Source organism: Nostoc sp. (assembly GCF_036919895.1).
In the GTDB taxonomy this organism is placed as follows: domain Bacteria; phylum Cyanobacteriota; class Cyanobacteriia; order Cyanobacteriales; family Nostocaceae; genus Nostoc.
This window is the reverse complement of record NZ_JBALBW010000024.1, coordinates 1-57,671: the sequence shown is the minus strand read 5'-3', so window position 1 is coordinate 57,671 and position 57,671 is coordinate 1. Positions and strand designations below refer to the sequence as shown.

Sequence of the window (57,671 nt, the reverse complement as noted above, 5' to 3'; positions counted from 1 at the left end):
TTTGGAGCGGGCCAAGTTCTAACCCACGGGGCTATTACTTAAGAAAATCTTGTCGAATTGAACCAGTTGCAGTAACCAGTAATTCAGGGAATAAAATTCCAGTTGCAGAAATTGAATGCGATCGCGCCAGTAGATTAATTCCAGGATCGCCACCTCCACAACAGTGATAAGTGGGGATTGGGGACTGGGGACTAGGGATTGGGGACTGGGGATTGGAGCAAAAAGAAAGTTCTTCTCTTCTAATGACAAATGACAAATGACCAATGACAAATGACCAATGACCAATGACAAATGACAAATGACAAATGACTATTAACAGAATTTTTGTACTAGCAAAGAACGGGTTTCAGGAAGTGGTACGCGATCGCATCCTATATATTATTGGTTTTTATGCGCTAATCCTCGCCATTGCCTTCCGCGTCCTTCCTGAATTTGCAGCTACCACTGAAGACAAAATGTTTTTAGACTTCGGGATGGCGGCGATGAATGCCATCGGGCTAATTGTGACGATATTTGTTGGTACGGGACTGGTTAATAAAGAAATTGAAAAACGCACTATTTTGGTGTTAATTGCTAAACCTGTCAGCCGTAGCGAAATTATCATCGGCAAATACTTAGGTTTATCCGCAGTATTAGCTGTACTTATCGCCACGATGACAGCAATTTATCTGATATTTCTGCAATTTGGTAACATTCCTCATCCAACGGCGAGTATTTTAATTGCGGCAATTTTCTTATTATTGCAGTTGTCATTAATCACTGCCGTAGCTATTACCTTCGGTGTTTTTACTGCTTCCTTGCTAGCGACAATTTTAACCTTTGCTGTATATTTAATTGGAAATATTACTCAAGATTTAGTACAACTCGGTCGTCTGAGTCGCAACCCTGGTATGGAAGTTTTAACACAAGGTTTATTTCTCATCTTGCCAGATTTATCTCGATTAGATTTAAAAAATGATGCCGTTTATGGTCTGCAAGCATTACCTGACACAACTGCACTGATTACAAATGCTGGCTATGGTTTACTTTATAGTGGCATGTTGTTAGCGATCGCTATTTTTATTTTCTCACAACGCGAATTTTAGTATTTGGGCGTTGAGGCAAGCAGGGGAGAAAGAATTACTGGTTAATAACTTCCTTTCCTCCCCTGCCGATCCGAACTGTATTGCTTAAACATCTACAAAGGTTGAGTGCCTTGCATAGATGCTTTTTGTGCAATAGTTTTCATGCGAGTCGCTCTGCTTTTACGGATACGTTCACTTTTGCGAACTCCACCAGCCATCTCATATTCGCGGCTATCTTTGCCGTATTTAAAGCCGATTCCCATCAGCATCTTTTCGGAGAAAGTACCCAAGGTTTGTTCTAATTTTTCAATTTCTACTTTGGAAGAGTCAATTGTGCTAAGAGCAGTATTATGAGCTTCTAACTTGCTGCGTAATTCCTCAATTATTTCTGTCAAGGCTTTTAAATTACAAGTATTTCCAAGATCCAGATTGGCATCAATTGCTTTGAGTCCAGCAAATCTTAACTCAGCATTTTCTAGAACGCGGGATGTACGTTTTCTCAAAGACATAAATTTGGTTACTCGTAACATTTATACAGCTACTATGTCCTACTAAAAATACATTCTGGTTCAGCAAAATCCACAAAAATAATTATACTTTTTATGATATAACTACTGGTAAATTCTCTTAATTTATCTAAAGCGTTTATCTAATCTTAATTACAGCTTGAGCATTCATAACTACAGAAGAAGCTGTGCTAACTACAGCTTGAGCATTTATAACCGCAAAAGAAGCTGTGCTAACTACAGCTTGAGCATTCATAACCGCAAAAGAAGCTGTGTTAACTACAGCTTGAGCATTCATAACTACAGAAGAAGTTATATTAACTATAGCTTCAAGTTTACTTATCATATAATGAGCGTTTGTAACTACAGCTTCACCATTAATAAGTACTGTTTAAGTTGTATTAACTACGGCTTAAGCATTACTTATAACGGTTCCCTCATAGGTAATAGCGGTATTACAAATTACCAACACCATCACACAGGTGCTTGTCACTCTCATTATCAGGGGGATTAGTTTTATAATACTCGCGCATAAAACTGCACCCTTTCTGGAGTAAATAATCAAAATCCAGCCTCCACAGTTTCACTGTGTTGTCAGCACTGGCAGAAGCTAGCATCTTGCCATCGGGACTGAAGCTGATGCCCAAAACCCAGTTTGTATGCCCAGTAAGGGTTTTGATTTCTTTGCCAGTGCTGGTATCCCACAGTTTCACCGTCTTGTCAGCACTGGCAGAAGCCAGCATCTTGCCATCGGGGCTGAAGCTGATGCTAAAAACCGAGTTTGTATGCCCAGTCAGGGTTCTAATTTCCTTGCCGATGCTGGTATCCCAGAGTTTCACCGTCTTGTCAGCACTGCTAGAAGCCAGCATCTTGCCATCGGGGCTGAAGCTGACGCCAAGAACCGAGTTTGTATGCCCAGTTAGGGTTCTAATTTCCTTGCCGATGCTGGTATCCCAGAGTTTCACCGTCTTGTCACGACTTGCAGAAGCTAGCATCTTGCCATCGGGGCTGAAGCTAACGCCCCGAACCGAGTTTGTATGCCCAGTCAGGGTTTTAATTTCCTTGCCAGTGCTGGTATCCCAGAGTTTCACCGTCTTGTCATCACTGCCAGAAGCTAGCATCTTGCCATCGGGGCTGAAGCTAACGCCCCGAACCGAGTTTGTATGCCCAGTCAGGGTTTTGATTTCTTTGCCAGTGCTGGTATCCCAGAGTTTCACCGTGTTGTCAGCACTGCCAGAAGCCAGCATCTTGCCATCGGGGCTGAAACTGATGCTAAAAACCGAGTTTGTATGCCCAGTCAGGGTTTTAATTTCCTTGCCGATGCTGGTATCCCAGAGTTTCACCGTGTTGTCAGCACTGCCAGAAGCCAGCATCTTGCCATCGGGGCTGAAGCTGATGCTAAAAACCGAGTTTGTATGCCCAGTCAGGGTTTTAATTTCCTTACCGGTGCTGGTATCCCAGAGTTTCACCGTCTTGTCATCACTGCCAGAAGCCAGCATCTTGCCATCGGGGCTGAAGCTAACGCCCCGAACCGAGTTTGTATGCCCAGTCAGGGTTCTAATTTCCTTGCCGGTGCTGGTATCCCAGAGTTTCACCGTGTTGTCAGCACTGCCAGAAGCCAGCATCTTGCCATCGGGGCTGAAGCTGACGCCCCGAACCAAGTTTGTATGCCCAGTCAGGGTTTTAATTTCCTTGCCGATGCTGGTATCCCAGAGTTTCACCGTGTTGTCAGCACTGCCAGAAGCCAGAATCTTGCCATCGGGGCTGAAGCTGACATCCCAAACCCCGTTTTTATGCCCAGTCAGGGTTTTAATTTCCTTGCCGATGCTGGTATCCCAGAGTTTCACCGTGTTGTCATCACTGCCAGAAGCCAGCACTTTGCCATCGGGGCTGAAGCTGACGCCAAGAACCGAGCTTGTATGCCCAGTCAGGGTTCTAATTTCCTTGCCAGTGCTGATATCCCAGAGTTTCACCGTGTTGTCATCACTGCCAGAAGCCAGCATCTTGCCATCGGGGCTGAAACTGACGCCACAAACCGAGTTTGTATGCCCAGTCAGGGTTTTAATTTCCTTGCCAGTGCTGGTATCCCAGAGTTTCACCGTGTTGTCATCACTGCCAGAAGCCAGCATCTTGCCATCGGGGCTGAAGCTGACGCCACAAACCGAGTTTGTATGCCCAGTCAGGGTTTTAATTTCCTTGCCAGTGCTGGTATCCCAGAGTTTCACCGTGTTGTCATCACTGCCAGAAGCCAGCATCTTGCCATCGGGGCTGAAGCTGACGGCAGAAACCGCGTTTGCGTGTCCTCCCAAGGTGTTGGGTGCGGCAACATTGTGAACTGTATTTAATAATGCCAGTTCTACCTGAGTGCGGGTATCCGCATCAACCCAAAATTTACCTCGCATTTTGACAGCAGCTTTGACGCTTGATTGGACGGCTTTTCGCCCATCTAAACCCAAAAACCCATCGGAACTTTGGGCAAAGGCATTAATTTGACTGATTTCGGCATTCCCCCAGCCTATACCCGCTAGTCCAGATAAACCCAAAGCTAACACCAAACCCCCAGCCAATCCATAAAAAGTCAGCCGTTTTGTGCGTTCCCGTTGCTTTTGTTCTCTATCCCTCAATGCTACACTAGCTTGAATAAACTCTTGCTCCCCTGCGCTAATATCCTCTCGCCGTTGTTTTAGCTTTTCTTCTGCTTCTAGCAACGCTGCACCCCGCAACAATGAACCAGAATCTCGCTGCGTTGATTCCCATTGTCCTTTTGCTGAACGCAGTCGCTCTTGCCAAGCCCTAAAAACGCGGTCTTTATTCATCCATTCGCGCAGTTCTCCCCAGTTGCGAATCAAAGCTTCATGGACTACTTCTACCGTTTCTTGACTGGTAGCATTGCGACTTGTCACCACCAACCTAGCATCCGCTAATTGTTTGACCAAATCCCAGCTTTGCTCCCCCAATTCCGCCTTCATCGCCACCCGTCGAGTATCTTCTGTTCCCTCACCCGGACGCACCAATTGAATAAAAATCCGCCGGACTTTTTTTTTCTCCTCCTCTGTCAAGTTGCCATATTTCTCATCCGCATGACGAGCTAACGCACCTTCTACTTGACCAATTTCTTCATAGATTTCGTGAGTTAATTGTTTACCCGTGCGCTTATTCCACAACTCTGTTAAAGCAAACTCTAGCAGAGGTAAATTTCCTGGCTGGTTTTCCACATCCTCTAAAATGCGTTCTACCAGTCCGCTTGCAAATGTCACCCCTAATTTTTCGGCAGGTTTTTCAATAACTTGTGTTAATTCCTCCCGATTCATCGGCCCTAATTTCACATCAGCATTTTGCAAAACATCCGCAAAGGGACGATAGGAGAGAGCATTTCCCAAAAAATCTGCCCGCATTGTCGTTACCCAAACCGTAGCAGGTGCAGATAGAGAAGAGGAAGTTTCTAAACTAGCTAATAAACAATCAAGAAATTTATGGCGAGTTTCCTGATGGTGACAGAGAGTATAAATTTCTTCAAATTGGTCAGCAATTAATAGCACCCGTTGATTAGGGTGATTTTGCCGAATTTTAGCAAAAACGTCCGAGATCAGCATAGAGCCATCTTGCAAGTAACCAGCTAACTTGCGGGCTTGGGCAATTTGGTCAGTTGCATCTAAATTAGGCGTATAAAGTGGCACTAAAGCTACAGCCAACGCATGAAAAGGATCAGCACCAGGACGAAAGTGAGTAAACTGCCAATTTCCGGCTATTTGCAACTTCGGAACTAACCCCGCTAATACCACCGAAGATTTACCGCTTCCCGATGCACCCAATACGGGTATAAAATTCCGGGTTTTAGTTGCACTATAAAGTTCTTCGATAAAAATTTCCCGCCCAAAGAATATATCCGCATCATTGGGGCCAAAATGAAACAAACCGCGATAAGGACAAGGGAGAGATTCATCAGCAGCGTCGGTAGAATCAGAAGCGACTAATCTTGCTTCTTCTCGATAGTAGTAATTGGTAACAGTGATAGTTGCATTACCAGTCGCTGAGGTAGCAGCGTATTCACTCCCTGTAACACTTTGTTGAATCTCGCTTTGCTTAGACATAACATCTACCCTGATTAATTAAGTTACAGTCTCAGTTCTCCTTCGATGTGCCTTGTTCATTGATGTCACTAATACTTGCATTACCAGAACCAGAAGTAGCGGCATATTTGACATTACTGATATTTTGGTTAATAATCTGCTGTCCACCAGGCTGTTCTTTGACTTGATTAAGTAACTCTTGAGCCGCTTTAATAATTGCTGCATCTTTATCGGCACCAGCTTCAGCTAATTTCTTTTTAAGTGGTGCGTTATATGTTTCAGGATCTGTTTCGTGTTCTTCCAGAACCATTTGTGCTTTTGGTTGACTTTCAAACTTCTTCTTAATTAAGGCTTTCAAACCCTGATAGGTATCTTTCACGGCTGTTCCTGCGGTATCCTTAGTAGCTGCGATCGCACCAGCACCTAAAGCAGCAATAATCAAAGAAATAGGTTCCATAGTTAATTCTCAATAACTTTACAAGAGCAGTTCGATGTATCTAAGAAACATACAGCGAAAATAGGGTGCGTTACGCAAATAAAGTACCGCACCCCAAGTTTTGACCAAGTTTTAACTGAATTAACCTGAGTTTGATGAACCTCTCCCCAACCCTTGTAGCATTTGGGCTGGGGGTTAGGTCTGTATTAGACTCAACCGAGAAACGCTATAGCAATCCTAAATGAGTTGTGAAAATTTGCGTTGTCTAAATCCCCGACTTCTTAAAGAAGTCGGGGATTTAATTTTTTACGAATGATTTAGAACTGCTATATAAGACTCACTCTTATGTAAAACAGGAATGTGAAGCAAAAAAGACGATATCTAAATAAACATAAGTGAAATCATTACCCAAGCTGAGAAAAATTGTGGTTACAGCTAAAAGGAAAGCCTCATACAGAGCATGGAAACGGAATCACAAGATTATCTCACTTTGACAGGGCTACAACTAACTAATAAATAACTATCTGAGGTTGCTTAATTGTGCCATCAGGCATGATAGTATCCCGGAACCTTGCATAAATCAGGTTTGTTTCCCAAAGGTTTGCTTTAGTCAAATTTGCCTTGGTTAAATTTGCCCATGTCAAATCTGCACCAGTTAAGTTGGCCTCAGTTAAATTAGCTTCTAGTAATTTTGCTCCGCATAACTTTGCTCCTGAGAGATTTGCTCTCATTAAGTTAGCTTCAATCAGTGATGCTTCAATTAATTTGGCTTCACTTAAGTCTGCTTCTCGCAAATCCACATCACATAAAGAAGCACCCCAAAGATTACTACTCGTGAATTTCGCCCGCCACAAGAAAGTTCCGCACAAATTTGCTCGTGTTAAATCAGCATTAATCAAATTAGCTTCACACAAAGATGCTTCATACAAATTAGCTTCGCGTAAGCTAGCTTGCATCAAATTTGCACCACTTAAATTAGCACGAGTGAGGACACAGCCAGACAAATTTGCGTCACGTAAATCCGCTCCAATAAAGTTAACACCACTTAAGTTAATTCCTTTTAGGTCAATTCCACTCAAGTCACATCCACTAAAATCTCGGCGCTGAAAATATTTATTTGTGATTTGGCTTAATATTAGTTCCTGCTTATCAGCATAATTTTTCATGGTATTCACCTCTGGGTGTAATTTATCTCAAAGGTCAAGTGTGGTAGTTACCGTATATTGAGAGTACACCCCAAATGGAGATTAGCTCAGTAAATAATCAGAAATAAATTTTCCAAAAATCGCCAATCACCTGAAAATGCGCTTTTTCAGTGGTTTTTAAAACAAAAAATGCTGACATAGGTCAGGAAACATTGATAAGTTAAGTGAAGGGAATTCCCGGCTACACAAACAAAGCCCACCGATATTGCTGTGCTAAGGTTGATAACGAAGACTAAAATAAAAACCATCATCTTGAGCGTTATTGCCGCGATCGCTCAGATCGATAAATGGAAATCCATAATCGAGCCGCAAAAACAGATTATCAATTCCCATTGCCTGATTCCATAATAATCCTAAGCCCGCACCCGCCAAAAATGTTTGAGCGGGTAGCAGATTAGGATTATTAGACTGATTCCAAACTGCTCCCATGTCCAGAAATGGCGCGAGTTGAATTGTGGATAATCCAGATTCATCGCGCTGGACTGTGAACCGATCTTCAATCGCTACCCGAAATCCATTATCCCCAGAGCGGATATTTTGACGATATCCCCTTACAGACTGTCCACCGCCAATAACAAATTGCTGGGAAGGTAAAAGACTATCTGGTGTTAACTGTAAGTCTGCTTGGATAAGCAACAGATGATCGTTGCTGAGTTGCTGGACGCGCTGTATTTGACCCAACCAACTGAAAAAGCGGCCATCAGGTATGGGGTCACTGTTGATAGTTGCGTCTAAGATGTCAATGCCAAAATTAAATTGCGATCGCAAAAACCAAGCTCCTTGAGGTTCGCGCTTGATATAATCTTGACCAAATTTAATTACGCTGGTGCGGCTGACACCATTGGCATCAGGCCCAATACCAAAGGGGGTTGCAAGGTTATCGAAGAGGAAGGTTTGACCCTCTTGATAGGTAAATCCCAAAGATAAGGCAAATTCTTCTTTGGGCGATCGCATCAATGGTTGGCGATAATTGATTTCATAAAGATCCTGGTTGGCGCGAATGCCAAGGGCATCAAAGGGTGGCTCAGTGATTTCGTTGCGATTAAATGCCGTTCTAATCTGCACTTTGCCATTCATGGCGTTAACAGGAACTTGATAGCTAAAATCAAAAGCATCAGAACCACCAGAAAGCGTGTGATAATAGGAGCCTGCTAACTCATCTCCCATCCCGGTTAAATTGCGATCGCGCAGTTCAATACCCAATCTTTCTGCCCCAATACTGGGAGGCGAATAATTATCTACACCCAAGCTACCAATTAAAGTTTTTGCCTCTTCAACTCTGACAATGAGAACACTTTGACCAACCTTACCCGTTGGCCTTAGACGCGCTTCCACATTGGTAAATAGAGGATCGAGTCGCAACAATTTCAGTTGTTCTTCGAGCTTACCACTATTCAAAGGGATACCCGCACCTAACTGGATGCGACTACGAATATAAGATGGATTTAATCGCCGCGTCCCTTCGATGTTAATCTCTGTCAAACGCCCTTCAATGACTCGAATTACCACAACACCATCGGCGGTACTAGGTTGCTGAATATCTGGAACTGCTCTGGAATTTATATAGCCTTTGTTTAAGTAAAGCTGGGTAACAGCATCTGCGGCTTGTCTGATTTCTTCTAAAGTCAAGTCCCGTTCTTCAAAGGGCTTAACTACTGGATTAAAGTCATTTTCATTAAAGACGGTGCTATCTACAACTTGGATTTTGCGAACCCGAATCCGTTGTGGCGTTTCTAGTTGAGGGTTCGGTTCGGGTTGATTCGGGGCAATTACTGGGGAAGGGTTTGTTTCCTGTACTATTTGTAACTTTGGCTGAGTACTATTTGCAGCCGAGTCGGGTGTAAAGTTATTTGCTGTAGCTCTAAGTCCATTTACAGTTACAATCCAGACCGCAGGCAGAATTAGCAAGCCACACTGAAAACTGAAGCTGTGCTTGTTCCATTTAGTACTTGCCAAAGGCCAAGTGTTTACCTGATGAGAGAAAGAGACAATTCTTTGCTGAGTCGTTGTTTTCGGCTTAATACCAGTTCCTGTGTCTTTTCTCATTTCTCCTCAGTGGGGTGCCTTATTTAAGGACTGGGCTGATTTTGGTTTTTGAGTATGCTATGGGTGCATGAATATTTCAATATCATATTTTTGACATTCAGATTTCAGAAGATTTGTAACTAAAAGTATAATTAACACCGCGTGCAACCAAATATAGGCATCTAATTAAGGATTGTGTGTAAACGACGGAAATCGTACTTGGCGCTAGCTGTTAACCCTGTTGGCGAAACAATTGATCGTAAATAAAAGGGTTTAAGATCCCTACATCTACAGGTAGCCTCAGTTTCAGTCGGGGTTTAAATCCCCATCTGAAATTGTCTTTAATTTTGTTAGCGCAGCGTAAGGGCTTTCCAAGAAATAAATTATTCATTTGTGGGATGGGCATCTTGCCCGTCCTGATATTGGGGACGGGCAAGATGCCCATCCCACAAGAAAATTTGGGATATGTTTTTTATTTGGAAGTCCCTAAAGCCTACGGCATGGCTTCTCTACGAGACGCTCCGCGAACGCTTAGAGCGAGTCCGCGTTCGCTTTTAACGTCTCGTAGAGAGCGTCATTTTGAATTTTGAATTGTGTCTGCGCTTATAAAATTAATTGACCAATGCGTTTTAATGCACTTAGTACCTGTTGGAATTCTGCATCTCGTTCAATTGATAATGCATAAGAACGAGCATATTTTGGATTTTCTTGCTGAACTAGCTTCACAAAAACAAACTCTCTACCGTTGACAAGTAACCCAAAGATTGGTCGTTCAATATTGGGAATATCAAGCATATAAGCAAGTGCTTGGGGTAATGCGCTTAAGACATCAAATTTAGTGCTTTTAGATTCAATAACTAGTACCCAAAGACGTTTTTGAATTACCAAAACATCAATCTTACCTTTGACCATTATACTTTCATCTACAGCAGAAATATCAGTAGATTTTTCAGTTTCAATTTCAAAAGGTGGCTGATAAAAACCAACTAAATCAAGCAGTGGAGACAGCACTACCATCTTCACCGCTTCTTCTGACATCGGACGATGTTGAGTTAAATTTAAATAGTTACTTTTAACTCGTTCTAGCGAGAGAAATTCTGCATCATTAACCGATGGTAAATCATTTGTCCATTCTGTAAAAAAATCAGCATTTGTAACCAATTGCAAACCAAATTTTTCTTCTAGTTCGTAAAGGCTGATATCTCGCCCTTGGATTGTTTGTACCATAATAAATTTACGAATAAGAAATACATCTGTATTATATATAATGACTTACGCAAAATATATCTTAAACTCTGATTTTTCTGTGTCGCGCCAGTTGCTTCTCTTGTCGGAGACGGAACCGCAAGGACGCACTGGCTTCTCTGCGCCTCTACGGTTGATTATTCCGTAACCTTGCGTAAGTCCTAATTAATGACTAAAAAATTATCGTAAATTAAAAGGTTCTCTCAAACTTAACCCTTTAGCATTAGGGAGCAAGTATTAAAGCCTCTCAGGAGTGGGGGAGAGGTTTGGAAGCGGGATTCTAAGAATAAATAAGTTGCACATTGTGTTAATTAACAACAATTTATTCTAAGTGATAGCCCCTAGCATTATATTGTGGTAACAGGTAGAAAACTTGGGAATACTTCGATGCCACCACTGATCTCCATAGTCATCGTCAATTACAACCGGGAGTCTTACCTTGGAGTAGCGATCGCCAGTGTTTTAGCGCAGACATGGCAGGACTTTGAACTACTTATTTGGGATGATGGCTCCACAGATGGATCGGTGGCGATCGCTAATGCTTATACTCAACAAGATGGGCGAGTCCGGGTAGTCCAAGCACACCATCAGGGAGTTGCTGAAGCTTGTAAGGCAGCGATCGGTCAAACTAGCGGTACTTACGTTGGTTTTGTAGACAGTGATGATATCCTAGCGCCTACTGCCCTTGCCGAAACCGCAACAGTCCTCAACTGCCATCCAGAAACGGGATTTGTTTACACCGACTACCTAAATATTGATGAAGAAGGCAAAGTCATTGGCTACGGTCATCGCTGTGACATTCCCTACTCCCAAGAAGGTCTGCTGGTAAACTTCATGACTTTCCACTTCCGCCTCATGCGCCGTTCAGTTTACGATCGCGTGGGAGGTATCAACGCATCTTTTAGTGGTATTGCTTACGATTACGACCTGTGTCTGCGACTTTCAGAAGTAGCCCAAGTGCGCCGAGTTCAAAATCCACTCTACCTCTACCGGATTCACTCTCAAAGCCTGTCTGTCACCAAAAGAACAGAACAAATAGTCTGGTCACAGAAGGCGATCGCTCAAGCACTTTGGCGACGCGGATTAGCAGAAAAGTTACAAATCGATGTAGAATTGCCCGCAGGCCACTTCATCTTGCGGCAGAAACAACCTCTACTCCACAAAATCGCCGCTTCAGTACTAGCTATTTTGCCTCTAGTGAGTGCCACGAGTGCGGGATTAGCCCAAGCACAACAAATAGTTCCTGCTGCCGATGGGACAAACACAATTGTTACACCCAACGGCAATCGACTTGATATCACCGGGGGTACAACTTCTAGGGATGGTGTTAACCTCTTCCACAGCTTTCAACAATTTGGCATTTCCCCAGAACAAATCGCTAACTTTCAAGCTAGTCCGGCGCTGCAAAATATTCTTGGTCGAATTACAGGCGGGAATCCCTCAGTCATCAATGGCTTAATTCAGGTAACAGGTGGCAATCCTAACCTGTTCTTGATGAATCCAGCCGGATTTGTTTTTGGATCGAACGCCAGCTTAAATGTACCTGGTGCTTTCACCGCGACAACAGCCAATGGTATTGGTTTTGGTAGCAGTTGGTTCAATGCCATCGGTGTTAATGACTACGCGGCTCTAGTTGGAAACCCCAACGGATTTGCCTTTAGTATGAACCAGCCAGGAGCGATCGCCAATGCTGGAAATTTGGCAGTAAGTACTGGGCAAAATTTGAATTTATTGGGCGGTACTGTAATCAACACCGGGCAATTGACAGCACCGGGAGGACAAATTTCTGTCACATCCGTACCAGGACAAAATTGGGTGCGTCTCAGTCAGCCAGGAAATTTGCTGAGTCTAGAAATTCAGCCTCTCGCCTCTAGTAGCAATCAACCCAATAACTGGACAATTCCCATTGCATCAATACCCGAATTGCTCACAGTTGGTAATCCGGGGTTAACTGCCAATCCTGATGGGACTGTAAAATTAACAGGCTCTAATGTGACAATTCCCACAACACCAGGGACAACGATTGTTTCTGGCAAAATTGATGTATCGAGTCAAACAGGCGGTACTGTAACTGTTTTGGGTAAAAAAGTCGCGGTAATTGATGCCAATATTAACGCCTCTGGAACGAATGGCGGCGGTACTGTGTTAATTGGCGGCGATTACCAAGGTAAGGGGACTTTGCCCAATGCAGATAAAACTTATGTAGATTCAAACTCCATCATTAATGCCAATAGCAATTTGAATGGAAACGGCGGACGGGTAATTGTTTGGGGTAACGATACAACTCAATATTTTGGTAACATTTCGGCTCGTGGAGGAGCAAATGCTGGGAATGGTGGAAATGTCGAAGTATCAGGCAAAAACTTCTTGACCTTCAACGGTTTAGTCGATGCTTCAGCCCCCAATGGCAGTTTTGGCACTTTATTATTAGACCCCAGCACATTGACCATTATTGATGGTGCAGCAGGGACAGGTGATTTTGATGCCACAGCTGGCAACATTGCCTTTGCGGATGCAGATATTGGAGCTAATACAGTTTCATGGGGTGCGATCGCAGCTTCGGGTGCAAATATTAACTTACAAGCCACAGGCAATATTACTATCAATAACATCACCGGAGCTACGCTCGGAGTAACTACCCCTGGTGTCGCTACATTAAACTTAGGCGGTGGTAGCTTCAGTTTAACTTCGCAAAATGGTTCTGTAAACTTTGTTGACCCTACCAACACAATCGCGACAACCGGAGGAGCAATAAACATTTCGGGAGCCAGCCTGTTATTGGGAAATCTAGATACAACTCGTAATTTCAATAGAAGTGGCGATGTAAACTTGTCTGCAATTGGCAACATTAGTGCAGGCAATATTATTGCCAGTGGACAAGGCTACTCAGCAGGTAATGTTCAAGTCATCAGCAGCAATGGTGCAATTACCCTGAATCAGATTAACACTAGCGATAGTGGAGGGATTGGCAATGCCACAGGTGGAACGGTGACTTTGACGGCGGCAGGCAATATCCTCACAGATACCATTAATTCCTCTTCAAATGATGCTGGGGGGTTAGGTACTGGTGGCAATGTACAAGTTAGTACCACCGCAGGTAGTATTACCACAGGGGCAATAAACTCGTCTGTAGCCAAGACCGGAGGCGGCTCTTTTATCGGCACGGCTGGCACAGTAGGCTTAACTGCCACAGAGAATATCACCGTTAATGATGGCATTAATGCTTCAGCGATCGCCATCGGAGTTGATGGGACTGGAAATGTTACAGGTGGCAACGTTACCTTACAGACTACCAATACTGCTGGCAGCAATATTCGTTTTACTAACATCAACACTCAGGCGATCGCCGATGATTTTGTTGGTGGTAACACTGTTCAAGGTGGCAATGTACAAGTGCTAACCAACGGACTGATTCAAGGAATAGGAGCGGGTGATGCGATCGCTACTGGTGGATTTTTTACTAGTGGAGGAGGTACTAACGCTCAACCTCTTGTAGGAGGTACTATCAGAATTCAACACGATGGTGGCCCAAACAATGTGGATTTTATCGTCGGTGATGCAAGTGTCAATGGCACAGCAGGATCGCTTAATAGAGGGGATTCAATCATCGCTTCGGGTAACTTCCCAGTCTTACCTAATGGCGGAGATGCTAGCGGCACCCCAACCGGCATTACCATTACTTCCGTCAACACCCCACCGACATTAACAGCAAACTCATCGCTACCCAATACCCAGACCAATCAACCAGTAACCTTGACATTCTCTAGTTTGGCTGCATTGGTCAGCGATGCAAATAATGACATCACCTCCATCCAGGTTGATGTAGTGAATACAGGAACTCTCACTGTCAATGGCCTTCCCGTCTTCCCTGGTGTTACTACCTTATCTAGCAACGATACTTTAGTGTACACACCTCCAGCAGATACTAACGGATCGCTAAATGCTTTTATAATTAGTGCAAATGACCGCGTTTCCTCTTCTGCATCTGTACAGGTAGGAATCAACGTCAGTCAGATTCCTACCACGATTCCGACTCCGACTCCTACCCCAACTCTTCCCCCCTGCTCATTCCAATGCACCCCAGGTAAACCAGTTAACCCTGTTCTAAATAATCCTAAGATTGATAACCCCGTTATTAATACCGATCCCACACCCGAAAGTGATTTCACAGATGATTTTGCCGACCATTTAGGCATCCCTACACCTAGAATCAAAACACTAGATGATGCTAAAGAAATTGCTCGTAAAATTGAGGAAGCGACTGGTGTTAAACCTGCATTTATTTACATCAGTTTTGTACCGGTGGAGATAATACCAGAGAGAAATTTAGGCAAAGCTGAAAAGTTTACCAAACAGTTAAATACTCTAGCAGAACAGGATAGCGACCAACTGGAAATAGTCGTAGTAACTGGAAAAGGCAATCCCATCCGTAAGCGCATCCCCGAAACAACCAGAGCTAAAGTTCTCAAAGTAGCTCAAGAATTTCGCGACCAAATAGTTAGTCCACAAAACCGTCGCCGCACCGGTTATTTGCGTCCATCCCAACAACTTTATCGCTGGATTATTGCACCACTAGAGGCAGATTTACAGGCAAGAGAAATCAATAATCTGGTCTTTTTACCAGATATTGGATTACGTTCAACCCCAATGGCAGCACTTCATGATGGCAAAGGGTTTCTAATAGAAAAATATAGCATTGGCTTGATGCCCAGTCTGAGTTTGACCAACACCCTTTATAAAGACATTAAAAAATCTCAAATCTTAGCGATGGGGGTTTCTCAGAGTACTCAGGGACAAGAGCCTTTACCAGCAGTTCCTCTGGAGTTATCAACACTGGTGTCTAAACTCTGGCAGGGCAAATTGTTGTTAGACAAGCAAGCCACTTTAGAAAATCTCAAAACTATCCGCCGCCAACAACCTTTTGGGATTATTCACATGGCAACCCACGCTGATTTTGCTACCGGCGCTTTGAGTAATTCTTATATTCAACTGTGGGAGGACAAGTTACGCTTGAACCAATTACGGGAGTTGCGCTTGAATGAACCTGAAGTTGAAATGCTGGTGCTGAGTGCCTGTAGAACAGCTTTGGGGGATGAAGAGTCGGAGCTTGGATTTGCAGGTTTAGCTGTGCTAGCAGGCGTAAAAACTACTGTTGCCAGTCTTTGGTCGGTTAATGATGCTGGTACAGCAGCCTTGATGACGAAATTTTATGAAAACTTGAGGACATCTCGGATTAAAGCAGAAGCCCTCAGACAGGCTCAGTTAGGTATGGCAAAAGGGCAGATTTACGTAAAAAATGGTCAAATACAAGGTTTGGGAGTAGTGGGGAGCCTGCCTCTACCTAATAACAGTGGTGATGAAGGAGAGCAATTACTTACCCATCCTTATTATTGGGCTGGATTTACAATGGTTGGCAATCCTTGGTAAAGTGGCAAGATTAACTCTACTGTCACCCTTTTACCTTTTCTGTCTACCGATTTTGGTTTTGTCTATCAGCGAATTGGCGTTGTGTTAGTACGGAGAGTCCGGCACCAAACCCTCGATAATGGTGCGTTGTGCGTTATAATACAACGCCATTTGCTACAACGGAGGGAACCTCCGCAACGCACTGGCTCCCCTACAATACCTAATTTTGTTCAAAAATCAAATATGATTTTTATAGAATTGGAATATAGCTAGTATTACAGCTTCTAAGCAATAAATATCGTTATGAGTAGCGTAGTCTTATTATTAATTGGTTTAGGAACTTCTTTCTTGGCTTGGAGAAGTAAAGACGAAATTCATCGCATTGCAGCTATGTTAGCTGGAACAGTTTCTCTAGTTTGGGGGTTTGCTTTAGCTCCCGTGTCATTTCAATTGGTATTTGAAATTATCTCAGTTTTAGCGGCTTTCTTTGTTTGTATGCGTTGTTTGGGCTGTGGTTTCAACCGAGATTGATTTTTAACTTGATAACGTATTAGCTTTTTGACTTCTTCAGCAGACAGATTTAGTAATTTAGCAGTCATCGCTTCCATAGGACTAGTATTTGATTTTTGAAATATCCGTAGGGTGCGTTAGCGTAGCGTAACGCACTCTACAGATACTTATCGGCAAGTAGCAAGAATGAATAATTGTGAATCAGAGAATAGTTTTAATGCAGATTTAATAACTCGGACATTTATTTGGATTATAGAAAATGGTAAAATTTATTTCTCGCAAGCTCAATTACAGCAGTTTTTTATCAAACCCGCCACAAAAATTAATTCTAAAACAAAGCCCAGCATTGGTTTTAGTACTTTTATCCGTGGTGCGTTTGATTGCGATTTGCTGTAAATACTGCTAAACAGGTTTTATTACCACTTTGGGAACAAAGTCGCTTTGAAATTGCAATAATTCTAGAAGTGCGTAGACGCTTTTTCGGCTTATCAGCAGACATTTAGGTATTTAAGCATTTGCACCCAGAAGAGAAGAGTCATAAGCTAATCGGCAAACACAAAGCTAGTGCAGACAAGCTTTGTGTTTATCTCCAATCTTTTAGCCTCTGGGTTTTTGTTTTTTAAATTTTCAACTTTTCACCGCGAATTGAATAATCTAACAACTCCATCGGATGAATAACTGAAATCTTCTTACCCTGCAACTGCAAATGTTTCGTAATCTGCAAAGTACACCCCGGATTAGCAGAAGCAATTAACTCAGCCCCAGTATTTAACAAATTCTGTACTTTTTGCTGACCCAATTCTTCAGCAACTTCTGGTTGCAGCATATTATAAACCCCAGCACTGCCACAACATAAAGCCGCATCTATTGGTTCTCTCAACTTCACTCCTGGAATTTGTCGTAATACTTGACGCGGTTGGACGCTAATCTTTTGACCATGCAATAAATGACAAGCATCTTGATAAACTAAATTCAAGGGTTTATCAGTCAGTGGCGATAGTTTTGCTGTTAACCCAACAGTTACTAAAAACTCTTGAGCATCTTTAACTTTAGCTGCAAAATCCTTTGCCTTTTCCCGATATTCTGGGTCACTTTCTAAAATGTGACCGTATTCTTTCAAAGTATGACCGCAACCAGCAGCATTGATAATCACAAAATCGACATCAGTCTTGGCAAAACTATCAATCATTTGCCTTGCTAAAGCTTTCGCCTGTTCTGTTTGTCCTTGGTGTTCGGGAAGCGCTGCACAACAGCCTTGAGATTTGGGAATAACAACTTCACAACCATTCGCTGTTAAAACCCGCACCGTTGCTTCATTCACGCGGGAGAAAAACAGTCGTTGCACGCAACCCAAAATTACTCCGACTCGATAGCGCTTCTCACCTTTAGCAGGAATCACACTAGGCAGATTATCTTGAAAAGATTTGAGAGTAATTTCTGGCAGAATAGATTCCATTGCTGCCAAACGGGGCGATACTTTATTGAGTAAACCTGTAGCGCGAAAGAATTTAGCAAACCCCAACTTCTGATAAACCAACAACGGAACTAATAAAACTCGTAAAAGATTGGGATAGGGAAACAAAGAAAATATTAGTTTCCGAATAAATTGATCTGGCAAACTGCGGGGATAATTCCGTTCAATTTGGTGACGAGTAGCAGAAATTAATTTGTCATACTGCACCCCAGAAGGACAAGTGCTTACACAAGCAAGACATCCCAAACAAGAATCAAAATGTTCTACAGTTGCCGTATTTAAAGCAATCTCACCCTCATTAATCGCATCCATTAAATAGATGCGTCCTCTAGGTGAATCCATCTCCTTACCAAGCACCCGATAACTGGGACAAGTCGAAAGACAAAAACCACAGTGTACACAACTATCAATCAACTTCGGATCGGGTGGATGACTTTCATCAAACCCCTTCAAATTCTTTAAACTAGCCGTATTATTAACAGAATTTTCTGAAACTTGCATAATTAATTCTTTCCCCTCTCTATCTCAGCGCCCTCAGCGTCTCTGCGGTTCGTTTCTTAAATTCCACCCACAAACCGACCGGGACTTAAAATATTCTTACTATCAAACTGTTCCTTAATACGGCGCATCAACGGCAACGCATTCCCCGTATAACCCCAAACATCTATTTGTTCTTTAAGCGCCATTGGTGCTGACAAAATTGTTAAAAAACCTCTATTCGCTTGAGTGGAATCGCGCACCTTCAAAACTTGATTTTTACTCTCTAATTGTAACAAACCTAAACCACTACTAATATGAATTAAACCTAACTCCACCTGAGTCAAAATCTCCACAGCAGCAGTAGGTAGCACTCCTATTTTGCAGGTAATTACAGATTCTGTAACATTAGTATGTATTCGTTCTTGCAATCTCTGCCATAGACTAGCTTCATCACCATCGGCAAAAATTGCCCCATCTAAACCTAACTTTTGCCCAACCTCCAAAACTCGGTTTGACTGCTCCTTAACACTCTCACTAATACTTTGAAAGCGGGCAATTAATCCTAGCCCTTCACCCAAACCTAAGCTGGACACCAATTTAGTCGATAGCAAATCAGCCTGAACTGGTGTTAATGCCGAACCTCGAAGGATATCAGCTGCTTGGGATACAGCCTCAGCATTACCAGTTAGTACCACCGTCCCCGATGCCTCCGATAGCGGATACAAGCGAAAAGTTAGTTGACTAATAAAGCCTAATGTGCCATAAGACCCAGTAAGCAACTTCATTAAGTCATATCCGGCAACATTTTTAACTACTCTCCCCCCAGCTTTGGCGATTTCTCCATCAGCACGGACAAAGGTAACACCTAGTAACTGGTCGCGCACACTACCATAACGTTGTCGCAGTGAACCTGTATCACCTGTGGCGACAATACCGCCAATGGTTGCTGATTCCAGTGCTGTGGGGTCAAGGGCAAGAAATTGCCGCGATTTTGCCAAAAGTGCTTGGAGATCGGAGAATTTCATTCCAGCTTCTACTGTGACAGTCAAATCGCCAACAGCGTGTTCAATCAGTTGGTTGATGCGTTTTGTACTGACTACAACATCAATACTTTTGGCTAAACCACCCCAGTTGAGTTTACTGCCACTACCACAGGGGAGGACGCGCCAGTTATTTGTATGAGCTTTGGCAATGACTACGGCTAGCTGTTCTTGGCTGCGGGGATAGACAATACAACTGGGTAAATTTCCAGAAGTTACAGCCTGTTGGATACGTTTTTGCTGATCTAGTTTGATATTTTCCCAAAGACAAACAGCATTTTCTTCGCCGATGATAGATGCAAAATCAGAAGCGGACACGCTTTGCGGCCTGTCGTTAGACATCGCTTTCATTGAGTTTATTTTTTTACGCCCTACATCTAATTTACTGGTTAACCTGACCAAAAAAGCGCATTGCCATTTAACAATTAGAAAAAAAAAAGTAGCAGAGGGGTAATCTTTACCCCTCTGCTACAAACAAATGGAGGTATAAACTTAATTATTTAATTGGCATGAATTAATTCTTGGGGTGCTGCGGCATCATAAACTGCGGCTTTCACAAATTCCTTGAGAACATCTTTGAGTCTTTGCTCAATTTCCTCATCTAACACGACGCTATTATCAGTTTGTCGTTGAATTTGTTTATCTACTGCATAAACAGTGGCTAAGATATGCCGCGCTCCTAATTCCGATAATACAGGTTTTAGGGCATATTCAATTGCCAATAAATGAGCGATCGTCCCACCAAGAGCGATTGGTAATATAGGTTTACCTGTGAATGATTTTTGTGGGAGCAAATCTAGAAATGTTTTCAGGACTCCTGTGTAAGCAGCTTTGTAGATTGGGGTGGCAATAATCACACCATCTGCCTTTGCTAATAAAGCTTTTGGTTGTTCTAAAGCAGGGCTGTCGTATCGTCCAAAAACTAAATCTTCAGCAGGCAAATCTCGGACTGAAATAATATCTACATGCAAGCCTTCTTGTTGTAAAAGCTTGGCGGTGTATTCGATAACACCATAAGTTCTAGATGGATGGGTTGGACTACCTGCGATCGCTAAAATATTTGTCATGCAATTAAACTCCTATGTATTAATGCGAATGGGGAATTGGGAATTGGTTATTTCCAATTCCCTAAACTTTACTAGGATATGGATGTGGCTTTCTCTTTATGTTGCTTAGGGAAATCTTCATTTGCCACAATTTCACCAAATGGACTTAAGACATGTTGCTTTTCCACTGTCGGCAGATTCTCTAAGGGCAAATGAGGAAATAAAAGTTCCGCAACTCGATAAGCTTCCTCTAAGTGGGGATAGCCGGAGAGGATAAAAAACTCAATACCCCAATCTGCATATTCCAACATCCTGGCCGCTACGGTTTGAGGATCGCCTGAAGATACAGCGCTTCCGGCTATTATGCAATACAGCTTTTCTCCTTTCCCCTATTCTGTCAAGGTTTTCAGTTTTAAGGTGTACCTCATAGCTGCCGGAAGTGCCGTAATGATTTAACTAGAGGGAAGGGAGCAGGGAGCAGGGAGCAGATTAGTGCCCAGTATATTGTTTAAAAATAATTTGTCGTTTCTTAGCTAATTTTAATCAGTCTATCAGGGCGAATTCAGAGCGATCGCTGATTATAGTGATTAATGTAGGGAATTCCGTACTGGAGTTGATTGTCCAGTTAACCGGAAAATAGAAAATAATAGATATATGGACAAACGCTATTTTTTTCAGGCTAGTGCAGTAATAGTCGGCACAGCATTGTTATCAAGGTATATCAATTCGGAGTCAAAAGCGATGACAACTTCTAACAGTGGATTTGAAATTACCAAACCAGAAGAAGAGTGGAGGACAATTTTAACGCCAGAACAGTATAATGTATTGCGTAAACACGGGACTGAACGCCCTCACACCAGCCAATTGGATAAGGAATACGACAATGGTACTTATTATTGTGCCGCGTGTGAACTGCCCCTATTTACCTCAAAGACCAAATTTAACAGTGGCACTGGCTGGCCCAGCTTTTTTAAGCCGATTGAAGGTGCGATCGCTACTACTGTAGATAAGTCGTTGTTTATGAGCAGAACTGAAGTGCATTGTAGTCGCTGTGGTGGTCATCTGGGTCATGTTTTTGATGACGGCCCTGCACCCACTGGCAAACGCTACTGTATGAACGGTGTTTCGCTGAAATTTACTCCTGCCTAACTTATTAACATAGGCGTAGTCTGTTATAGACATAGCACGTGCTAACTTAAATCATCAGATTTTGAGGCTTGACCAAGGGTGAATAAATTGTTGACAATAACTTCTACTCCTCAATGCTACTGGACAAAGTATTGTCAATTTAAATAGATACAACTCTTGGTCTTCGCTAAAGCTATTTACCTAAATCGTTCTATTTGTTTGAATCATTCTTATCCTTTTTGTCTTTGGGATCTTTTTTAGGTTTTTTAACTTCTTTATTACTTTTTCTTTCTTTAGACATTAGCGTTCTCCAACTAGGTTATTTAGTGAAAGTTTCCACATTCTGCAATCAGTAAATCAGGAATGACTTACCTGATATTCTTTTCAGGCAAAAAAGAAACTATAAGACATAAATGCTACTAACTACTATAATACGGTGTTGTTTGATTTAATGTAGCTTGAATCCATGTTGCCAGAGGTTGCCAAAATTATATAAAGATTTAGGTTAGAGGAGAATTTTCTTTGCTGGCAATCAGAACCTAAGTAAATCGGCGTAAATAATTAAAGCTTTGCAGAACTTACGCAAATATAATAGCCAAAACCACACGCGGTAGGGGTAATTTATGAATTGCTCCTACCGCGTGTGGTTTTGCGTGAATCCTATCCTAGCTCCCTTTGACTATTGCTCCAACAATTTTATCCGTTGCCACCAACGATTCAGGGGATAATAGACCACAGGTGCCCACAGACTACTAAGAATGGCAGAGGCTAGAGCGACACGTTGGTAATATGTCCAAATATCTGTTACTTTGCGTAGGCTGTGCCCGCCGTAGGCATCGCTTGTCAAAGTTAATTGCAATCCAAAGATCGTTTCTGCCAAAACTGCCATCACAAAGACAATTACAGCAATTGAAATAAAGTCTTCTTCAATAAAACGCTGTTTCTGGAGTAGACCAGTTAAAACTCCCACTATACCTAAACTGATGGCATGAGTAGGGTTAGGTGCTGTCATAGAATCTTGGAGTAATCCCAGAACTATACCTGCTAATGCTCCGGCAAACACTGTGCGCTTCACACTCCAAGCTACCACCCAAATTAACAGCCAGTTAGGGCCAATTCCCAATAATTCCATACCTGGCAGGCGAGTTGGCAATAATAGTAAACATAATAGTACAGAACTAGCCGTGATTATGTAACCCAACAACTTACGAGCACCGGGATGCCAGCGAGAAAGCGGCTGGATTCGGAATTTCGATTTTCGCCCCGATGATTTTGGCTTTTTCTGCCTGCTAATACCAAATGCAGGAATCTTCATTTTTCTATGGATTTTATTGAATAATTTACTTAGACTTTTGGTTTTCCAACTCTTGGTTTTCTGGCTTTGGATAAACTGCTACCCAATCAAGAGAGCGGATTGGCGGAAAAAGCTCAATTTTTGCTACTGATGCCGGAAGTTTCTTTAAATCCAGTGACTTAATTCGTCCTACTGCCAAGCCAGATGGAAATTTCTGACTATAAGTAGACGTAGAAACTAAATCTCCTATCTTGGCATTTGGAACTTTTTCATAAAACTCCAGCACAGCTTCGGCAGAAGAATCTCCTCGCAAAACGCCTTTAGCTGCTGTACGGCTAACTGATACACCCACTTGACTCTTGAGGTCACTGATTAACAACACGCGGCTAGTATTGGGAGTTACACTCTCCACCAAACCGACTAATCCACCATCTGCCTTGACTACAAAGCCTTCCTGAATCCCTGAATTCGTACCGCGATTTAGAGTAACTTGTTGCCACCACTGGTCAGCACTACGTCCTATCACCCTGGCTGGAATTGGCCGTGATGCCAGTGGCTCTTTTTCCACATAGCCTAATAAATCTTGTAGCTTTGTCTTTTGACTTTCCAAATCTACTATACGGGTTTGCAATTCCAATATCCGGGCATCTCTAATCCGTTCTTCTGGAGTTGGCCCTGACTGCAACATCTCTAATGGACGGGTAATTGCCTGGTATGTCTCAAGCACCAATTCACCTTGAGTCTGTCGCAATACGAAAGCACTACCAACAACTAAAGCTAATAACCCGATTTGTAAGCCTTTGCGATCCCACCAACGCCGTATTGTAACCATATATACCTTTGTCTACTTATACAATTAAGTTCTATTTGGATTCTATTTATATAGAACCCAAATAGAACTCAAATAGAACTCAAGTATGATATTTTTTTGCTACATATTGCGAGAGCTTTCTGTAACAACCCGTTCTAGCTGTTTGAAGTTTTCTAACACCCGACCTGTTCCGAGCACAACACAACACAGAGGGTCGGCGGCAATGTGGGTTACTATTCCGGTTTCATGACTAATTAAGGTATCTATGCCTTTGAGCAAAGCACCACCACCAGCTAACATGATACCTCTGTCAATAATGTCTGCTGCTAGTTCTGGAGGTGTACGTTCCAGTGTCCGCTTCACAGCTTCTATAATTACTGATAGCGGTTCCAACATGCTTTCACGGATTTCTGGGCCTTTGATGGTTACAGTTCGCGGTAGACCAGAAAGCAGGTGTAAACCTCGGATTTCCATCATCGCATCATTATCATCATGGGTAGGATAGGCAGAACCAAGGCGAATCTTGATGTCCTCGGCAGTCCGTTCACCAATGACTAAGTTATGAACTTTCTTAATATACTGAATGATTGAATCAGTCAGTTCATCCCCAGCAATGCGTACTGATTCGCTAATTACCGTACCCTGAAGACTTAGCACCGCGACTTCTGTTGTACCACCACCAATATCGATGATCATGTTGCCAGTGGGTTCGGCAACAGGTAGTCCTGCACCAATGGCCGCGGCTACAGGTTCATCGATTAAATAAACTTTTCTTGCTCCTGCTTGGTGGGCTGCATCCATCACAGCTCGCCTTTCTACACCCGTGACCCCACTGGGAATACCAATGACAATTCGGGGTAAGATTAGAGATTTACCTTCATTTACACGCTGAATAAAGCTTTTCAGCATTAGCTCGGCTATATCGAAATCAGCGATTACACCATCACGCAAGGGGCGGAGGGCAATCACATTTCCAGGTGTCCGACCGAGCATTTTTTTGGCTTCTTCTCCTACTGCTAGTGCTACCTTTTCGTTAACATCGATAGCAACGACAGAAGGCTCTTGCAGTACAATACCTTTACCAGATACATAAACCAGGGTGTTAGCAGTACCGAGGTCGATACCCATATCCCATGATGTGCGAAAGTTCCTAAAAATACCCACGCTTCTCTAAGCCCCCTATGTGCGATACTTCTTGACTACAACGGTAAGAGTGGATTCGATTATGTTTGTATCCTGAGTTCAGCAAACTAAACTATATTTTTATATAATTCCCAGGAATATTTACTATGTCTCAGGCATCTGTGTTTTGATATTCTCTGGTTCGCTTAGTATATCCGTATACTTTTATGTGTTTCTCCAAGTAGTTATGTATAATTTTTCAATTCCACTATATTGTTAACTGTTTAACACATTATTTTCAAGTGTTTCATAATTCGCTATGATAAAAGTCAGAATTAACAAGTACACTTGTACTGAAAGGTAAAACCTATGAGTATCAATATTGTCACCCTTGTTGGTCGTGTAGGCGGCGACCCAGATATAAAATATTTTGAGTCTGGTAGTGTTAAGTGTAGATTGACACTAGCGGTAAAAAGGCGATCGCGCAACAGCGATGAACCTGACTGGTTCACCCTAGAATTATGGGATAAAACGGCTGAAGTAGCAGGTAATTATGTGCGTAAAGGCAGCTTAATTGGCATCAAAGGTTCCTTAAAGTTTGACACATGGAGCGATCGCCAAACAGGAGCAAACCGTTCTACACCAATTATTAGAGTAGACCAGCTGGATTTATTAGGCTCTAAGCGAGATGGAGAGGGCGGTGCAGGAGATATGTCTTCAGAACATTTTTAATTATTTGGGCATGGGGCATTCATTATTAGTCCTTTGCCCTCACAAATGACAAAGGACAAAGAACTAATGACAAATGACTAATAACTAATTTGCAACGTCACCGATGCTTCTACTTCCTGTTCACCACCAACGACAGGGGTTGAAGCATCAGCTACCTTAGCAGCTTCAGCCCGTAAAAACATTGGTGGTGGCGGAGGCGCAGTGGCATTATTAACTTGAATGCTGACTATCTCTTTGGATTTGAAACCCAAGGCACTGAAAACAGCATCAGCTTGCTGTCGGGCATCTTGGGTGGCTTCCTTTAATGCTTGTTTTTGAGCAGCTGCGATCGCTTCATCATTCGCAACAAAACTAATACCATTAATTTGTGTTGCCCCTGCTTTCACTGCATCATCCAATAATGTCCCAGCTTTCTCGGTGGGAATGCGAAAACTTACGGTGTTATTGGCAGCATAGCCTGTAATCCTCTGCACATTATCAGTGTAGCTGTAAACTGGATTCAGTCGGATACCAGTAGTTTGTAATTTTTCGACATTTTGGCTCTTGAGAAACGCAACCACAGCTGATGACCTCCGGGCGGCTTCTTGCTGTACCTCCTGTGCTGTTTTCCCCTGAATTTCCACTCCTAAACTGACTTGTGCCAAGGTTGTAGGAATTGTTTCCACTCCACGACCACTGACACTAAGGGTTCGCCACATTTTTTCTTTTTCTTGCGCCAATGCAGGTAGTACAAAAGTTGCACATAAAAGCATTGCTAAAGGCAGTATTTTCCACAGGTTTCCAGATGGAAACTGAGAACCGGGTAAAGCGGCTCTAGTCATAAGATTTGCACTCCTCAAAGTATCCACAGATGTTTTTAATAAGCGTATTTAGCAATCTTTGTGATGACTGTTGATTTTTAACAGTCATCACAAGTTTTTCACAATATAAGTGCGATCGCTAGATCCGATTTGTATGTTCTTACTTTGACACTGCGATCGTCAAAAGCTGAAATGGTTACATTTTTTGATACTAAAAAAATTACACCAACATTTTTAAAGATTTTGTCATGATGGTAAATTAATTCACTGACTTGGACTTACTGCAAGTTTCTAAACTGTCTGTAGCCCCGGTTTGCGAAGTTTTCTGATAGCGCTTGATGGAGTGGATAAATGGCACAAATTAAGCTTTTGAACCTGCCAATAGCATCTCCACAGATAGACGTTTTTCAGAAACACGTCAAAATCAAAGAGAAGGATTTTCACAGAACCCATGCATTTGTTAGATCCAATTAACTTCTCTTTTCCTCTGCTGGCTACTGCAACAGAAGCCGCAGACAGTTCAATGGTAGTAGCCGCAGTGCTACTAAGCTTAGTAGTCGTTTACCTCGCCAGCAAAGTTGGTGGAGAGTTATCAAACAAAGTGGGTTTACCGCCCGTCTTAGGCGAACTATTGGGTGGTGTGGTAGTTGGCATCTCTGTTTTCCACCTTTTAGTGTTTCCAGAAGGCAGCACAGACAGTTCTAACTCTTTGATCGTGTCCTTCCTTCAAATCACTGCTGGTTTAACTCCTGAAGCCACTCCAGCCGTATTTGCAGCCCAGTCTGAGGTCATTTCTGTTTTGGCAGAGTTGGGTGTGATCATTCTGCTGTTTGAAATCGGTTTGGAGTCGAACTTAAAAGACTTAATGGCAGTTGGTATCCAAGCCACCGTCGTAGCAATAGTGGGGGTAGTAGTACCCTTTACTGCTGGGACTGTGGGACTGATGACTTTGTTTGGAATTGCTGCTGTACCCGCAATTTTTGCTGGGGCGGCTTTGACTGCCACTAGTATTGGGATTACTTCCAAGGTGCTGTCAGAGTTGGGGCGACTCAATTCTAAAGAAGGGCAGATTATTCTAGGTGCTGCCGTAATTGACGATGTATTAGGAATCATCGTTTTGGCGGTAGTTGCCAGCCTAGCTAAAGATGGCGTGGTGGATGTCAACAAAGTTATTTATTTGATTATCAGCGCCACAGGTTTTATTTTAGGAGCAATTCTACTAGGGAATGTTTTCAATAAATCCTTTGTAGCGATCGCTGATCAACTCAAAACACGCGGTGGACTGGTAATACCAGCATTTATCTTCGCCTTTGCTATGGCATACCTTGCTGCTGTCATCCACTTAGAAGCAATTTTAGGAGCTTTTGCGGCGGGTTTAGTCCTAGAAGAGACAGATAAGCGTAAAGAATTGCAAACGCAAGTCTGCCCCATTGCCGATATGTTGGTGCCAATTTTCTTTGTAACTGTTGGGGCAAAAACTGATTTGGGAGTCTTAAACCCAGCAATTCCCGACAATCGAGAAGGTCTAATTATGGCAACTTTCCTGATTGTAGTAGCCATTCTCGGTAAAGTAATCACAGGCTTAAGCGTGTTTGGTCAGCCAGGAATCAACCGTTTAGCGATCGGTGTGGGGATGATTCCCAGAGGGGAAGTTGGCTTAGTGTTTGCTGGTGTCGGCGCAGCCAGTGGCGCTCTCTCGAAACCATTAGGAGCGGCAATCATCATGATGGTTATCTTGACAACCTTTTTAGCTCCTCCTTTGTTACGATTTGTGTTTCCAGACCCAAAAACTGTGGGTACAGGCTTAGACCAACTGGTTTTAGACGGTTCCTCTGGAAACTCGTTGGTAATTGAACCACCTCAGTCAAGGGTGTCAGCATCAAATGATAGTGACAATTTAGAAGTAACTCCAGAATCTGGCGATCGCTAATTAAATTCTTGGGTAAATTCTTACTGAGTTCTGAGTTATTTTCGCTCAGAACTCAGGACTCTGAATTCAGTACTATCACCGGGCTTTGAAGATTCTGCAATTATGCAGTGGAAACTTCTCTCCTCAAATTTCCGTCCCATCTGATTGTAGAATAATCGTCTGTTTATAATTTCTACCAGCATTCAGAATGTTATTTATTTCCAGTCTCTCTTGGCTTGTAAGCCTTTATCTGAATATTTTTCAGGTAATTAGGGAGTAACACCCATAAATCTTGCTAAATCATCTGACAGTAATGGGAATTATTTACTTAGTGCATTGATGGCAACAAATAAAAAACAGTTATCAGTGAACGGTTATCAGTTATTAGTTATTAGTTTTCTAGCTTCCTTGGAAGTCAGAATTCCTACCTCTAAAGGTGGAAAATTTCACATGGGGATTTAGACCCAATATGATGTCTGATAACTGATTTAAGCATGTTCTTATACCAGCTTAAAAATCAAAAATCAAGTTTAGGTGGTGACGGTGTGATGATTTACCAATGAGTTGAGATATTAACGGCTCCCATGAACGTGAATTAGGAGAAAGGACTGTGAAATTACACTGGTTATTACCCAGCACTATTGGAACTATCTTCATGCTATCGTCGCCTGCAATGGCTGCGAAACTTGAATCTTGGCACTTTGATGCCAATCAAAACAGGCTGGAAATTAATACTGTAGGAGCAGTTCAACCCCAAGCACAACTAATTTTCAATCCGACTCGGCTGGTAATTGATTTGCCAGGAACCACATTTGGCCGTCCGCAATTAACCCAACAGGTGGGTGGTGCAATTCGCTCAATCCGGGTTGGGCAGTTTGATACAGAAACAACTCGGATAGTTGTGGAACTAACAACTGGTTATACTTTAGACCCCAAACAAGTAAAATTTGTTGGGACAACTGGCGATCGCTGGACGGTGCAATTACCCAGACCAGAAGTTGATAGAGTAGCCTCATCACCCACCTTATCTCCCAGAAGTGCTTATAGTGTTGTTACCCCAGACTCTAAGCCGCAACCTAGTATTTCAAGGGTTGCCACTACTACACGAGGGGCGACTGAAATTGAGGGCTTGATAGTAACAGGCGATGGGTTGTTCATCCGCACCAGTGGAGGCAATCCTGGGACTCAGGTAGTTCGCAGCCGCGATGGTGCTAGCATCTTCATAGATGTCTCTAGCGCATCTTTATCACCACGTCTGGCGCAACAGAATAGTATACCTGTTAACAAACATGGTGTTAGCCGTGTCGAATTCACCCAAATACAAAACCAAACTCCTACTGTCCGCTTGACTTTGCGGGTAGATAAAAATAGCCCAAATTGGCAAGCAAGTAATAGTAACAGTGGTGGTTTGGTGGTTCTGCCTAGTCGCGTTGTCAGATTGCCTGAAAGTAGTAATTCGGACAATCAATCACAACCACCCTCATTACCTAGCAGATTATCTGCCAACAACTCGCCAGCAACAATTGAGTCTGTGCAACTTGCCGATAATGGCACACAACTGCTAATTAGAGGCAACCAACCTTTATCTGCTAAGGGAAACTGGGATACATCCTCTGGTCTATTCCGGGTAACAATTACCAATGCCAAGTTGGCTCCCAGAGTTACAGGGCCTACTTTTGCTCCCAATAGCCCCATTCTTCGGGTACGTCTGCAACCCCAAGCATCGAATACAGTAGTTGTTTTAGTCCAACCAGCAGCCGGAGTGCAATTTGGGCAACCCAGGCAAGTGGGCGACCAGCTTTTAGCTCTACCAATACAACAAGGTTCTCGGCGAGTTGTCAACCTCCCCGGAAGACCACCCTTTGCTTTACCTGGGCTACCACCGCCAAACCGAGGGCCATTCCCAGACCCAAACAAGCCAAATCCTCAGCCAATAACACAACCACAGCGCCGAGTTACCAATGGGCGAGTGGTAGTCATTATTGACCCAGGACATGGTGGTAAAGACTCAGGAGCAGTAGGCATTGGGGGGGCATTGGAAAAGGATGTTATCTTGCCTATTGGTAAAAAACTTGCGGCAATTTTACAGCAAAATGGTATACAAGTAGTTATGACGAGAGATTCTGACTATTTTGTTACCCTTCCGGGACGGGTACAATTAGCAGAGCGAGCTAACGCTAATGTATTCGTTAGCATCCACGCCAATTCAGCAGGTGCGAGTCGTCCAGATGTTAATGGCTTGGAAGTCTATTATTACGATAGCGGTTTGGATCTAGCTCGCGTTGTTCGTAGTAGTATTCTGCAAAGTATTGGTACTCTCAAAGACAGGGGAGTGCGGCGAGCCAGGTTTTATGTCCTCAGAAAAAGTTCAATGCCCTCCATTCTCGTGGAAACAGGTTATATGACTGGTCGGGAGGATATGGCTAGGCTTAGAACCTCAGCTTACCAAAATCAAATGGCAGAAGCGATCGCTCGTGGCGTTCTTCAGTATCTAAAGAGAAGATAAATAGTTTAGTCGAAATTGTTGAGTAAATACATCTAATCTTTACCATTGTTCTCCAATTTAGTAGTAAAACAATTTAAGTATTATTGCGGCGGGACAAGAGTAGCTTCTTTGTTATTGTCATCTGATGCTTTACCAGTCAAATTTATCTGAGCTAATGGCATGGCAAAATCATCAGAGCGTGCTATATTTTACGCCATTAGCTGTGTCTTAATAACAGCGCAAAACTCAAGATAAGCGGTGATGGTGTGAGGATTTGCCAATATGTTGAGATGTTAACGGCTCCCATGAATGTGAATCAGGAGAAAGGACTGTGAAATTACACTGGTTACTATCCAGTACTATTGGAACTATCTTCATGCTATCGTCGCCAGCCATGGCCGCGAAACTTGAATCTTGGCGTTTTGATGCCAATCAAAACAGGCTGGAAATTAACACATTAGGGAATGTTCAACCCCAAGCACAATTAATTTTTAATCCCACTCGTTTAGTAATTGATTTACCAGGAACCACATTTGGCCGTCCGCAATTAACCCAACAGGTGGGCGGTGCAATTCGTGCTATCCGGGTTGGGCAATTTGACGAACAAACAACACGGATAGTCGTTGAACTGACTCCTGGTTATACTTTAGACCCCAAGGGAGTACAATTCGTTGGTAGAACTGGCAATCGCTGGATGGTGCAATTACCTACACCAGTAGCCGATAATAATGTCCCCTCAACAAATACTGTGGGACAACAAGAACAAGCCATAGCCACAGAAACTTCGCCGAGAACATCTCCACCAGTGTTCTCCCAAAGGGATATTTACAATGTGGTGACAACAAGCCCTGTCAATCCACCTAGAAATGGAATGCTTCTCGCCAGAACTACTCAAATTGAGAACTTACAAGTCACAGGCGATGGGTTTTTCGTCCGTACCAATGGTGGTAATCCTCAGATTAAGGTAAATCGTAGCAACGATCAAAGAGCAATTAACTTCGACATCGCCGGCGCTACTTTATCACCAAGTCTAAAGCAGCGCGATTTGTCAATTAATCGCTATGGTGTCAGCAGCATTCAGTTCAGTCAATTACAAACAAGCCCATCTGTTGTTCGTATGACTTTACAGGTGGACGAAAATAGTCAAAATTGGCGGGCAACCACTAGCAGTGTTGGTGGTTTTGTGCTTCTACCCAGTCGTGGCATTGCTCAGTTACCTGGAGGTAATAGTCCACGCCCCATACCATCTAGTACAGCTACAATTGAGTCTGTACAATTGGCTAATAATGGCACACAACTGCTGATTAGAGCAGACCAAGCTGTATCTGCCACAGGAGGTTGGGATAGAACCTCTGGTCTATTCCGTATTACCATCAACAATGCTCGGTTAGCACCCAAAGTCACAGGCCCGACTTTTAATCCTAATAGCCCTATCCTGCGAGTCCGCCTGCAACCACAAGAATCCAATACTGTGGTCGTCTTAGTGCAACCAGCAGCTGGAGTGCAAATTGGGGAACTCAATCAAGTTGGCGACGAGCTTTTGGCTTTAGAATTACGACGCTCTGGTAGTGTCACGCCACCCCTTGTTTTACCTCCTCTATCGTCAAATCAAGGGCAATTCCCAAACCCCATAGATAATCCCCGTCCTATATCCCGTCCACAGCCGCGTCCCTCAGTTCCTAGAGGAAAATTACTAGTTGTGATTGACCCAGGACATGGTGGAAAGGACTCAGGCGCACCTGGCATAGGTGGACTTTTAGAAAAGGATGTAATTCTGCCTATTGGGAAAAGGGTAGCAGCAATTTTAGAGCAACATGGCGTACAAGCTGTACTAACGCGGGATGCTGACTTTTTCGTAGAACTTCAAGGACGGGTAGAAATTGCCGAGCGAGTTAATGCGACTGCGTTTGTCAGCATTCACGCTAATTCTGTTGATAATCGTCCTGATGTCAATGGGTTAGAAGTATATTATTACGATAGCGGTTATGCTCTGGCGGAAGTTGTTCGCAACACCATCCTCCAGGACATAGATACAATTAAAAACCGGGGAACCCGCAAAGCCAGATTCTACGTTCTCAGGAAAAGCTCTATGCCGTCGATTTTAGTAGAAACAGGTTATATGACTGGTCGAGAAGATAATCCCAGATTGGCATCACCAGAGTATCAAAATCGCATGGCAGAAGCGATCGCTCGTGGCATCCTAAAATACTTACAGCGTTAATATAGTACAAATTACTATTAAAAGGTGGTATTTAGACTCCTTTGGCGTACAGAATTTAGTGGTCAATTAGCCGATTGTCTGCTAAATTCTGTATTTTAAATCCCAAAACCTAAATTAATATCTGCCTGTGTATTCATCTTCGATCTTTGATGCGAATCTTGACGATTTTTCGGCTCTTGAACCCCAACGTGCCCCAATTGGCATCTTTGACAGTGGTGTAGGTGGACTGACGGTACTGCGCCAACTATATCGGCAACTCCCCAATGAATCAATTGTTTATTTTGGGGATACAGCTCGACTTCCTTACGGAATTCGCTCACAAGCAGAAATTTTACAATTTACGCGCGAAATTCTTACCTGGCTACAAGAGCAGCAGGTAAAAATGGTAATTATGGCTTGCAACACCAGTTCTGCCCTAGCCCTAGAAACCGTGCGTCAAGAATTCAACATCCCCATTTTGGGAGTAATTCTACCTGGTGCAAAAGCTGCTGTACAGCAAGGAAAGCGAATTGGTGTAATTGCAACTCCAGCGACGGCAAAAAGTAATGCTTATAAGCACGCCATCCTCGAAATTGCCCCTGATGTGCAAGTCTGGCAAGTTGGCTGTCCTGAGTTTGTGCCACTCATTGAGCAAAACCGGATTCATGACCCTTACACTGCTGAAGTAGCACGAGCCTATCTAGAACCTTTAATAGAGCAGGAAATCGACACCTTAGTTCACGGCTGTACCCATTATCCCCACCTTACACCAGTATTGCGATCGCTCCTCCCCTCTCAAGTCAAGCTAGTTGACCCAGCCGTTCATGTCGTGGCAGCTTGTGCCCAAGAGTTAGATTTGCTAGGCTTAAAAAATACCCACCTCCCATTGCCAACTCGCTTCGCAGTTAGTGGTTGTCCGCAACAGTTTTCCCAGTCAGGAGTGCAGTGGCTGGGCTATACCCCAATGGTTGAAGAGGTTTGCTTCACGGATACTGCGATTTCCCAACTCCAATAAAACTAATTTGTCCTTTGTTTTGATTTAAAGACAAAGGACAAATGACTACTGACTATTAACAGCTTCAGTCACCTTTGCCCTTACAGATATCTCCTGCTTGTGTTTTCCTTCGGCAGATGAAGGGAAACTTGTAGGGACAGTCTTTGTACCCGTTCGCTTTGCCAGTGCTAATAACAGGTAGACTGCGAACAAATATCCAGACGCTAAAATAAAAATCATCATAGGTATACTTCCGTAAATCATTGTTCTACTAGCACCTTTTCAAACGAATATAAAATTCCATAAAATTTAGTAGAACCTCAGACAACCAAGTGCATTCTTGATTGCTGTAGCTTCATATAGTAAAATTATGTATAGAGGTAAAATCCTCTACGGACAAAGAATTTATTGTCTAATACGACTTCTTGCAGACCATAGATCCCACAGCACTTAGATTACTGTTTAGCAACCTAAAACTACGATTTTCATCGGTCTACTTGATCTGCGTTATTTTTTTCACACTGCTGTGAAAAGAGCAATGCTCGCGCTCAACGTGCGCTGAAGACGTGTAGCGGCTTCCCATAGGGATATCGCATAGCTCCAAACCAGGAGTTTTGCATATCGCAGAATAAACCAAAGGAATAATCCCTTTAATCTAAACTATGATTAATTATTTTAGACTCACATCACCAAGCCAGTGAAACCACTCACTAAGTGACCTACTTTTGGGGGTGTGAATATCTGAAAAATTTATAATTCCTACATTTTAGCGTAACACAACAGCCCTGAATTTGAAGCCCACTTGACTGCTAAATTTCAAATTTTTTGAACAGCTATAATTCAGTCCTGAAGAAATTTAGTCTTACCATTGGCGACTTATTTAAATTGTATTCATTTTGTCAATAAGTAATATTGCTTGAATTTTGTTTTGAACTGTGGCGGTAAACGTGTATCAGGAAACTACTTAATACAATTAAAGCGGATATTTATTCTCATATACTGAGAATTCATGTTTTAAGTGAGTTTAAAACCTGAGTCCATAAGAAATAAGCATAATTGCTTATTGACAAACCTACTATCTATCTTAATTATCACCCATAGATTCATAAAAATGGGATTAACTTATGAAAATTTTGCGGTGGCACAGGGTTATCTTAAAATGAGTGTAGGATATGTAAACTTTCGTAACCTAAGTCAGAGTCCGCCCATCCATGACCCCAGCCACCTCCCTGTTTACCCCTGTGGAAGCAGACCTGCGACTACTAGCAGATAACCTAAAACAGCTAGTTGGAAATCGCCACCCCATTTTGTTTGCAGCAGCCGAACATTTATTCGGAGCCGGGGGAAAGCGTATCAGACCAGCAATTGTCCTGCTAATATCGCGGGCAACCATGTTAGATCGAGACATTACACCGCGTCATCGCCGCCTAGCTGAGATTACAGAAATGATTCACACAGCAAGCTTGGTACATGATGATGTAGTAGATGAATCAGACGTGCGGCGAGGCGTTCCTACCGTTCATAGTTTGTTCGGTAATCGCATTGCTATATTAGCAGGAGATTTTCTTTTTGCCCAATCTTCCTGGTATTTAGCAAACTTGGATAATTTGGAGGTGGTAAAACTCCTCTCAGAAGTCATTATGGATCTGGCTACTGGGGAGATCCAGCAGGGACTAAATCGTTTTGAAGCTGGTATCTCGATTGAAACTTACCTCCAGAAGAGTTATTACAAAACAGCTTCGTTAATTGCCAACAGTTCAAAAGCTGCTGGGTTACTTAGTGAGGTTTCGCGGGAAACTGTCGAGCATTTGTATAGCTACGGTCGTCATTTTGGTATAGCATTTCAAATTGTTGACGACATTCTAGATTTCACCAGTACAACAGATACCTTGGGTAAACCAGTGGGGTCAGACTTGAAAAGTGGTAATCTGACAGCACCAGTTTTATTTGCTTTAGCAGAAAAACCATCCTTGGAAGTGTTGATCGATCGGGAGTTTGCTCAAGAAGGGGATTTAGAACAAGCACTAGCACTAATTCAAGATAGTCAAGGCATACAGCAAGCACGGGAGTTAGCTGCTCAACATGCGAAATTAGCAATTGAACATCTTGCAGTTCTTCCACCCTCAGAATCCCACCAGGCATTGATTAACATCGCTGAGTACACACTGAGTCGTCTCTATTAAATTAGTTATTAGTTATTAGGTACAGAATAGGGTTTTAGATGCCAATCTGAACCTACCAGATGTACTTAGGTGGGGGAATTTGGCTCAATGGTCAGCTAAAATTTGAAAAATGTTCACTGATAACTATTTGTTAATCAATTTTAGATTAGTCAGAAAATTAAGCCGATCGCCTGGTTCTTTAAAGAACTAAAAGGGTAGTAATTGGCATTAATTTCTTTTCACCAAAAACTTTTTCAAAGAAATTTGAGGCTTAAAATTTGGGATGTGGGATTGTATCTAAAAAATCCCACATCCCAAATTTTTCTATGCAATATCAGGGGGTATCTGTTTAGGCGATCGCTGCTGTCGTAACTGTTGCTGCATACGTTTCTCTAGATCGGTTCGCCGAATTTCAACGGTATGAGTGGTCTTACCCGGCGTTTCCAAAAAAAGGATACTATCTACGGGTTCTAATGCCACCAATTGGAACAAAATATGGGTGACAGGAGTAATTTTAGCTAGCATTTGAGGGTCAAGCCCAGCAGGGGAAATTAGAGAGACATCCTGTATGGTAGGGAAAGCGTAAATAACTCGCTTTTCCAATCCTGGATTAGCACGATTGCTCAAAGTAGTTAAAACCCAGCTTGACTCCGAATTTTGGAGAATATAGTACTGGGAGTGACGTAATTTTTGAGCGATCGCTCTAAGGGCAGGAGCAATTGCTGCAATCAGATTTGGTGTTATACCATCGCAGGGTGCATTGTCAATCAGCAATTGAATTTGTGCTTCTAAATCCATAATGACTTGTATACGGCTTCTGGGTAATGGCAATAACATCTATCAAAGTGTGAACAATCCCAGCCAAGTTGGGAATAATAAAATCAGCCACATCCTCAATATAGGATTGGTCTGCGTTTAGCTTATACGTAAAACCAAAAAAGCCAATACCCACAGTCGTACAGGTTGTATTTAAATACTTAGGGTCTTTTGAAAACTGAGACTATGAATTCAGCCGCAACCGTAACTATTCCATCTGCAAATATTCTGGGAGAAAATTCTAAAGGCGTGGAGGCGATCTTTCAACTCCTGTCCAAGGAGTTTCAACAATCGACCAAAGCTTCGGAACAGAATTGCCACGATGTAGCAAGACGTATTACCACCGAAGTATATCGGATTTGCCATGAGAGCAAACGTATTCAAGCTTCTGGAACTGTAGAAAGCTCGGCGCTCACCCTGGCTCGGCATCGGCTGCAACAGTGTCTCAGGTACTATCAGTTGGGTTCAAATCGGGGCAGAGTAGAATTACACAGTACTCTGAGTGCAATTATTTATCGATACATTAATCCGCCTCAGAAGCAATTGAGTTATCAAGGGCGACTGACTATAATTGAAGATTTTTTACAAAGTTTTTATCTAGAAGCATTAAACGCTTTCCGCCGAGAAAATCAACTAGGTGCTACTTATCGCCCCCAGACGCTTCTAGAATTGTCTGAGTACATGGCATTTACTGAACGCTACGGCAAGCGACGCATTCCCTTACCAGGCCGTCAGCAGCAGCTAATTATCTTGCGGGCGCAAACTTTTTCTCAACACCAGCCCCCAGAAACCAGCGTAGATATAGAACAAGCCGCAGAAGGCAGCAATAATGAAGGTGATGGTTCTTGGGAAGAACCAGCAGTACATCAATTGCGCTCCACAATGGCAACGCAAGCTGAACCTGAACCCGAAGAAGATACATTGCGTTCCGTTGTGGTTACAGAATTAATGAATTATCTCGAACAACGGCAACAATCTGACTGTGCTGATTACTTTTCCCTCCGCCTCCAGGATCTATCAGCCCAGGAAATTGAGTCGGTTTTAGGTTTAACCCCTCGTCAGAGAGATTACTTACAGCAGCGCTTCAAGTATCATTTGATTCGGTTTGCATTATTACACCGTTGGGAATTAGTTCACGAGTGGCTAGAAGCCTCTTTGCATACCAATTTGGGCTTAACTCCCCAGCAATGGCAAGTATACACAGCACAACTGGACAATAAGCAACGATCTTTATTAGAGTTGAAGCAACAAGGACAAGCCGATGAGAAAATCGCCAAAACTTTAGGGCTGTCAATGGCACAACTTCAAAAACGATGGTTTAAGATTCTTGAGCAAGCTTGGGAAATTCGTAACTCATTAGTGTCCGGATCAGGTGCATCTACTCATGAATAGTGACTCAGAATCCTCACAATATCAGTATCTCGGTTGGTTATTGACAGATGATGTCAAAAATAACGAGCAATCTGTACCATGTGAGGAAAATGACGGGGTAAAAAAACTTCTCAATGAAGCCACTGCTTCAAAAAGCAGTGAGCCAAAATTGGGAGGAACGCCCCAGACCTTTCAATTGGGAGAAATTCCTACTGTGCAAGATCGTTTCCAAGCCGTCCTTAAGCGTCGGTTACAAATCCAAGTCCAAGACCACCCACCTTTGTTTCCCTGGGAAACACAATTAATCGACTATCCCGATTTTGTTGATGAGCCGTCAATGACGCTCGTTCCTACCTGGGGATGGATGGTACAACAGTCGAAACTAAAACTGCCGTGTCCCTTGCCGGAGAGAGTTTTTCAGCAATTGCTGGAACAATGTCAGGCATTGGTGACATCTTCAGTACCTCTGGGAGCAAAATTAGTTCAAGTGGTGGAGAGCTTTTTTCCCAACGAGTCTCAAGCCCTAAATGATATAGCTGGATTGGTGCTAAGAAGCACTTGTCGATCTGTAAATACTCTGGAGACAATACCCAATATTCAGAGCGATTATTCAGATTTGCAGCTGCGTCAACAGATGGCTTTGTCGTTGATGGCGGCTAAACAATTGCTGGAAAATTTGACTCTACCAATTTCAGTAACCAGTCCAGTGGTAGAAAGACAATGGTTAACCACTGTCGGTAATTTAAACATCAGAGTAGAATATCAGTCTGTAGGTAAACTTACGAAGTTACTTGTTCAGGCTGAGTTACCCGTTAAAGGGACTTTGACACTTCGGGGAAGTGGCACGTTAGCAATGGCAACATCTTCGACTCCGGGATACTTAAGTGTAGAGTTAGGCTGTGAGCAACTTAACCCAACTTATACTTTGGAAGTTGAGTTTCCAGAAATTGACGAGCAGCCACTTTTGTTTGTCATTAATCCCACTGTGTAACCTTAACTACTACCGCTAGTATGTAATGCCGAATATCTTAAGGTAACTATTGCCTTGGGGTTTTTTCATCCTCTAGATAATACTAGTTCCAGGGTGCTTACTTATACTTAAGGCGTGGTTATGGTTAACCAGTGGGTGTAGACTCACCCTCTACCTAAATAATTGATTTTTCGTGGGTACTCGTCAGTCCATTTGGTTGTCAGCAAAGCCTGGGGAACGAGTTAGTTTGTTTTGCTGATTTTGCCTCTATTTTACCAAGCCACCAATTTTTCACAACGAATTTATTCGCTTGTGTTGTTTTTTTATACAAAATTATGTTTTGACGTTCGCGGAGCGTGCCGGAGGCATTACCACAGAGGCGCAGAGAAGCCAGTGCGTTGGGCGGGTTCCCCGACTTGTAGCAACTGGCGCAACGCAGAGAGAAGAAAGAAATGTGATGCTATTGATGAGTCGGCAAATGTATAAATCCCAGGCTCTGGCGTTGCCAGCCTGGGGTAGTTCATCTTGTAATAAATAGGCGCTAAACCTAGATAGATGCATGAAGGCAGGATAATAAAGCTTCTTCTAACGGGAATACTTTAAAGTAGGGCGAAGAGTTTCGTCCGTGGCATCTATAATTTAGACTCGAAATGCTCAACTTATCTAGGATGAATCGGTTCTGGCGTGTCCCTGTAGGTAATTTCTGGCGGCAAAATTTACAGAAGTCGCCTTTAATAGAAGTAGAAGATTCGATTTACTTGCGATCGCTGGTGCTAGCGTTGGTTATTTTGGGAATTGTGGCGACGGATATCGCCGCGGAAACTTCATTCAGTTTTTGGGCGTTACCCCTGAGTTTAGTAGGTGCGATTTGGAGTCACTATCGTCGCCGCGATGCCAATGTTGCAGTTAAATTCTGCATCGCCATTGGCATGTTAATAGCACTTGGTAGTTTCTTTGGGCGGTTAGTAGGAGAATTGAATGATACGCGGTTGAGTTTGGCGGAGTTATTAATTCAACTCCAGGTGTTGCACAGCTTTGATACGCCCCGCCGCAAAAATTTGGGTTATTCGATTGTTATAGGATTGATTTTATTAGGTGTGGCGGCAACCCTAAGTCAAACTTTAGCATTTGCACCTGTGTTGCTGTTATTTTTAGCGATCGCTCTGCCAACTTTAGTATTAGATTATCGCTCACGCTTGGGGTTGCAGCCGTTAAAAAATCAAAAGGAAAAATTCAATCAGAAGAATTCCTCACCTCTTAATTTTAAATTTTTAATTCTAACTTTTTTGCTAATTGTCGGTCTAGGACTGGCAATTTTTGCTGTTTTACCGAGATTCCCTGGCTATCAGTTACGGAATTTTCCTGTAAGTTCTCCTATCGAGTTAAAGGGCAAGTTTACAGGTAGTAGTATCATTAATCCTGGTTATGTCCGTCAAGGTAGTGGTAATAATCAAGGTAATGGTAGCGGTGGCAGGGGACAAAATAAAACAGGTGAACCGGGAAAAATAGATAATAATTTTTATTACGGTTTTAATAGCCAGATTAACCAAAACTTGCGGGGCGAGATGAAACCTAAAGTTGTGATGCGGGTGCGATCGCAAGCTGAGGGTTTTTGGCGAGTATTAGGATTTGATCGTTATACAGGTAAAGGATGGGAAGTCTCTCGGAATGAAAATGTGATGACTATGAGGCGATCGCCTTGGTCTTACCAAATTTTTCTTAACCGACCTCTGATTATTGGTAAAACCCAAGAGATAGTCCAAACTTATACAGTGGTGGACGATTTGCCTAACTTAATTCCGGCGATGGCTTATCCCAAAGAGATTTACTTTCCCACACCACTGATTGCAGTTGATACAGAAAATGGATTGCGATCGCCTGTGGAATTATCACAAGGACTCACTTACACAGTAATTTCTGAAGTACCATACCGCGATCGCACTTTGTTAGGTGAAGCTTCTACTAATTATCCGCAACAGATTAAGAAGCATTATCTGCAAATTCCTCCCGAAATTGCCGAAAAAGTCCGACAGCGCACTGAAGAAATTCTTGCTGACTACAATCGTGAAGGGGTATCAAAGTCTTCTAAAAGACTGGATTCACCTTATGAAAAAGCTCTCTACTTAGCTCAATATTTAAAGCAACGCTACTCTCTTCCGCAAAATCCCTTAGATTTGCCTTATTTGGGAGAAAAAGATGACTTAGTAGAAGCTTTCTTATTTAAATACAAAGGCGGTTATCCAGACCACTTCTCAACAGTTCTCACGGTAATGCTACGTTCTATTGGTATCCCATCGCGGTTAGTAGCAGGGTTTAGTTCGGGAGAATTTAATCCATTTACAGGATTATATGTTGTCCGTAATACTGACGCTTATGCGATGACGGAAGTATATTTTCCGAAATATGGCTGGTTTGCCTTTGACCCGATTCCCAATCATCCTCTTATACCACCATCAGTAGAAGATACTCAGACTTTCAGTGTGTTGCGTCAGTTATGGCATTGGGTTGCTGGCTGGTTGCCTTCTCCGGTGACAGGTTTGTTGAATAATGTATTTGAGACAATATTTAAGTGGGTGATTAGAGCGATCGCTTGGTTTTTAGCTTTATTCTCTCAAGGTTGGTTTGGCGTATTAACTGGCTTAATCTTGACAACTACAGTAGCTTTCTTCGGTTGGCTGGGTTGGGGACAGTGGCGACAGTGGCGCAACCGTCGATGGTTAAAGAAATTACCAGCAATGGAAAGCCTTTATCAACAAATGCTGCAATGGACGACCCAAAAAGGTTTAGGGAAGCATCCAGCACAAACACCCTTAGAGTATGCCAGAGGATCGTACCAGCATCATGCCCCAGCAAGTGCTGAAGTCATAGATGAGATTAGCCAAGCCTATGTTAGTTGGCGTTATGGTGGTCATCCTCCTAACTTGAAGCGACTGCGAGAGAGATGGTTAGAAGTGAAAAAGGCTGGTAAGACTGATAAGTAACCCATTGTCAATATGACGCAAAGCGACATAATTAGCCCCCTCCTCGCTTGCGGGGAGGGGGTTGGGGGTGGGGTTCTATCTCTGCAAGTGACTAGCAATATCCTGCAACACCCCCTCCATCCTCTCTAGAATATCCTCATTTCTAAATCGCACGATCTGCAACCCCAAACTCTCCAAAAATTCTTGACGTATTGCATCTTCCTGTTGGGTGTAATCATGAATTTCGCCATCTACTTCCACCACTAACTGCGCTTCATTACAGTAAAAATCGACGATAAAACGGTCAATTGTTTGCTGACGGCGGAACTTGAAACCCAAAAGTTGCTTGTCTCTCAACTTGTGCCAAAGTAACTTTTCTGCTGGAGTTAGTTCACACCGCATCTGTCGCGCTAATGGCTTAAGTTTTTTCCAAAGTTCGTGTGGGGTTTGCCAAGGGTATCCTGGAACCCCACCCCCTAACCCCCTCCCCGCAAGCGAGGAGGGGGAATTGGAGTCGGTGAGAGACTTTGGTTTGGGGTTTTGATCTTGGGTCATTTGTGCGATTAGTGCTTAGCTAATTAATATTTCATGTATTATTCCCAGCGATCGCACTCTTAAAACCTCCCTAACAGTCAAAACTCTGGCATAATCAGATATGGAATTAATTGTTATTTTGAATTTCGTCTAACTTGGCACGCACTGCCTGGATATCCTGCCACATCAACCATTTCGGCTCACCTTTTTCTTTAGAAGGTTTACGCAGTAAGTAGGAAGGATGAAAAATTGGCATACATAAACGCCCTTCCCACTCCAGCCACTGTCCGCGAATTTTCGTAATCCCACGCTTATCGCCAGTGATGCCTTTGACAGCAGTTGCACCTGTCAACAAGATTATTTTGGGGTCAACTAGGCGAATTTGTTCTAGTAAGTAGGGTAGACAAGCAGCCACTTCTGTTGGAGTAGGAACTCTATTATCTGGTGGGCGACATTTATTAATATTGGCAATGTATACATCATCCTCAGTAGTCAGATTCACGGATGCCAGAATTTTCTCCAGTAACTGCCCCGATCTACCTACAAATGGTAAACCTGTTTCGTCTTCATTTTGACCAGGCGCTTCCCCTATAACCATAATTGGTGCTTTGAGATTACCGCGTCCGACAACAGTATGAATACGAGTGTCTCCTAATGGACAACGGTGACAACGATCGCAATCCTGTGTCAACTCCGTTATATCAGAATAAGTTCCCGGAGCGATCGCAATTTTCGCGTCTGTGGGAATCAGTTCTCGTTGGTTAAAGCTTGAGTCGTCGAAGAGGCTAAGTTGGGTTTCGCTGCTCATGAAAATTAGGATTTTGGCATCAGCGCCATCTGTCTTATCTGAGTTAAATACTGCTCTGATTGGAGATTTATCAGAATAAATAGACTTTTGCTGAATACTTATTATTTATACAAATCTTATTGTATCAGTTAATTTGAGACAAAATTCAGTCATGATAAAAGCAGTGCCGTCCTAAGATGCTGGGGGAAACCATGTCACATACCCCATTTTTCGCCGATCGCACCCATGCGGGTGAATTATTGGCGCAAGTGATTCATGATGTTTTGACTCAGCAAACTATTGATTCTGGGGTAAAGCCTGTACCAATTGTTTATGCTTTGCCAAGAGGGGGTGTACCAGTTGCAGCACCAATAGCACGTCTTTTGAATTGTCCGTTGACAATCGTTGTAGCGAAAAAGATTAGCCATCCAGAAAACCCAGAGTTAGCAATTGGTGCAGTCACTACTTCTGGAAATGTTCTTTGGAGCAATCAAAAGCTATTTCGCCCTCAACATGATACCCGATTGCGGGAAGTCGCTTTAAATAAAGCCATCAACCAAGCTAAGTCTCTTGAGGCTCAATTAATTCCTGCTTGTCCGCAGGTGAATGCCGAGAATGCTACGGTCATTTTAGTTGATGATGGCATTGCTACAGGTATGACAATAGCAGTAGCGGCAACTGCCATCAAAATGCTTTCGCCAGTAGCAGTTTGGCTGTGTACTCCAGTAGCGCCACAAAAATTGCTACCTTGGTTAGAACAGTGGGGCGATCGCACAATTGTCTTGGAAACACCAGAATCCTTCTGGAGTGTAAGTAATTTTTACGCCCAATTTCCCCAAGTTGATACATTAGAAGTTCTCAGATATCTCCAGCAACAAAATTCAATGGAGTGAATGGATCTGTGCGAGTAATTTGGAATTATTTCCTTCTCTTGCTTTTTAACTATTTGGAGATGTTCCTTGCTGGTATTGCATAGCTTTGGCATAATCACCCAAGGCGTAGCAAGCGACCCTCAGACGATCGAGAGCTTCTTCTTCACTGCGACGATCTTTGATATTTCTAGCTAACAGCAAACGTTGTTCATAATATGTAATTGCTTTGTTATAGTCACCCAAAGCTTCACAAGCAACTCCTAAACTACCTAAAGACTGTTCCTCGCTACGTTTGTCTTGAATCTCTCTAGCTAATTCCAATCGATCTTCATAATACTTAATGGCTTTAGGATAATCACCTAAAGCATAACAAGCATTCCCTAGATTTTTTAGCACCTGCAAAGCACTGCGAACATTTTTTAAGGAGCGTGCCAGTACTACACACTGTTCATAATAGGCGATCGCTTTTGGGTAATTATTCAAAGCATACCAAGCATTACCCAAATTTTTCAGTACCTGTTCCTCGCCCCAGTTATCTTTGAGTTCCCGCACAATCTCTAGGCTTTGCTGCTGATACTCAATAGCCTCTGTAAAGTTGCTCAAAGCTTTATATACCAATCCCAAATTATTCAGTGCTGCCACTTGACTCCGTTTGTCTTGCAGCTGTTGCGTTATTTTCAAACACTTTTGCAGAAACTCAATAGCCTTATTATGGTCATTCAGGTGACGGTATGAATTGCCTAAATGGGAAAGTGCCTGCATTTGCAATACTAAATCTGAGGTATTATTCAGCAAAGACAAACACTGCTCTGAGTAAGAGATAGCACCCTTATAATCTCCAGCGCTGTAAGTTACCAATCCTAAAAAAGAAAGCGCCTGTGCCTGTTTTTGCAAATCTCCAACTGCCTGAAATAGCCCCAAGGATTGTTGTAAAGACTTCAGCGCCGCTATTAATTCACCAGTTTGCTGCTGTTTAATTCCTTGCCGTAGTAGCTTAGACGCTTCCGATAAATTGTCATCACTTTCCTGTGGAGATACTATTTCTGCTTGTGAACCAGAGTCAAATTCATGGGTAATTGTATTACGCTTCACTGGTTTTAGGTATGTTATGGGTAATTGTATTTTTCGCTCTGTTATTCCATTGCCTTTAGGCATTACCCCCTTCCTGTTAAGTCTGGTGGTTAAATCTAGTGTTCCCAAAAGCAGAAGATATCTTTCATCAGGTGTTGCCCCTACGGTAAATCAAGGCTTTCACTGCCTTTTTGCGTAAGTCCTATATATAATAATAAATCCTTCCTTTACTCCAAAAAAGAGGGGCTATGTCCCCTATCTCTAAAAGTGTTTGGAAGGATATTTAAAAGATAAATGTCACTAATCTACAAGTATTAATTATCAAACCTGTTAAAAATTGGGTGTTGATTTAAGCAACAGATACAGGGAGATTTGCCACAGAGCCATTACCGGAGATGGGTTGGCGGGTTTTCAAGTCAAATTTGAAGCCATTTGGCAAGATATGAAGCTTTGCTCCAAAAATCGCCAAAGACTCATCCTTCAAAATTTCGCCCATATTGTTGTATGTAGCCTCTGATTCATCAACAATAGTCACCGCACCTTCACCAATCACTTCAACTTGGTTATCAGTGACTACCATAGCGGTATTTTCGTCAATACCGAACCCCAAAACAGCAGGTTCTAGTATTAAAGCTGAAATTAAGCGTCCCAAGCGTCCGCGTTGGGAAAAATGCTGGTCAATTACCACCCCTGGTAAAAAGCCTAGACCAGGGCCCATTTCGACAGTTTCAATTCGAGGATGTGTCTGCGAATCACCTTCCACGATCATTTTATCTGGCATCACGGCCGCTCCGGCGCTTGTGCCTGCGATAACTATACCTTCCGCAAACCGTTTATGAATGGCCACATCGATTTCGGTATCCTTAAGGATGTTGGTGATGCGAGCTTGATCTCCGCCGGTAAAAAATACCCCAGTTGATTTATTAATTGCTTCCAATGCGGTAGATGAAGATGCGTCTTCGCGGGTTTCTGTATCAAGAATGCGAACATTCTCAGCTCCCAACCTCTGAAATACTCTAATATAATTTTCTCCCACTTCTCTTGGTAATTCTGTCGCTGCCGTCATAATCGCAATGTATGCCTTCGTACCCCCAGCCCGTCGCACAAAGTCCCGCAGAATTTGGCAATCCCCTTCCTTATCTTCAGCTCCCCCAATAATTACCAGCTGCCGTTTGGGATTACTTTCCACCATGATGCCCCCTGATGTGAGTTAATAAATTTCACTAAACCATGACATACTCAACTATCAAATCATCCCTGTGGTAGATTACCTGATAGAAGGTAGTATCAAAATTTGCGTAGATGCAAGCGGCTTGTCGTTAGACATCGCAATTAAACCAAAAGATTTTTCAGGAAAAATACATAAAAAATAGCTCCCACTCAAAATTAGTTTTCCTTGACTAAATAAAAACCCAAGAGCAACTGCCTCTAAAAATATCTTCTAGAGGCGTTGTTGACTATGTTGCTAATTGCCGATTGAAAATTTATTTTGTAATTGTTGGTATTAACCCTAGCTGGGTGCAATTAGATATCTGATTATGAGTCCTAATGAATGCGACTTCTGTAGAGCAAGTTAGTCAAGAAAAAACGTGCTTGTTCCAGTGGGAGATGCCTGGGTTTGCCTTGGTAGACAATTTGATACTCGTTTGTGTCTGGCCCATCACCGTGTCCAGAGATCAGCTTTTGGTGAAAAGCTTCCTCAGCAAGTTCTCGAATTTCGTCTCTTAGAGCAGCTTCTGTGCTATTCATACTTTGCTGTCTTTGCTGTTTTTTCAATACAACATATCTATTTATACAACCTCGGTGATGGATATTGCACCTTTCAAAGGTTATATCTTTGACTATTCATGAGGATGAAGTGACTATTCTTTATTCTTTGCTGAGAAAGGGGAATTTAATTATGCCTTGAGATAGTTAAAAATGCTTACTAATAGGGTTAATGTATGTTCTGATTAGATCAATGGCTTTGCCATCACTCTCCAAAATGAATGTGAAGCAACCTACAATCAATAAGTCTGAGTAACGATAACTCAGCAGAAAAATTTCAGGGTGTTTAGCCAAAGGTTCGTAATCAATGGTTCTACAGAAAAGCAGTGATTTAGTCCGCATTAATGCTAGAAGAACGGATGTATTCGATATTTTCAACTTCAAGCATTACATTGGCTCCAACCCCTATTTAGATACAGGGGCGCTAGTATTTGACTTTGCTCTAATTGACTCTAGAGAGCCGTTGCCCATTGAAGATTATATTGCAAGCATAGGCGATCGCTATCCAAATCTGGGCAGCCAAAGCTACGAATCCCATGCCCATCTGTTTGGCCAAGTTGTGTCCGAAGTCGGAAAACTGGACATGGATTTGCACCTCAACCGTTGGAGTGTTAAACCATATCCAGATTTCGTGCGAATTAGCGTCCAATCACTACACGAACGCACAACTAGAGAAGTAGCTTATTTTGTTTGGGATTGGTTTGAAGCCGTTACCCAAGACGAGGACTTTGACTTTGATGAGCAGCTAGTGAGGCTGCAAAATAGATTCCGCGCATCCGTCTATGGTGGCCCGACAGTCTACGCTCTATTGCGAACAGCCTACGAAAAAGGTATTCCCGCCTTTTACTTGTGGGAAGAAGGGTTAATGCAATACGGCTTTGGAAAAAAACACGTCCGGGGAGTAGCGACAACATTTAACTGTGATAGTCATCTAGATTCGGAGTTCACCACCCGTAAGGATGACTGCAAGGCATTTTTAAAAACCTTGGGTTTCCCAGTCCCTGAAGGCGATATCGTCTTTACTGAAAAAGATGCCTTGGCCACGGCAAGAAAAATTGGCTACCCAGTGGCAGTTAAGCCAGTGGTAGGTCACAAAGGAATTGGGGTTACGGCTGACGTACAAGACTCAAAAGAAGTGGAATCTGCTTATTATAGGGCATTAGCAGCGATTCCTGAAGATCAACTAACTCGGATAATTGTTGAGAAAAGTATTTCTGGATCGGATTTTCGCATGTTGTGTGTCAATGGCAGATTTGTCGCCGCCACAGAACGCCGTCCAGCATCGGTTGTCGGTGATGGCTACTTAACGCTTGCAGAATTAATCCGTCTAGAGAACCGCAAACCTGAACGTTTAGACACGCCTACCTCACCGATGAGTAAAATTCAGATTGATGAAGCGATGGAACTTTACTTAGAGGAACAGCGTTTATCGTTAGACAGCGTGATTGAAAAAGGACGCACTGTTTATCTGCGTAAAGTTGCCAATCTTTCAGCCGGAGGTATGAGCATTGATGCAACCCAAACAGTTCATGCTGACAATATTATCTTGGCGCAAGATATTGCCCAACACTTTCAACTGACTTGTCTGGGGATTGATGTCATGACTAAAAGTCTCGCAGAATCTTGGAAATCGAGTAACTTCGCTATCCTAGAAATTAATGCTGCACCGGGAGTTTTAATGCATCTTAAACCTTGTGAAGGTGAAAGTGTTGATGTACCTTCTCATATTTTAGAAACCTTTTTTGAGTCGGATACAGATGCGAGGATACCGATTATTACCTTTAATAAAATCTCAGTTGAAGAACTGCAAGAAACCATTGACCATATCCTTTTGCAACATCCCGACTTGACGGTAGGGGCCGTTTGTCGTGATGCAGTTTTTGTGAATCGCTCGAAAAAAGTATTAGGCAAAAACTACAATAGCAACGTCCAAACTTTGCTGCGCCATCCCAAACTTGATTTGCTAATTGCCGAGTATGCGGAAGAAATCTTAGATGAAGACGGGATGTTTTACCGGAGTAGTAATATTGTCGTTTTGGATAATCCCACGGAAACTGAAATGATACTGGCGCGGGATGTCTTTGATAGCTCTACTGTGATAATTAGAAAAGGTAACGGTATCTCTGTCCGTCGCAAAGGGTTGATTGAAGATTATACTTTGGCTGAAGATGAACCATTTACACGGGTTTATTTGAAAGAAACTGGAACGGTTTTTTGAGCTAAGTAAGCGAATCCATTAGATACCCGGCTTCTTAAAGAAGTCGGGTATCTGAATTTATTGTAGAGACGCGATGAATCGCCGTCTCTACAATAAATTGATTGCCTAGAATTTTAAAATATCTAATGATTCTTCTATTTCTAAATCTAATATTATTTCTCGTGTATCTTTGAGCGCTTCTAGCTTACCTTCTTTACGATAGATATCGGCCGCTTTTTGAAAATCTTCAATTGCTTGCTGTTTATCTGCTATTTCTAAACGGATATTGCCACGATTGTAATAAGCATCGGCATAATTTGAATTAATCTGGATTGCTTGAGTATAATCTTCAATTGCTCCCTGAAAATCTCCTAAATCGGAACGAGCATTACCACGGTTGTAGTAAGCATCGGCATAATTAGGATTAATCTGAATTGACTGAGTATAATCTTCAATTGCTCCTTCAAAATCTCCTAAATCAGAACGAGCATTACCACGTTTTTTATAAGCTATGGCATCTTGAGGATTAATCTTGATTGCTTGGGGAAATGCTGGCTGAGAACCTAATAAATAACGAGCAATTCCCCGATTTTTATAAGCATCAGCATAATGAGGGTTAATTTTAATCGCCTGGGTATAATCTTCAATTGCTCCTTGGTTATCTCCTACATGAGAACGAGCTTCAGCCCGGTTTTTATAAGCAACTGCAACATTAGGGTTAATTCTGATAGCCTCTGTATAATCATTAATCGCTTCTTCTAATCGCCCCAGTTGAGATAGAGCTAAACCTCGTTTATTATAAGATTTAGCATCATGAATATTTATATAGATTGCTTGAGAATAATCTGCGATCGCAGCTTCATAATCTCCTAGTTGATAGTGAGCCAAACCTCGTTTATAATATAAATCAATATCGCTAAATTTTACTTTTAAGGCTTTATTATAGTTAGCGATCGCATTGGGATATTCTCCTTTCTCAAAACATTCATCTCCCAATTTTATATAAAGTGTATTTAAATCTTCATTACTATATTCAGGTTGAAAAAAAGATTTGAGCAACTGATTATTCGCTGGCTTAGATAAAATTTCCGGTTTCGGAAGATATTTGTAAATTGATGGTTGTTGCTGAGAAGAGTTATTTAGAGAAGATTGTAACTGTTCTAAATAACAAAGTAAGCCACCACCATAGAGTAATTGGTCTATCCCAAAGGAAATTTTACCAGTTTTTAATTTAATCATCCGGGTTGGTAGAAAGCCAGCCAAAAAAAGGTGATACTGAGATTGTGCTTCACTCACATCTTCTTGAATAAAAATGCAAACTACAACTGCATTTTTTTCAACTTCTTCAGAACTAATTGACCATCTAACTCTATCAATATTACCGTGACGAGATTTAACTTCTATACCAATAGATGGGTCAGAAGTCAAGGTAAAATCTATATTGCCATCGCCGCCGAATCGCTTCTCATAATCGACTTCAGTAATAAAATCTGCTAAACGTTCTTTAACAACTTCCTCACCCAATTTACCTTTGAGATAGCTGATAAAAACGTCACGGACTGGCGAAACACGCTTGTATTTCTCAGCCATCAACCAGCAAAATTCTCGTAGTGCCTTTAATCTTTCTCCAGATATTATAGTTAATTCACTATGTTGACCTTCTGTTTCACAATGGAGCAAACAACCAGATGTTAACCTTTTAATAAAATCAGACTGTAGCGATCGCAGTAGTGTAATCCAGTCCATTGATATTTCTGCGAATCTTTATGATGAGATTATTCTATTAAAATATCCAGTCAGCGTAAACCTTTTAATTAGCTTGGGTGATATTCTCTAAATTTGCTTAACATTATGTATAAAATATTAATTTAAATTAATGCAATGACTTTTGCATTAGCATAATTTTTTAACTTTGCAGTGAGAAGTACTTTAAGTTACTTAATGCATCAACCGCTACCCAGTTTCTTGGTTAGCGTTAGGATAGCTATGTATTTTTTGGAAGTATAAATATGGCTCAGACTTTTTATGTAAATCCAGTATCAGGTAGTGATACCAACGTTGGTAGCCAACAAGCCCCGTTCAAAACTATTACCCAAGCCCTTAAGGTAGCTACAGATAAAACCAAAATTCAACTAGCAAATGGTAATTACAATGCTGTTAGCGGTGAAATATTTCCGCTAACCGTTCCATCGGGTGTGACAGTAGTGGGTGATGAAACAAACATTGGTAATGGCATTTTGATTGAAGGGAGTGGTAACTACCTAAGCCGTACATTTGCTGGTCAGAATGTCACATTTGTGCTGTTAGACAATGCTGAATTACGGGGGGTAACTGTAACAAATTCGGCTAGCCGTGGTAGTGGTGTCTGGATTGAATCAACGGCCCCTACTGTTGCTAATAGCACCTTTATCAACTGTAAGCGGGAGGGAGTATTTGCTACAGGTGATGCTAACCCAGTTATTCTAAATAATGTGTTCAGAGAGAATGCAGCCAATGGAATTGCGATCGCTAAAAATTCCAAAGGTCAAATTCAAGGTAATACTTGTGTCAAAACTGGTTTTGGCATCGCCATTAGTGATACTGCATCACCTACACTTCGAGATAACAAACTTTCGGAAAACCGTTCTGGAATTGTTATCTCTGGCAGTACTCGCCCTGTATTGCGTAACAATGTCAGCGAAAATAACACTGACGATGGCATCACCGTAATTGGAACTGCCCTACCGGATATTGGCAGTACCAATAATCCAGGAGGGAATACTCTACAAAATAACGGCAAATTCGATTTGCAAAATGCCAGTTCCAATAAGCTGGTTTCTGTGGGAAATAAAATAAATCCGTCTAAAGTCACAGGAAACATAGAGTTTGCAGATAGTTCGGTTCCCACGCCGACACCAACGCCAACTCCAACTCCGATACCAACTCCGACACCAACTCCGACACCAACTCCGACACCAACTCCGACACCAACTCCGACACCAACTCCGACACCAACTCCGACACCAACTCCGACACCAACTCCGACACCAACTCCAACTCCGACTCCAACGCCAACTCCCACTATCGAATTAACCGATATTAGTAATCATTGGGCGGGTGGCTTTATTCGGGAATTAGTCAAATTGGGAATAGTTAATGGTTTTCCCGATCGCACATTTAAACCTGATGCTACAATGACACGGGGGCAATATGCAGCATTACTGGTAAAAGCTTTCAACCCACCACTAAATCGCCCTGCAATCAAATTCAAAGATGTACCAGCAGAATTTTGGGCATCCAAGGTAATTCAACAGGCATATCAAGGTTTATTTCTCTCTGGTTTTCCTGACAATACCTTCGGCCCCAACAAAAATATCCAGCGCGTGCAAGTGATTGTCTCCCTAGTGAATGGGTTGAAATTATCTGCTGATGGTACAGCATCTATCAAAGCTTTTGATGACCAAGCAAAGATTCCTGATTATGCTAAAGATGAGGTCGTAAAAGCTATAGACAAGGGGATTATCGTCAATCACCCGAACCTTAAACAACTCAATCCTACCCGCGATGCTACACGCGCAGAGGTAACAGTTATGGTATATCAAGCCTTGCTTGATGCTGGTCGTGTAGCGGCGATTGAATCGCCTTATATTGTGAGTGCATAAAAAATAAAAGCGATCGCTCTTTAGTTTAAAGGAGCGATCGCTAATTGTTAAATTTCCAAATAAAACTTAAGCAGCAACAGGTTCCAACAATTTGATGTCAGAGAAGACAAATTCTTGAATAGAGACTTGTCCTGCTGTCTCGGTGCGAATTTCCCGACGATTTAGAATGAAATAGTCACCAACTTTTTCATATTCATCAATAAATTCGCTTCTACCGCCCTTTTGTTCCCCAGTTTTGGGGTCATGATACACAGAGTCATAGCGGTGGGATAAATAGCCTTCTCCAGTGTCGTGACTGCTGAAAGTGTCAATTGTCACGAAAGTACCGTGAATTAGACGGTGAACATGGCAGACTTCATTATTGCGGACTTTGTATTTATCGCCCTCGGCCTTACCACCCATTAAAAGCTCAACCGCACCAGTTTCATCAGTTTTACCATAGTTAAATGTATTGGCGCTGTGGGTGTCTTCAAAGTTGCGGCGGACGCGGTGAATTGCTATCTCCCAGGCTTGACCATGAATTGCTTTCTGGGCTGACTCATCATCTACATCTAAAACTTCGGCTTTGAGATTGGCAGTGATGATCACTTTGCCTGTAAAAACTTTATCCTCATGTTTAAAGGTAATATTTGCAGTATAGCCTGGGAAATTCTTGTCCCAAGTATAGCGGTTCTCATAAGCAGCCCGGAAAAGTTCCTGAGCAGAGAGTTGTGTAACTGTCATGTTGCTTCTCCTAGTCCTACTGTAATTAGCGTTTTAGTTTCGTTGGTATTAGCATAGAAGTAATTGTTGAGGCTTGGATAGTCCCCAACTGGGTACACTTATGGTTAATTTTCTTCACGCTGTATTTGATGCGATCGCTAATGTCCGAAATGAGCAAGAATTAAAGCTAGCTCTAACGGATCAAATTGGTGAGCATTTTGGCGTGCAAAATTGGGGCATTTATTTCCTAGATGAGCAACCAACATCTGAAATCGATGTTCAAGGTATTCCAGCAGTATGCTTAGAAAGCAATCCAGTCGGGCGCTATGTGGTTGAGCGTCACGCTCCCGCCCACGAACAGTTATTATTATCACCAGCAGACTGGAAACATTTTTGTTCGCGTTCCGATCACGAACACGTCATGAGTGGGCCAATTGTTTGCAATGGTCGTCTTGTCGGAACGCTCAACTTAGCTCGTGATAAGGGAAATCCTCCTTTTAATGGCAATGATTTAGCCGATTTGAGTGCCTTATGCATTCATTTGTCAGCAAAAATGGCAACTCTGCGGACAAAACCAAAAATATTCCATTCCCTTTTAGTAAATCCTCTAACAGCACGTGAGTTACAAATTGCCGAGTTAGTGGCGCAGGGGTTAACAAATGCAGAAATTGGGGAAAAACTTTGGATTACGCAAAATTCTGTCAAACAAGCTTTGAAGAGGATGTTTCGTAAGTTGAAGGTTTCGGCGCGTGCAGAAATGGTGGCAAAGCTACAAGATATACAAGTTTCTTGAAGAAGAATTCCAAATCCAGAATTCAGGAGTCAGAATGGGCATTTAGCCCATTCTGACTCCTGACTCCTGAATTCTATTTTGATAAAATTAGATTGATATAGTTAATTGTTAAGTCTAGATTATTTTTTTTACAATCAATTTTTTAACTATTTTCTTAACTGTCTTAACTGTCTTATCTGTCATTGCATTTTCTTGGCAATGACGGGAAAATACAAACGGGATAGGGATAGTAAAAATTCAGTAGTCATAATTCAGAAATCAGAATAATTAGAGAATCAAAATAAAACTTGATTAATCGCATACAAGTAGGTAGGCGTAATTAAATATAAGATCAAACCTCACCCTCAATCCCTCTCCTTACTAAGGAGAGGGAAGCCGGAGACAGGGTGAATTTTATATTTAATTTGACCCACTTACTTACCAATCATATTAGACTCTTTCTAAATTCTGACTCCTGTTAGTGATAGCGGGGGCTTTAGCCCGGACTGAATTCTTACCAAAATACATTTGTCAAGAATGTAACTATCTCAATAGACCCTATTACTTTTGAGGAGGAAAATTAATGAGTTCAGTCGATGGAAATCATGTCTATATCTTAACACAAGACCAGGGCATTAAACTGTCTGGAAATCCCATTCAAACTGAAAATTTTTCTGTTCAAAAGACTCTCCGAAATGGAGGAAAAATCCGCTTCAGAATTCGTTATTCTGCCGAACTACAGGGTTTTTCCCTGTTAGAAGTTTTTCTGATGAGAGCGCAGAACGGAACACAAACTGCTAGCATGACCATTCCCAACGGTGGTTCGACAGCTACTGCTCAAGAACAAGAGCAGGAATTTAGTATTTGGGAGCCAGGAGATTATTACTTCTTTTTCAAAATGTCTTCCAATAATGGAACATTTTTTATCGAGGATTATCAGCTTTATTGGTCAAATAGTTAATTCTTTTTCGTTAAAGAAAAGTAAGATTGACGTTCATGAAAATTCTGGGCAGATAATTTCTTTGCCCAGAATTTTCATGAGCATAGAGACGTGAGATAAAAAGTACTTGAGAGTTGTTTCAAGCACGTTTCTGCAATGATTTATATTCAAATTCAGCAACGTCTAGTTGTTTTTTAAAGTAAGCACGGTAGAGTTGGCAACGCGGTAGGATGCGATCGCCTTCATAAGTTATCAGCCCCAAGCTTTCGAGCTTATGAGCATCAATGGGATTGAGAGAAATGCTTTGCTTTTCGCTCACAACTTCAATATATGCTCTTACCAAACTGGGATTTTCTTGCAAGATTGCCCAGTGTCGCCATAAATGATAACGGTAGATGCCGCCGTTAGCGATCGCTTCCTGTACCAGTTCTTCTAAAGTAATTCTTTGACAGCAGAGATAATACAGAGCAATGCGAATTAGGGCTGGATGTCCCCCCACCAGAGACATCAGTTGTGTAGCCTCGTCACCAGAAGTCCAGTCTAGCCCATGCCGTTGGGCTAAATATTCGATTTGAGGCTTAGTAAATTCTGGCAGATGAATCGGTAGTCCGATATTAAATGGGGAACGGTTGATATCCAGGGAGACGTACACTTCTGTAGAGTAAACAACCACTAGCCTTAGTTTGTGTAATTGGGTATCTTGTCGTGCGTCCTCATACCAAGAACGCAACAAACCAAAGAACTCTTGAGCAATTTCAGGATATTCAAAAAAGCGGTCAACCTCATTTAACACTAAAACCACTGGACTTTTATTCTGCTTGAGCAAATAAGATTGCAAGTATAAACTGCAACTCAACTTACAGCCGATTTCTTCATCCCAATTGTCATCTAGCTTGGGTTCTATGCCTAATGCTATTGCAATTTGCCAGCAAAAAGAACGCAAAAGCTTGTTTAAGTTTGTCAGACAGCTTGCCTCAATTTGCTTGCAATTTAGGTTCACCGGGCGATAACCTTGCATTTTGGCAAAGGCTAACAGCCGCAGCACAAGAGAACTTTTACCCATCTCTCTTGGCGCTCGAATTCGGATTACACAGCCTGGTTGAATTATTTCTCGATAAACTAATTCCTCAATGGGAGAACGTTCGACATAAAAGGGCGAATCTAGAGGTACAGGGCCGTCTGGGTATGACCAAAGATTTTCGAGTTGACTATGATGCTGAGTAGTAAATAGATCCAAGGATAAAGACTGAGGCATTTCTTTCTCTTGTGTATCAAAACCGAGTGATAAAGTTCTAGAAATTTCAGTATTATTCGGCTCCCTTAAAATTGCATAGTCTTCCCTGTATAATTCTAGGTTAAAGGCGGTAAAGCACAATTTCAGGGTTTTTTGATCCACCCCTGTATTCAACGACCATAATCGATTTAGGGTTTTCGTGGAAACATTCATGCGATCGGCTAAATCTTCTAGAGTGAAGTGATTGCCATTATTTTGAACCTTCTCCATCACCAAAATTACTGCTTGTAAACGCTTTAGCCCAGCGATCGTTAGGACAAGTCCGCGTTTCCGATTACTCTTAGATTGCTTCATATCGCTAATTATCTACGTGCTTTTTTCTTTACTGTCTTAGCTATCTCCTCATTGTTTCATGTTTTAAAACAGTTATTCAACAGTTACTTACCTGTTCTGAAATTAGCTATTTAATTGTGATAAATAATACATTATCTCTGGATGGTGATTAGATAGGTGGGTATAAATAAACATAGCTAACATAACTGCCACTAGTGAAGGCTGCTGATGCGGCGTTGTATCAGCAGCCTTCACTACTTGTAAATAACAAATGACAAGCTTTAATAGTTCACTTTATTTATTGCCAACTTACTAAGGTATTACTTAAAGTTATTTTTAACCTGGTATTAATCTGGATTTTGCATCCAATAAGGTGGAGGCGATGTCTACACCTACGCTTATCAAAATTAGCAATTTTATTTTAGATGCAACACACAGTAGGGGCGCACAACTAGCTGTGCGCCTTTATAGAACCCATTTGATATCTTTTTTAGGTAGCAGCTAGTCTTTTGAGCATCAATCTGATAAAACAAAGCTTGAGCTTGGCATTGGCACGAGCC

General features: G+C 42.3%; 46 protein-coding genes and 1 pseudogene (1 of these 47 running past the window's edge). 22 read left to right on the top strand and 25 right to left on the bottom strand.

Features of this window, described 5'->3' with window-relative positions; genetic code table 11:
- On the top strand, positions 1-167 hold the end of the coding sequence (gene fraD, locus V7K55_RS03875) for a septal junction protein FraD (RefSeq protein WP_334828390.1). Its footprint begins 841 nt before the window's first position; only the last 167 of its 1,008 coding nucleotides appear in the window; its start codon lies beyond the left edge, outside the window; it ends in the stop codon at positions 165-167.
- A 138-nt stretch (positions 168-305) separates the two neighbouring features.
- Positions 306-1,085 carry an ABC transporter permease gene (locus V7K55_RS03870; RefSeq protein WP_334828388.1) on the top strand — a complete coding sequence of 260 codons (780 nt, stop codon included), beginning with the start codon at positions 306-308 and terminating at the stop codon, positions 1,083-1,085.
- A 92-nt stretch (positions 1,086-1,177) separates the two neighbouring features.
- Here the strand turns inward: V7K55_RS03870 and V7K55_RS03865 are convergent, their stop codons facing one another.
- From V7K55_RS03865 to V7K55_RS03835, 7 genes are all read right to left on the bottom strand, one after another.
- The gene (locus V7K55_RS03865; protein ID WP_334828386.1) at positions 1,178-1,573 is read right to left on the bottom strand and encodes a hypothetical protein; all 396 of its coding nucleotides are present in this window, start codon (positions 1,571-1,573) and stop codon (positions 1,178-1,180) included.
- Between the two features lie 136 nt (positions 1,574-1,709).
- Positions 1,710-1,916 carry a hypothetical protein gene (locus V7K55_RS03860; protein WP_334828384.1) on the bottom strand — a complete coding sequence of 69 codons (207 nt, stop codon included), beginning with the start codon at positions 1,914-1,916 and terminating at the stop codon, positions 1,710-1,712.
- A 109-nt stretch (positions 1,917-2,025) separates the two neighbouring features.
- Positions 2,026-5,661 (bottom strand): WD40 repeat domain-containing protein, encoded by a 3,636-nt coding sequence (locus V7K55_RS03855; protein ID WP_334828382.1) that lies wholly within the window; start codon positions 5,659-5,661, stop codon positions 2,026-2,028.
- A 31-nt stretch (positions 5,662-5,692) separates the two neighbouring features.
- Entirely contained in the window at positions 5,693-6,097 is a 405-nt protein-coding gene (locus V7K55_RS03850; protein WP_334828380.1) for a hypothetical protein, read from the bottom strand.
- A gap of 488 nt (positions 6,098-6,585) precedes the next feature.
- Positions 6,586-7,242, bottom strand: a complete 657-nt coding sequence (locus V7K55_RS03845; protein ID WP_334828378.1) for a pentapeptide repeat-containing protein — start codon at positions 7,240-7,242, stop codon at positions 6,586-6,588.
- Between the two features lie 252 nt (positions 7,243-7,494).
- Positions 7,495-9,327, bottom strand: a complete 1,833-nt coding sequence (locus V7K55_RS03840; RefSeq protein ID WP_334828376.1) for a ShlB/FhaC/HecB family hemolysin secretion/activation protein — start codon at positions 9,325-9,327, stop codon at positions 7,495-7,497.
- Positions 9,328-9,909: 582 nt separating this feature from the next.
- Positions 9,910-10,533 carry a type I restriction endonuclease subunit R gene (locus tag V7K55_RS03835; protein ID WP_334828374.1) on the bottom strand — a complete coding sequence of 208 codons (624 nt, stop codon included), beginning with the start codon at positions 10,531-10,533 and terminating at the stop codon, positions 9,910-9,912.
- Positions 10,534-10,938: 405 nt separating this feature from the next.
- Here V7K55_RS03835 and V7K55_RS03830 point away from each other — a divergent pair, with 405 nt between their 5' ends.
- From V7K55_RS03830 to V7K55_RS03820, 3 genes are all read left to right on the top strand, one after another.
- Positions 10,939-15,978, top strand: coding sequence for a CHAT domain-containing protein (locus V7K55_RS03830; protein WP_334828372.1), 5,040 nt, complete (start codon positions 10,939-10,941; stop codon positions 15,976-15,978).
- Positions 15,979-16,260: 282 nt separating this feature from the next.
- Positions 16,261-16,488 carry a hypothetical protein gene (locus V7K55_RS03825; RefSeq protein WP_334828370.1) on the top strand — a complete coding sequence of 76 codons (228 nt, stop codon included), beginning with the start codon at positions 16,261-16,263 and terminating at the stop codon, positions 16,486-16,488.
- Positions 16,489-16,653: 165 nt separating this feature from the next.
- Positions 16,654-16,863: a hypothetical protein gene (locus V7K55_RS03820; protein WP_334828368.1), complete on the top strand. Its 210-nt coding sequence runs from the start codon at positions 16,654-16,656 to the stop codon at positions 16,861-16,863.
- A 223-nt stretch (positions 16,864-17,086) separates the two neighbouring features.
- Here V7K55_RS03820 and V7K55_RS03815 read toward each other — a convergent pair whose 3' ends face one another.
- From V7K55_RS03815 to V7K55_RS03800, 4 genes and pseudogenes are all read right to left on the bottom strand, one after another.
- Positions 17,087-18,442, bottom strand: coding sequence for a (Fe-S)-binding protein (locus V7K55_RS03815; RefSeq protein WP_334828366.1), 1,356 nt, complete (start codon positions 18,440-18,442; stop codon positions 17,087-17,089).
- Positions 18,443-18,498: 56 nt separating this feature from the next.
- On the bottom strand, positions 18,499-19,812 hold the full coding sequence (locus V7K55_RS03810; protein WP_334828364.1) for an FAD-binding oxidoreductase: 1,314 nt from the start codon (positions 19,810-19,812) through the stop codon (positions 18,499-18,501).
- 149 nt (positions 19,813-19,961) lie between these two features.
- The gene (gene ssuE / locus V7K55_RS03805) at positions 19,962-20,528 is read right to left on the bottom strand and encodes an NADPH-dependent FMN reductase (RefSeq protein WP_334828362.1); all 567 of its coding nucleotides are present in this window, start codon (positions 20,526-20,528) and stop codon (positions 19,962-19,964) included.
- A gap of 71 nt (positions 20,529-20,599) precedes the next feature.
- Positions 20,600-20,866 (bottom strand): annotated as a pseudogene (locus tag V7K55_RS03800) (alkanesulfonate monooxygenase); the annotation flags it as partial.
- 295 nt (positions 20,867-21,161) lie between these two features.
- Between V7K55_RS03800 and msrB the strand changes: the two are divergent.
- Positions 21,162-21,656 (top strand): peptide-methionine (R)-S-oxide reductase MsrB, encoded by a 495-nt coding sequence (gene msrB / locus V7K55_RS03795; protein ID WP_334828359.1) that lies wholly within the window; start codon positions 21,162-21,164, stop codon positions 21,654-21,656.
- A gap of 658 nt (positions 21,657-22,314) precedes the next feature.
- On the opposite strand, the gene mreD is transcribed toward msrB, so the two are convergent.
- From mreD to V7K55_RS03780, 3 genes are all read right to left on the bottom strand, one after another.
- Positions 22,315-22,950 carry a rod shape-determining protein MreD gene (gene mreD / locus V7K55_RS03790; RefSeq protein ID WP_334828357.1) on the bottom strand — a complete coding sequence of 212 codons (636 nt, stop codon included), beginning with the start codon at positions 22,948-22,950 and terminating at the stop codon, positions 22,315-22,317.
- A 25-nt stretch (positions 22,951-22,975) separates the two neighbouring features.
- Positions 22,976-23,761, bottom strand: coding sequence for a rod shape-determining protein MreC (gene mreC / locus V7K55_RS03785; protein ID WP_334828355.1), 786 nt, complete (start codon positions 23,759-23,761; stop codon positions 22,976-22,978).
- 99 nt (positions 23,762-23,860) lie between these two features.
- Complete coding sequence (locus tag V7K55_RS03780; RefSeq protein ID WP_094330992.1) at positions 23,861-24,868, bottom strand: rod shape-determining protein; 1,008 nt, start codon at positions 24,866-24,868, stop codon at positions 23,861-23,863.
- A gap of 363 nt (positions 24,869-25,231) precedes the next feature.
- Between V7K55_RS03780 and V7K55_RS03775 the strand changes: the two genes are divergently transcribed.
- On the top strand, positions 25,232-25,594 hold the full coding sequence (locus V7K55_RS03775) for a single-stranded DNA-binding protein (RefSeq protein WP_322693625.1): 363 nt from the start codon (positions 25,232-25,234) through the stop codon (positions 25,592-25,594).
- A 77-nt stretch (positions 25,595-25,671) separates the two neighbouring features.
- Here the strand turns inward: V7K55_RS03775 and V7K55_RS03770 are convergent, their stop codons facing one another.
- The gene (locus V7K55_RS03770; protein WP_334828351.1) at positions 25,672-26,415 is read right to left on the bottom strand and encodes an SIMPL domain-containing protein; all 744 of its coding nucleotides are present in this window, start codon (positions 26,413-26,415) and stop codon (positions 25,672-25,674) included.
- Positions 26,416-26,845: 430 nt separating this feature from the next.
- Between V7K55_RS03770 and V7K55_RS03765 the strand changes: the two genes are divergently transcribed.
- The 5 genes from V7K55_RS03765 (at position 26,846) to murI (ending at position 34,003) form a co-directional block, all read left to right on the top strand.
- Entirely contained in the window at positions 26,846-28,324 is a 1,479-nt protein-coding gene (locus tag V7K55_RS03765; RefSeq protein ID WP_334828349.1) for a cation:proton antiporter, read from the top strand.
- Between the two features lie 318 nt (positions 28,325-28,642).
- Complete coding sequence (locus V7K55_RS03760) at positions 28,643-28,765, top strand: hypothetical protein (protein WP_334828347.1); 123 nt, start codon at positions 28,643-28,645, stop codon at positions 28,763-28,765.
- 148 nt (positions 28,766-28,913) lie between these two features.
- A complete protein-coding gene (locus V7K55_RS03755; protein WP_334828345.1) occupies positions 28,914-30,809 on the top strand; it encodes an N-acetylmuramoyl-L-alanine amidase in 1,896 nt (631 codons plus the stop codon).
- Between the two features lie 310 nt (positions 30,810-31,119).
- Entirely contained in the window at positions 31,120-33,009 is a 1,890-nt protein-coding gene (locus V7K55_RS03750) for an N-acetylmuramoyl-L-alanine amidase (protein WP_334828343.1), read from the top strand.
- Positions 33,010-33,136: 127 nt separating this feature from the next.
- Positions 33,137-34,003, top strand: a complete 867-nt coding sequence (gene murI / locus V7K55_RS03745) for a glutamate racemase (protein WP_334828341.1) — start codon at positions 33,137-33,139, stop codon at positions 34,001-34,003.
- Between the two features lie 45 nt (positions 34,004-34,048).
- Here the strand turns inward: murI and V7K55_RS03740 are convergent, their stop codons facing one another.
- The gene (locus V7K55_RS03740; protein ID WP_334828339.1) at positions 34,049-34,246 is read right to left on the bottom strand and encodes a hypothetical protein; all 198 of its coding nucleotides are present in this window, start codon (positions 34,244-34,246) and stop codon (positions 34,049-34,051) included.
- Positions 34,247-35,193: 947 nt separating this feature from the next.
- Here V7K55_RS03740 and sds point away from each other — a divergent pair.
- Positions 35,194-36,165, top strand: a complete 972-nt coding sequence (sds, locus tag V7K55_RS03735; protein WP_334828337.1) for a solanesyl diphosphate synthase — start codon at positions 35,194-35,196, stop codon at positions 36,163-36,165.
- Between the two features lie 303 nt (positions 36,166-36,468).
- Here the strand turns inward: sds and V7K55_RS03730 are convergent, their stop codons facing one another.
- Positions 36,469-36,942, bottom strand: a complete 474-nt coding sequence (locus V7K55_RS03730; protein WP_334828335.1) for a hypothetical protein — start codon at positions 36,940-36,942, stop codon at positions 36,469-36,471.
- Positions 36,943-37,146: 204 nt separating this feature from the next.
- Here V7K55_RS03730 and hetZ point away from each other — a divergent pair, with 204 nt between their 5' ends.
- The 4 genes from hetZ to V7K55_RS03710 all read left to right on the top strand — a co-directional run bounded on the left by hetZ (position 37,147) and on the right by V7K55_RS03710 (position 42,282).
- On the top strand, positions 37,147-38,352 hold the full coding sequence (hetZ, locus tag V7K55_RS03725; RefSeq protein ID WP_334828333.1) for a heterocyst differentiation protein HetZ: 1,206 nt from the start codon (positions 37,147-37,149) through the stop codon (positions 38,350-38,352).
- Positions 38,345-39,322 (top strand): PatU, encoded by a 978-nt coding sequence (locus tag V7K55_RS03720; RefSeq protein WP_334828331.1) that lies wholly within the window; start codon positions 38,345-38,347, stop codon positions 39,320-39,322. The genes hetZ and V7K55_RS03720 overlap by 8 nt, the downstream gene beginning before the upstream one ends.
- A 319-nt stretch (positions 39,323-39,641) precedes the next feature.
- The gene (locus V7K55_RS03715) at positions 39,642-39,839 is read left to right on the top strand and encodes a hypothetical protein (RefSeq protein WP_334828329.1); all 198 of its coding nucleotides are present in this window, start codon (positions 39,642-39,644) and stop codon (positions 39,837-39,839) included.
- 112 nt (positions 39,840-39,951) lie between these two features.
- A complete protein-coding gene (locus V7K55_RS03710; protein ID WP_334828327.1) occupies positions 39,952-42,282 on the top strand; it encodes a transglutaminase TgpA family protein in 2,331 nt (776 codons plus the stop codon).
- A 75-nt stretch (positions 42,283-42,357) separates the two neighbouring features.
- Here V7K55_RS03710 and V7K55_RS03705 read toward each other — a convergent pair whose 3' ends face one another.
- Together V7K55_RS03705 and V7K55_RS03700 are read right to left on the bottom strand one after the other, a co-directional pair.
- Complete coding sequence (locus tag V7K55_RS03705) at positions 42,358-42,816, bottom strand: endonuclease domain-containing protein (protein ID WP_334828325.1); 459 nt, start codon at positions 42,814-42,816, stop codon at positions 42,358-42,360.
- A 106-nt stretch (positions 42,817-42,922) separates the two neighbouring features.
- Positions 42,923-43,603, bottom strand: coding sequence for a uracil-DNA glycosylase (locus tag V7K55_RS03700; RefSeq protein ID WP_334828323.1), 681 nt, complete (start codon positions 43,601-43,603; stop codon positions 42,923-42,925).
- Between the two features lie 191 nt (positions 43,604-43,794).
- On the opposite strand from V7K55_RS03700, the gene V7K55_RS03695 reads away from it, so the two are divergent.
- Positions 43,795-44,475 carry a phosphoribosyltransferase gene (locus V7K55_RS03695; RefSeq protein ID WP_334828321.1) on the top strand — a complete coding sequence of 227 codons (681 nt, stop codon included), beginning with the start codon at positions 43,795-43,797 and terminating at the stop codon, positions 44,473-44,475.
- A 45-nt stretch (positions 44,476-44,520) separates the two neighbouring features.
- Here V7K55_RS03695 and V7K55_RS03690 read toward each other — a convergent pair whose 3' ends face one another.
- From V7K55_RS03690 to V7K55_RS03680, 3 genes are all read right to left on the bottom strand, one after another.
- On the bottom strand, positions 44,521-45,609 hold the full coding sequence (locus tag V7K55_RS03690; RefSeq protein WP_442949060.1) for a tetratricopeptide repeat protein: 1,089 nt from the start codon (positions 45,607-45,609) through the stop codon (positions 44,521-44,523).
- Between the two features lie 265 nt (positions 45,610-45,874).
- Positions 45,875-46,717, bottom strand: coding sequence for a cyanophycinase (locus V7K55_RS03685; RefSeq protein ID WP_334828317.1), 843 nt, complete (start codon positions 46,715-46,717; stop codon positions 45,875-45,877).
- Positions 46,718-47,070: 353 nt separating this feature from the next.
- The gene (locus tag V7K55_RS03680) at positions 47,071-47,274 is read right to left on the bottom strand and encodes a hypothetical protein (RefSeq protein ID WP_334828315.1); all 204 of its coding nucleotides are present in this window, start codon (positions 47,272-47,274) and stop codon (positions 47,071-47,073) included.
- A gap of 325 nt (positions 47,275-47,599) precedes the next feature.
- On the opposite strand from V7K55_RS03680, the gene V7K55_RS03675 reads away from it, so the two are divergent.
- Complete coding sequence (locus tag V7K55_RS03675; RefSeq protein ID WP_334828313.1) at positions 47,600-49,510, top strand: acetate--CoA ligase family protein; 1,911 nt, start codon at positions 47,600-47,602, stop codon at positions 49,508-49,510.
- Between the two features lie 105 nt (positions 49,511-49,615).
- Here the strand turns inward: V7K55_RS03675 and V7K55_RS03670 are convergent, their stop codons facing one another.
- Positions 49,616-51,235 (bottom strand): tetratricopeptide repeat protein, encoded by a 1,620-nt coding sequence (locus V7K55_RS03670; protein ID WP_334828311.1) that lies wholly within the window; start codon positions 51,233-51,235, stop codon positions 49,616-49,618.
- Positions 51,236-51,498: 263 nt separating this feature from the next.
- On the opposite strand from V7K55_RS03670, the gene V7K55_RS03665 reads away from it, so the two are divergent.
- Complete coding sequence (locus tag V7K55_RS03665) at positions 51,499-53,130, top strand: DUF1565 domain-containing protein (RefSeq protein WP_334828308.1); 1,632 nt, start codon at positions 51,499-51,501, stop codon at positions 53,128-53,130.
- Between the two features lie 66 nt (positions 53,131-53,196).
- On the opposite strand, the gene V7K55_RS03660 is transcribed toward V7K55_RS03665, so the two are convergent.
- Positions 53,197-53,853 carry a DUF3386 domain-containing protein gene (locus V7K55_RS03660; RefSeq protein ID WP_334828306.1) on the bottom strand — a complete coding sequence of 219 codons (657 nt, stop codon included), beginning with the start codon at positions 53,851-53,853 and terminating at the stop codon, positions 53,197-53,199.
- 100 nt (positions 53,854-53,953) lie between these two features.
- Here V7K55_RS03660 and V7K55_RS03655 point away from each other — a divergent pair, with 100 nt between their 5' ends.
- Both V7K55_RS03655 and V7K55_RS03650 read left to right on the top strand, forming a co-directional pair.
- The gene (locus V7K55_RS03655; protein ID WP_334828304.1) at positions 53,954-54,625 is read left to right on the top strand and encodes a helix-turn-helix transcriptional regulator; all 672 of its coding nucleotides are present in this window, start codon (positions 53,954-53,956) and stop codon (positions 54,623-54,625) included.
- Positions 54,626-55,187: 562 nt separating this feature from the next.
- Positions 55,188-55,565, top strand: a complete 378-nt coding sequence (locus V7K55_RS03650) for a hypothetical protein (protein WP_334828302.1) — start codon at positions 55,188-55,190, stop codon at positions 55,563-55,565.
- Between the two features lie 118 nt (positions 55,566-55,683).
- Here V7K55_RS03650 and V7K55_RS03645 read toward each other — a convergent pair whose 3' ends face one another.
- Complete coding sequence (locus V7K55_RS03645) at positions 55,684-57,132, bottom strand: AAA-like domain-containing protein (RefSeq protein ID WP_334828300.1); 1,449 nt, start codon at positions 57,130-57,132, stop codon at positions 55,684-55,686.
- Positions 57,133-57,671: the final 539 nt, after the last annotated feature.

Coding starts and splice junctions, on each gene's coding strand:
- V7K55_RS03660 (WP_334828306.1), bottom strand. CDS start 53,853: ATGACAGTTACACAACTCTCTGCTCAGGAACTTTTCCGGGCTGCTTAT.
- V7K55_RS03700 (WP_334828323.1), bottom strand. CDS start 43,603: ATGAGCAGCGAAACCCAACTTAGCCTCTTCGACGACTCAAGCTTTAAC.
- V7K55_RS03740 (WP_334828339.1), bottom strand. CDS start 34,246: ATGATTTACGGAAGTATACCTATGATGATTTTTATTTTAGCGTCTGGA.
- V7K55_RS03770 (WP_334828351.1), bottom strand. CDS start 26,415: ATGACTAGAGCCGCTTTACCCGGTTCTCAGTTTCCATCTGGAAACCTG.
- sds (WP_334828337.1), top strand. CDS start 35,194: ATGACCCCAGCCACCTCCCTGTTTACCCCTGTGGAAGCAGACCTGCGA.
- hetZ (WP_334828333.1), top strand. CDS start 37,147: ATGAATTCAGCCGCAACCGTAACTATTCCATCTGCAAATATTCTGGGA.
- V7K55_RS03820 (WP_334828368.1), top strand. CDS start 16,654: ATGAATAATTGTGAATCAGAGAATAGTTTTAATGCAGATTTAATAACT.
- V7K55_RS03720 (WP_334828331.1), top strand. CDS start 38,345: ATGAATAGTGACTCAGAATCCTCACAATATCAGTATCTCGGTTGGTTA.
- V7K55_RS03780 (WP_094330992.1), bottom strand. CDS start 24,868: ATGGGTATCGACCTCGGTACTGCTAACACCCTGGTTTATGTATCTGGT.
- V7K55_RS03765 (WP_334828349.1), top strand. CDS start 26,846: ATGCATTTGTTAGATCCAATTAACTTCTCTTTTCCTCTGCTGGCTACT.
- V7K55_RS03705 (WP_334828325.1), bottom strand. CDS start 42,816: ATGACCCAAGATCAAAACCCCAAACCAAAGTCTCTCACCGACTCCAAT.
- mreD (WP_334828357.1), bottom strand. CDS start 22,950: ATGAAGATTCCTGCATTTGGTATTAGCAGGCAGAAAAAGCCAAAATCA.
- V7K55_RS03760 (WP_334828347.1), top strand. CDS start 28,643: ATGGCAACAAATAAAAAACAGTTATCAGTGAACGGTTATCAGTTATTA.
- V7K55_RS03850 (WP_334828380.1), bottom strand. CDS start 6,097: ATGGAACCTATTTCTTTGATTATTGCTGCTTTAGGTGCTGGTGCGATC.
- V7K55_RS03860 (WP_334828384.1), bottom strand. CDS start 1,916: ATGATAAGTAAACTTGAAGCTATAGTTAATATAACTTCTTCTGTAGTT.
- ssuE (WP_334828362.1), bottom strand. CDS start 20,528: ATGACAAATATTTTAGCGATCGCAGGTAGTCCAACCCATCCATCTAGA.
- V7K55_RS03655 (WP_334828304.1), top strand. CDS start 53,954: ATGGTTAATTTTCTTCACGCTGTATTTGATGCGATCGCTAATGTCCGA.
- V7K55_RS03710 (WP_334828327.1), top strand. CDS start 39,952: ATGCTCAACTTATCTAGGATGAATCGGTTCTGGCGTGTCCCTGTAGGT.
- V7K55_RS03810 (WP_334828364.1), bottom strand. CDS start 19,812: ATGAAAGCGATGTCTAACGACAGGCCGCAAAGCGTGTCCGCTTCTGAT.
- V7K55_RS03870 (WP_334828388.1), top strand. CDS start 306: ATGACTATTAACAGAATTTTTGTACTAGCAAAGAACGGGTTTCAGGAA.
- V7K55_RS03825 (WP_334828370.1), top strand. CDS start 16,261: ATGAGTAGCGTAGTCTTATTATTAATTGGTTTAGGAACTTCTTTCTTG.
- V7K55_RS03815 (WP_334828366.1), bottom strand. CDS start 18,442: ATGCAAGTTTCAGAAAATTCTGTTAATAATACGGCTAGTTTAAAGAAT.
- V7K55_RS03840 (WP_334828376.1), bottom strand. CDS start 9,327: ATGAGAAAAGACACAGGAACTGGTATTAAGCCGAAAACAACGACTCAG.
- V7K55_RS03665 (WP_334828308.1), top strand. CDS start 51,499: ATGGCTCAGACTTTTTATGTAAATCCAGTATCAGGTAGTGATACCAAC.
- V7K55_RS03690 (WP_442949060.1), bottom strand. CDS start 45,609: ATGCCTAAAGGCAATGGAATAACAGAGCGAAAAATACAATTACCCATA.
- V7K55_RS03865 (WP_334828386.1), bottom strand. CDS start 1,573: ATGTCTTTGAGAAAACGTACATCCCGCGTTCTAGAAAATGCTGAGTTA.
- V7K55_RS03775 (WP_322693625.1), top strand. CDS start 25,232: ATGAGTATCAATATTGTCACCCTTGTTGGTCGTGTAGGCGGCGACCCA.
- V7K55_RS03680 (WP_334828315.1), bottom strand. CDS start 47,274: ATGAATAGCACAGAAGCTGCTCTAAGAGACGAAATTCGAGAACTTGCT.
- V7K55_RS03670 (WP_334828311.1), bottom strand. CDS start 51,235: ATGGACTGGATTACACTACTGCGATCGCTACAGTCTGATTTTATTAAA.
- msrB (WP_334828359.1), top strand. CDS start 21,162: ATGGACAAACGCTATTTTTTTCAGGCTAGTGCAGTAATAGTCGGCACA.
- V7K55_RS03835 (WP_334828374.1), bottom strand. CDS start 10,533: ATGGTACAAACAATCCAAGGGCGAGATATCAGCCTTTACGAACTAGAA.
- V7K55_RS03730 (WP_334828335.1), bottom strand. CDS start 36,942: ATGGATTTAGAAGCACAAATTCAATTGCTGATTGACAATGCACCCTGC.
- V7K55_RS03695 (WP_334828321.1), top strand. CDS start 43,795: ATGTCACATACCCCATTTTTCGCCGATCGCACCCATGCGGGTGAATTA.
- V7K55_RS03855 (WP_334828382.1), bottom strand. CDS start 5,661: ATGTCTAAGCAAAGCGAGATTCAACAAAGTGTTACAGGGAGTGAATAC.
- mreC (WP_334828355.1), bottom strand. CDS start 23,761: ATGGTTACAATACGGCGTTGGTGGGATCGCAAAGGCTTACAAATCGGG.
- V7K55_RS03685 (WP_334828317.1), bottom strand. CDS start 46,717: ATGGTGGAAAGTAATCCCAAACGGCAGCTGGTAATTATTGGGGGAGCT.
- V7K55_RS03650 (WP_334828302.1), top strand. CDS start 55,188: ATGAGTTCAGTCGATGGAAATCATGTCTATATCTTAACACAAGACCAG.
- V7K55_RS03845 (WP_334828378.1), bottom strand. CDS start 7,242: ATGAAAAATTATGCTGATAAGCAGGAACTAATATTAAGCCAAATCACA.
- V7K55_RS03830 (WP_334828372.1), top strand. CDS start 10,939: ATGCCACCACTGATCTCCATAGTCATCGTCAATTACAACCGGGAGTCT.
- V7K55_RS03675 (WP_334828313.1), top strand. CDS start 47,600: ATGGTTCTACAGAAAAGCAGTGATTTAGTCCGCATTAATGCTAGAAGA.
- V7K55_RS03645 (WP_334828300.1), bottom strand. CDS start 57,132: ATGAAGCAATCTAAGAGTAATCGGAAACGCGGACTTGTCCTAACGATC.